Below are 57000 nucleotides of genomic sequence, written 5' to 3'. Positions count from 1 at the left end.
ATTCAGTGAAGAGGTCCGGCGGACCCGGTTCAGCGCAGGGCGGGCTCGTCGAGTGTCAAGGTGCCCGCGTCGGCGTCGAGTTCGGCGGTCACACCGAAGGGCATGGTCAACGCGCCCTCGCAGTGCCCGAATCCGAACTCCTCGACGACGGGCACGCCGAGTCCCCCGAGCCGGTCCACCAGGACGGCGCGCACTTCCTCGTAGGGACCGCACTTCGCCCACGACCCGAGCACGATCCCGGTGACGCCGTCGAGCCATCCACTGCGCAGCAGCTGGGTCAGCATCCGGTCGATGCGGTACGGCCGTTCGCCGACGTCCTCGATCAGCAGCAGCCCACCACGGGCACCCTCGTGGGCGTGCGGCGTCCCGAGGTCGGAGGTGAGCATGCTCAGACATCCGCCCAGCGTGACGCCCCGGGCCCGCCCCGGAACCAGAGCGGTGCCGGCGGAGACGAGGGTGCGCACCCGCTCCGGAGCGAACAGGGTGGCTTTGAGGTGTTCCTGCGCCCGGGCGTGCTTGATGAAGTCGACCCCGGCGGCCGCCGGTCCGTGCAGGGTGACCAGGCCCAGCCGGTTGGCGAACGCCTGGTGCAGCACCGTGATGTCGCTGAAGCCCACGAACACCTTGGGTCCGGCGGCCCGCATCGCCTCCCAGTCGAGCAGGTCGACCATCCGCTGAGCCCCGTACCCGCCCCGCGCGCACAGCACCGCGTCCACCGACGGGTCGCACCAGGCGGCCTGCAGATCGGCGGCCCGGTCGGCGTCCGTGCCCGCCAGGTAGTCGAACCCGCCGTGCCGGTCCAGCACATGGGGTGCCACCACCGGGTCGAGGTCCCAGCCCCGCAGCAGGTCGAGCCCGGCCTGCACCCGCTCCTCCGGCACCGGACCGCTGGGCGCGACGACGGCCACGCGGGCGCCGGGGGCGAGCCGGGACGGACGCAGGAGTTCTCTCACTTGGTCAGCTCCAACGTAGGGACACCGCGCGGATTCAGCCCGAAGACCTGGGCGTAGAGGGAGAGTTCGGACTCCAGGACACGGATCATGGTCTCCGCCCGCCGGAACCCGTGCCCCTCCCCCTCGAAGGTGAGGTACGCATGCGACACCCGTCTGCCCTCCATCCGCGCCAGGAACCGTTCGCACTGGGCGGGCGGGCAGATCACGTCGTCCAGGCCCTGCAGCAGCAGGAACGGCGCGGTGATGCGGTCGGCGTGCTCGGCGGGCGAGCGCTCGGCATACCGGCCGGGCACCTCGGCGAGCGGCCCGACCAGGGTTTCCAGGTACTGCGACTCGAAGTCGTGGGTCTCCCCCGCGCCCCAGCCGGCCAGGTCGAGGACGGGGTAGAGGATCGTGCCGCAGGCGTAGACGTCGGTGGCCGCCAGGGAGGCGGCCGTGGTCCAGCCGCCCGCGCTGCCGCCGCGGATCGCGAGCCGCTCACGGTCGGCGGTCCCCTCGTCGGCGAGGGCGAGCGCGACGGCCGCGCAGTCCTCGACGTCGACCACACCCCACTGCTCACGCAGCCGGTTGCGGTACTCGCGCCCGTGCCCGGTCGAGCCCCCGTAGTTGACCTCGGCGACGCCGATGCCCCGGGAGGTGAAGTAGGCGATCTCCAGGTCGAGCACGAGGGGCGCCCGGCTGGTGGGGCCGCCGTGCACCCAGACGACGTACGGCGGCAGCTCGTCGCCGGGCGAGACGCAGCCCGGGTGGTGCGGCGGGTAGATGTGCGCGTGGATGTCGCGTCCGGCGGGCCCGGTGAAGGTGCGGATCTGCGGTTCGGGGTAGTACGCGGGGTCGACCGCGTCCTGGTGCTCGGCACCGATCACGCGGGCCCGGCCGGCCCGGGTGTCGAGCTCCACCACCTCGTAGGCGCTGCGCGGGCTGGCTCCGACGGTGACGACCCGCTCGCCGTGCACCGCGAGCGTGGACGCGAACTCGGTCCAGGGGCCGGCCGCGTCGACGACCTCGCCGGTCTCCGGGTCGAGGATGCCGAGCGCGGTGGCGCCGCGGCCGTGCACGACGGCGATCAGTCCGCTGTCCAGCGGGGCGAACCAGCGCTGCCCCAGCTTCCACAGCGGCCCGCCGAACTCCTCCTCGCGCGGGCACAGCGCCACGCCGTCGCGGTAGAGGTTCCACCAGCCGGTGCGGTCGCTCGCGTAGAGCAGCGAGCCGTCGGGGGCCCAGTCCGCCTGGGCGATCGACTCCTCCGGACCACCGGCGAGCGTGCGTGTCTGCCCCAGGGTGCCGTCCTCGGCGACCCCGGCCAGGACCAGTTCGGTGCCGTCCCACGGCATCCGCGGATGGTCCCAGGCCAGCCAGACCGCGCTGCGCCCGTCGGGCGAGACACGCGGACCGGTGACGAAGCGGTGCCGGTCGTCGCTGAGTTCGCGTACGGCATCCCGGTCCTGGGCCGCCGAGCCGTCCAGCGGCACCGCGGCCAGGACGCGGCGCACATCGGTGGGTCCGTCGCCGGTGAACTCCTCCAGCACGCACCACACTTCGCCGCGCTCGACCTGCAACTGCGGCTCCACCCAGCGCAGTCCGCCGCCCACGGGCGACACGGGTGTGAGGGGCCGCGGCTCGCCTCCCGGTTCGTACCGGTACAGCCGCTGGTCGGCGAAGTTCACGAACACCACGAGCGGCCGTCCGGCCACGACCGTACCGGCCCAGGGCTGTCCGCCGTACTCGATGACACGGCTGCGGACGTTCCACGGTGCGGGCAGCAGCGACTCCTCCCGGCCGTCGGCACGGCGCCGCACCAGGGTGCGGCGGCCGCCCTCGGCGGGCCGTGGCTCGGTCCACCACGCCTCTTCGCCCACGAAGCCCACGTACTCGGGTCGCCCGTCGTGCGCGGCGGCGAGCGCCGCGTCGATGGGCGAGGGCCAGGAACCGTACGGCAGTCTCTGCACGTTCTCCCCCAACTCGCCTAGGCCGTCCGCAGGAAGCGGTCGAGGACGCGGACACCGAAGTGCAGCGCCTCGACCGGGACCCGCTCGTCGACCCCGTGGAACATGGCCTGGTAGTCGTATCCCTCCGGCAGCCTCAGCGGCGTGAAGCCGTACCCGGTGATGCCGAGCTGCGAGAACTGCTTGGCGTCCGTGCCGCCCGTCATGCAGTACGGCACCACATGCCCCTCGGGTGCGAACTCCTCGACGGCGGCACGCATCTTCGCGTACGTCGGCGAGTCCAGCGGCGCCTGGAGAGCCACCGAACGGTGGTGGAACTCCCAGTCCACGTCGGGCCCGGTGAGCTGGTCAAGGGTCGTGCGGAACTCGTCCTCCCCGCCGTACAGATACCGCCCGTCGACATACGCGACCGCTTCCCCGGGAATCACGTTGAGCTTGTAACCGGCTTCCAGCATGGTCGGGTTGGCGCTGCCCCGGACGGTCGACTCGACGAGCGACGCGGCCGGGCCCAGCTTGCCGAGCAGCCCGTCGATGTCGTCCAGGTCGACGTCGAGGCCGTAGAGCGCAGCCAGTTCGGCCAGAGCGGCCCGTACGGTCGGAGTCGGCCGCAGCGGCCACTCGTGCTCGCCGATGCGGGTGATCGCGGCGGCGAGACGCGTGACCGCGTTCTCCCTGTTCACCTTGGAGCCGTGCCCGGCGCGTCCGCGCGCGGTGAGCTTCAGCCAGGCCGTGCCGCGCTCACCGGCCGCGATCGGATAGATCTGCCGTCCGCTGCCGTCGTGGAAGGTGAAGGCCCCCGACTCGCTGACGCCCTCGGTGCACCCCTCGAACAGCTCGGGGTGCTGATCGGCGAGGAACCCGGAACCGTCCTGCGCGCTGTCCTCCTCGTCGGCGGTGAACGCGATGACGATGTCGCGCCGGGGCCGCACGCCCTGCCGCGCCCAGCTCCGCAGCACGGCCAGGATCATGGCGTCCATGTTCTTCATGTCGACGGCGCCGCGCCCCCACACCACCCCGTCGCGGATCTCCCCGGAGAAGGGGTGCACGCTCCAGTCGTCGGCCCGGGCGGGTACGACGTCCAGATGACCGTGGAGGAGCAGCGCGTCGGCGGCCTGGTCGGTGCCCTCGATGCGCGCGACGACATTGGTGCGTCCCTTGGTGCGCTCCAGCATCGTGGGTTCGAGTCCGGCCCCGGCCAGCTGCTCGGCCGCGTACTCGGCGGCGGGCCGCTCCTGGCAGTCGCCGCCGCCTCGGTTGGTGGTGTCGATACGGATGAGGTCGGAGGTGAACCGGACGACCTCGTCCAGAGCCTGCTGGTCAGCCATACTGCTCCTCCACGGCGGCCGAGACGATCGTGGTGACCGCCTTGAAGGTACGGATTGCCTCGTACATCGTCTCGCTGGTGTACGCCACCTTCCGCTCCCCGATGCGGCCGACGCCCGGCACGACGGTGGCGGCCATCGCGAGATGCTCCGCGTCGAATTCGAGCGCGACGGTGAACGGCCCTGCCTGGACGGGCTGGTGACGGACCGCCAACTGAGCCGCCTCCTTGGCGGCGGCCCGGATGTCGGACGCCGTCCTGGCCGGCGTACGGCACACGGCCGCGTACCGCGACACATGGTCCTTGACGGCGACCTTCAGCGCCTCGGGCGCGTATCCGAGGGCGTCCTCGCAGGCCACGTCGTCGCCGGTGACGAGGACGACGGGTACCCCGTACTCGGCGACGACATGCGCGTTGAGCAGACCCTCACTGGCGCGTACGTCGTTCAGCCACACCCCGGTGATGGAGTTGGCGAGGTAGGTGTGGGCGAGGACGCCCTCCATCCCGGCCCCGGCGTGATAGCCGACGAAGGCGATGCCGTCCACGTCCCCGTGCTGGACGCCCTCGACCATGGAGAGGGACTTGTGCCGCCCGGTGAGCATCTCCGCCCGCTCGTCGAGCTGCTCGAGGAGGAGGTTGCGCATGGTCCAGTGGGCCTCGTTGACGAGGACCTCGTCCGCCCCGCCGTCGAAGAACCCCAGCACGGCGGCATTGACGTCCGAGGTGAACATCGAGCGGCACCGCTCCCACTGCGGTGTGCCCGGCAGCACATCGGCCGGCCAGGTCACCCCCGTGGCACCCTCCATGTCGGCGCTGATCAGGATCTTCATGATGCGCCACGTTACGCGCCGCGGGGGAAACCGGCCAGGAAGCAGGGGTCAGAGGGTCCGGCGGAACAGGTCCAGCAGCGCCGCCCAGTGCCGCTCCGTGGCCTCCGCGCTGTACATCGCCGTGTCGGCCTGCGTGAAACCATGACGTGCCCCGCTGTACACCTCGCCGCGATGACGGACCTCCGCCTCGGTGAGCGCCTTGTCCAGGCGGTGGATCTGTTCGGCGGGGTTGGTGGCGTCCTGGTCGGCGTGGCCGAAGTAGAGCTCGGCGGTGATGCGGCCGGCGAACAGATGGGGGCTGTCCGGGGCATCGGTGGCGAGGTGCGCGCCGTGGAAGCCGGCCGCGGCGGCGACCCGGTCGGGGTAGGTGCCGGCGGTGCGCAGGCCCAGGCCCGCGCCCATGCAGTAGCCGGTGATGCCGACGGGGCCGGCGGTGGTGAGAGGCGACGCTGCCAGCCAGTCCAGGTGGACGGCGGCGTCCCGCATGGCCCCCTCCCAGGTGAGGGTCCGTGCGGCAGGGCCCAGCGCCTGGATGATCTCCGGGCGATCGGCCGGGTCGATGAACTCGGGCAGTTCGACCACGGGTGCGCGGCCGGACCGGTAGAAGACGTTGGGGACCAGGACCGTGTAACCGGCCGCGGCGAGGCGGTCGGCCATCGACCTGAGGTGCGGGCGCAGCCCGAAGGCGTCCATGTAGAACAGAACGGCGGGGTGCGGGGCGTTGTCGTCGGGGTGCGCGAGGTAGGCGTCGGCGGTTCCGTCGGGGGTCGGGATGTCGACGGAGATTCCCTGTACGGCAGTCATGGGAGGCGGTCTCTCAGTTCTCGCGGCTGGCGGCGTCGCTGACGAGTGGGGGTTCCCTGACCCCCCCACCACCGCCCGCGTCACATGGTGCGCCCCGCCACCAGCCACTTGGACGGCAGCACGATCCGCTCGCCGTCGGGGCCGAACTCCGTGGTGGTCAGCGGGAGTTCGCCGCTCGCCAGGACGGTGAGGCCGGCCGTGCGCAGATACTCCGGCACGGCGTCGTCGGCGACTTCACCGGGGGCGATGCCGTGCTGGAAGATCGGTGCCAGCTTGGCGGGTGGTCCGGTGGGGCTCTGCGCCAGGCCCAGCAGGACGGGCTTGGCGGCCTCGGAGAGTTCGACGAGGAAGACCCGGCCGCGCTCGCCGACGAGCGCGGCGATCCCGTCCACCATGGGCTGCCGGTCGTCGGGTGCGGCCTGGTGCAGAACACCGCGCATATAGACGTTGGCGTCGCCGATCTCGGCGTGCAGCGTCTCCGTCTCGCTCTTCTCGACGGCGTCCAGCACACGGTACGTCGCCTGTCCGGAGGGGTCGGCGTGCCGGGCGTGGTCGAGGGCGGCGGCGGACAGATCCGCGCCGACCACCCGCCTGAAGCGCTCGGCGAGGAAGCGGGTCTGGGTGCCGTTGCCACAGCCGAGGTCCACCATCGCCAGCCCGGGGTCGGCGAGGTACGGTTCGAACAGGCCCAGGTGTATGCCGACGGTCAGGGCCGGATCCGCGTCCCAGAACACGGTCCCCTGTTCCTCCGGGGCTGCACGCCAGAAGCCCTCCCAGGCCTCCCGGTACCGACTCGTCACGCTCATGACCGACTCCCCAGGGTGCGACGTACTGGCCCGCTCAACTGACGGGCCAGTACGGTCTATCGCGCCCCGGTCACGGCTACAAGCGCACGGCGCATTCCTTCACTCCGCATTCGAGCGGCGTACGCCCCCGGGCGCCCCTCGCACCCCTGATGTGCAGTCAGCACGCGCCCCTGGTGCGGTCAGCGCCGGGGCAGGGTCAGTTCGAACCAGACGGTCTTGCCCGCCTTCGTACGGCTGGTGCCCCACTCGCGGGCGAGGGCGCTGACCACGCGCAGTCCGCGTCCGAACTCCTCCTCCGGGCCGGCGCTGCGCAGGGTCGGCAGGTCGTGGTCGTCGTCGTCCACTTCGCACAGCAGGGTGTCGCCGCGGACGAGCCGCAGTTCGACGGGGCGGCTGTGGGAGTGCCGTACGGCGTTGGTGACGAGTTCGCTGACCAACAGCTCCGCGTTGGGGGCGAGTTGGGCGAGCCCCCAGTCGTGGAGCTGTTCGCGGACGACGGTACGCGCCCGTCCGACCTCGATCGGGTCGAGGGCGAGCCGCCACTCGGCGACATCGTCCGGCTCGATGCCGTTGAGGCGGGCCATCAGGAGGGCCACGTCGTCCTTGCGGCCGCCGCGCGTGTTGAGAGCACGGATGATGGAGTCGCAGGCGTCGTCCATGGAGGCGGCGGGGTGGGCGGCGGACTCGCTGAGGGTCGCGAGGCCCACGCCGATGTCCTCACCGCGCACCTCGACCAGTCCGTCGGTGCACATCACGATGCGGTCGCCGGGCTCCACGCGCACGCGTACCGCTTCGAAGGGCACTCCGCCGACGCCGATGGGCGCACCGGTCGGAAGGTCGAGCAACTCGCTGCGGCCGTCCTCCGCACGGACCAGCACGGGCGGGATATGGCCCGCGTTGGCGATGTGCAGTTCGCTCGCGATCGGGTCGTAGACGGCGTACAGACAGGTCGCGAGGTAGGTGTCGCCGAGACGCTGGGCGAGGTCGTCGAGGTTGCGCAGAAGCTGGGCGGGCGGCAGGTCGAGGGCCGCCATGGTCTGCACGGCCGTACGCAACTGGCCCATCATGGCGGCCGAGTTGAGGCCGTGGCCCATGACGTCCCCGACGACCAGCGCGGTGCGGGCGCCGGGCAGCTTCACGGAGTCGAACCAGTCGCCGCCGACCCGGCCGAGGAGCGTGCCCGGCAGATAGCGGGTGGCGATGTCGCAGCCCGCCATGCGCGGCGGGATGTGCGGCAGCATGCTGTCCTGGAGGGTCTCGGCGACACTCTCCTGGTACGTGTACATGCGCGCGTTGTCGAGCACGAGGCCCGCGCGGGCGGCGAGTTCGGCGCCGGTGACCCGGTCCATGTCGTTGAACTCGACGCGCTCGGGGTGGCGCAGCAGGATCATGAAGCCGAGCACCACGTTGCGTGCCTTCAGGGGCACGATCAGCATGGAGCGGTTGGTGATCAGCGGCCGGATGTCCCGCTTCTCGAACTGCGAGGCGATGGCGTGGCCCATCTCCTCGCTGATGCGCGGCACCAGGACGGGTTCACCGCTGGTCATGCACTGGAAGAACGGCGTGTGCGCCGGGAAGGGCATGGCCTCGCCGACCGGTACGACGTCGTCCCAGCGGCCGGGTTCGTCGGTGTGCTCGAGGGCGACGCGGTGCCACATGGTGGTCGTGTCCGGCACACCGTCCGGGAACCCCTCTCCGGCGACGACCTGTTCGCGCAGATAGGTCCCGGCGACGTCCGTGAAGCGCGGCACGACGGCCTTGCTGACCTCGATGATGGTCGTGGCCAGGTCGAGCGAGGTGCCGATCTTCCCACTGACCTCGTTGAGGAACTCCAGGCGTTCGCGTACGGCGGCGTACTCGAGATCCTCGGCGTCGTCGGTGAGTTCCTGCGGTACCGGCAGGCCCTCGGCCGCCGCCCGCGCGGCCCGCTCGCGGCGGGCCTTGCGCTCGACCCGGCGCGGGACGCCCCAGTCGGGGGTGACGGGCACCCGGTCGTTCTGGCTGAACTCCAGGACAGGATAGCCCAGTTCGAGGACCTGCGCGACGATGCGGGCGCTTTCGTCGACGCTCATGCTGGGCAGGATCTCGGGCAGCCGACGGGCCAGGTCCTCGGCACCGGGGAAGTCCGTGTGCAGCGCGAAGCCGGGAGCGATCCGCTCGAACGCCAGGTCCCCTTCGCCGCCGTCAGGTTCGTCCTGGCGCAGTCCCGCGGTGTCGGCGGCGAGCACGAGCAGCCGCTCGTGCCCCGGGCCCACCAGGGGGTACGCCCACCAGAGCACGTCCACGCGCGCGTCGGCGCCGTCAGATTCAGGGACGGTGAGGCGGGCGCGGCCGGCGGCCGGGTAGGAGAGCCTGCCGTCGAGGGACGTCTCGAGGTCGGGGCCGAGTCCGTCGTACGCGCCGTACGCCCCGTACGGGGTGAGGTCCTCGTCCTCGGGCAGTGCGCCGGAGACGGGCAGCAGGTCGACCGCCGAGCGCCCTATCGCGTCGTCCTTGGGGACTCCGAAGAGCCGGCCCGCGCCCCTGCTCCAGTGCGAGACGAGGCCGTCGCGGTCCACCACGACCACGGCCAGCGGGATGCGGCCGGCCGCGGCGGACTCCGTCGCCGCGCCGTCCCCGGCTTCGCGGCTGGGAGGCGCGTCCCTCTCGGTGCCACGGTCGGTGCCATTGTCCATGGCCCAGGCCCTCTCTCCCCACGGCTCCGCAAGATCTGTGCCGGCTACTCCACCGTAAGCCTCCGGCCGGTGGTGATGTGCGGCAATGCGGGAATTGATGCAACGGAGCGGGCCACACGCGCGGGGGCGCGCGCCGGAGCGTTATGACACCGCGTCAGTCCTCGTGCCCCAGTTGCAGGTCCCGCTCGGTCCGTCCGCCTCCCGCGACCCGGAGCACGGTGGCGACCGGCGGGTAACCGGCCGCGATGACGGTGTACTCGCCGGAGGACAGGTCGACGAACCGGAACGTTCCGTCGAGGCCGGTGGTCAGGGTGTCCACCACGTTGCCCGCCGCGTCGAGCAGCGTCACGCGCGCGTCGTCGACGGGCCGTCCGCCGCTGGTGCGCACGGTGCCGCGGAGCACGGCTCCGCCGGCGAGTTCGACGTCCTGGCGGGTCTCCCGGGCGGCCTGGACGGTGACGGGAAGCGCGGCCGGGCGGAACCCGGGCGCGCTCGCGGCGAGGGTGTACTCGCCCGCGACAAGCTCGGTGATGACGTAGCCGCCCTCCCGTCCGCTGCGGGTGGTGGCGACGACCTCGCCGCGCACGTCGGTGAGCGTGACGGTGGCGTCGCGCACGGGGGTGCCGTCGGCGGTGAGCACGCCACCGGCGAGGCGTCCGGCGCCGCCGAGGACGACGTCCAGTTCGACGGGGCGCTCGCCGACGGTGACGGAGACGGCCTGCGGCTGGTGGCCGCCGGCGGCGGCGATGAGGACGTACGACCCCGCGCCGGTCGTGGACAGCGCGTACCGCCCGTCCTCGCCGCTGGCGCCCCGTCCGATCTGCTGTCCGGTGGCGTCGATGAGCGTGAGCGCGGCGCGGGGGACGACGGTCCCGTCGGGGTGCTGCACCGTGCCGCAGACGGGGACTCCGGCGGCGTACGCCGATCGGGCGTGCGGGATCGCGGCGGTCGCGGGCTCGGTTTCGGCGGCGTTGTGGGACACCAGGGGTTTCTCCTTGAGGAAGAACGCGATGAGCAGGCCGAGGGCGAGCACCGGCACCAGGTAGAGGAAGATCCGGGGCATGGCGTCGGCGTACGCCCGGATGTAGTCGTCGCGCAGCGGCGCGGGCAGGGCGTGGACGAGCTGCGGGGTGATGGACTGCGGGTCGGGAAGCCGTGCGCCCGCGCGTGTGGGCAGCCGTTTTTCGAGGGCGTCGGTGAGCCGGCCGGCGAAGAGGGTGCCGAAGACCGCGGCGCCGACGCTGCCGCCGATCTGCCGGAAGTAGTTGTTGGCGCTGGTGGCGGTGCCGAGGTCGGCGGGGCGCACGGAGTTCTGCACCGCGAGGATCAGGACCGGCATCACCATGCCGATGCCGGCGCCGAGCACGGCCATCCAGAGGCTGTAGTGCGGTCGGGGCGTGTCGACCTGGAGCCGGGAGAGCAGCCACATGCCGACGACGGAGACGGCGCTGCCGAGGACGGGGTAGATCTTGTAGCGCCCGGTGTGGCTGATGAGCTGCCCGGAGACGATCGAGGCGCCGACGATGCCGCCCATCATGGGCAGCATCAGCAGGCCGGACTCGGTGGCGGAGGCCCCGTCGACCATCTGCAGAAAGGTCGGCAGATAGCTGGCGGCGCCGAACAGCGCGACGCCGGTCACCAGGCCCACCAGTCCGGTGACGTTGAAGACGGAGTCCCTGAACAGTCGCAGCGGGATGAGGGGTTCGACGGCGAAGTGCTCGACGACGAGGAAGAGGACGGTGGCGGCCGCCGCTCCCGCGCCGAGACCGAGGATCGTCCGCGAGTCCCAGGCGTACTCGGTGCCGCCCCAACTGGTCAGCAGCACGAGGCAGGTGGAGGCGGCGGCCAGCAGCAGCGCGCCCAGCACGTCGAGCCGCGCCCTGGCCTGCGGCTTGGGGAGCTTCAGTACGACGGTGACGACGGCGAGGGTGACCAGGCCGAACGGGACGTTGAAGTAGAAGCACCAGCGCCACGAGAGACGGTCGGTGAAATACCCGCCCAGCAGGGGACCGGCCACGGAGGCCAGGCCGAAGGCGGCGCCGATCAGGCCCATGAAGCGGCCGCGGCGGCGGGCCGGCACGATGTCCGCGATGATCGCCTGCACACCGATCATGAGCCCGCCCGCGCCGACCCCCTGGACCGCGCGGAAGGCGATCAGCTGGTCCATGCTCTGTGCCCGGCCCGCGAGCGCGGCGCCGATCACGAAGACGACGATGGCGAACTGGAAGACGCCCTTGCGGCCGAGCAGGTCGCCGAGCTTGCCGTAGATCGGGAGGCCCACGGTGGCCGTCAGCAGGTAGGCGGTGATCGCCCAGGACATCCGGTCCAGGCCGTGCAGCTCACCGACGATCTTCGGGAGCGCGGTGGCGACGATCATCTGCTCCAGGGCGGCGAGCAGCAGCGCCAGCATCAGCCCGAGGAAGACCAGCCGCACCCGGCGCGGGCCCAGCTCGGCCGGTCCGGCCGGTCCCGCGGGTGCGGCGGGGGCCTGCGGGGGCGCCAGGGCGGGTTCGCCCCGCAGTTCGTCCTGCGCCGTCGTCCCGCTCACGTACCGCTCCCCTCGCCGCGCTGCCACACAATTCCGCTCAAGGCGGCAACTACGGGCAGGCGCGACGAGTTACGGCGGACCGGCGGGGCGCAAGGAGATCCACTCGATCCGGTGAGGGGCGTCAACGGCCCCCGAGCGGTAGGGACTTACTTCTCGACCTCGGTGGCCAGCTTGGCGAGGACGGCGTCGTAGATCCGGCCGAGGCCCTTGGGCGCGAAGGTCTTCTCGAAGAAGCCGCCGATGCCGCCGGCGCCGTTCCAGACGGTGGTCACGACGACGCGGGACCTGCCCTCACCCGCCGGGGTGACCCGCCAGGTGGTGACCATGGAGGAGTTGCGGTCCTTCTCGACGAGCTCGCCGTCGGTGGGCTCGCTGACCTCCAGGAGGCAGTCGCGCACCCGCTTGCTGGTGGCCTGGAGCTTCCAGTGGACGAGGGTGCCCTCGCCGTCGCCGCCCTCGCGCACCTCGTACTCGCTGAAGTGCTCGGGCAGCAGCTTCGCGCGCGTGCCGCTGTAGTCGGCGAGGGCGTCGAACACCTTCTCCGCGTCTGCCGCGACGACCCGCTCGGTAGTGGCCTCGACCTGCGCCATCGGTTTCCTCCAGGGCTTGCTTCTCTCGGGGTGGGGGCAAGCCAACCACTCCCGCCCACGGCCGCCCAAATCGGGGTGCCCGGGGACACCCCCGGGGCTCGCGGGGCGATCGGAAACAGGCCTTGCACGGGAAATCGAACACGTGTTTCACTCGGGGCAGCGCTACCGAGGAGGCGTCATGCGGTGGGAGAACCTCACAGTGGAGTCCGGCGGGCACAGCCGGGCGGCGGACGCCGCGCTGTTCGGCGCGGACGCGGTCGTGAGCAGGACCTTCGACACGCCCGAGTTCCGTGGAATCACCTTCCACGAGGTACGGGCCCGCTCGATCATCAACCGGGTGCCGGGCGTCTCGCGCATGCCCTTCGAGTGGACGGTCAATCCGTACCGCGGGTGCTCGCACGCGTGCGTGTACTGCTTCGCCCGCAAGACGCACACCTATCTGGACCTCGACTCGGGGCTCGACTTCGACTCGCAGATCGTGGTCAAGGTGAACGCCCCGGAGCTGCTGCGCCGCCAGCTCGGCTCGCGCCGCTGGCAGGGCGAGCACATCGCGATGGGCACGAACGTCGACTGCTACCAGCGCGCCGAGGGCCGCTACCGCCTGATGCCGGGCATCCTGTCCGCCCTGCGCGACCACGCGAACCCCTTCTCGATCCTGACGAAGGGCACGCTGATCCTGCGCGACCTGGATCTGCTGGTGCAGTCGGCCCAGGTGACGGATGTCGGCATCTCGGTGTCGGTCGGCTTCACCGACCCCGAGCTGTGGCGCACGGTGGAGCCGGGCACGCCCGCCCCGGAGCGCCGCCTGGACGTGGTCCGCACACTCGCCGAGCACGGCATCGGGTGCGGTGTGCTGATGGCTCCGGTGATCCCGTTCCTGAGCGATGGGCCCGCCCAACTGCGCGCCACCGTGCGGGCGATCGCGGCCTCCGGGGCCACCTCCGTCACCCCGCTGGTGCTGCATCTGCGCCCCGGCGCCCGCGAGTGGTTCATGGCCTGGCTGGGCCAACACCACCCGTACCTGGTACGCCGATACGAGCGCCTGTACGCGGACGGCGCCTACGCCCCGAAGTGGTACCAGCGCCGGATCACCCGTCAGGTCCACGAGCTGGCCCAGGAGTACGGGATCGGCCCCACGCGCGCGGGGATGCCACGGCGGATCCGGCCGCCCGAGGCACCCGAGCCGACGGTGTCCGAACCGACCCAACTCACGCTCATTTGAGAGCATACGAGCGCATCCCTCGACCCAATTGGGTCAAGTCTTGCCAGAACGAGTTCCTCCGAGGCGGCTTTCCGGGACGATGCGGCGAGGACCGTGAGACTCGCGGTCCGAAACCCTCCGTCCTGGGAGGACTTCATGAGAAAACGCGCAGCGGTGCTGTGCGGTGCCGCCGCCGTCGTGGCCGGGAGCTTCACGGCTCCGCCCGCCGGCGCGAGCACCTCGCAGTCCCCGCAACCGGCTCCCGCCGCCGAACTCACCTGGAAGAACTGCGCCACCTCGAACTATCCGACGCTGCAGTGCGCGTCGCTCGACGTGCCGCTCGACCACCGGAACCCGCACGGGAAGCAGATCACGCTCGCGCTCTCGCGCGTGAAGCACACCGCGCAGAAGAGCCAGGGCCCGCTGCTGGTCAATCCCGGCGGCCCGGGCGGCAGCGGCCTCTCGCTCGCCGGATTCGTCGCGAACTCCCTGCCCAAGGCGGTCGCGGCCCAGTACGACGTCATCGGCTTCGACCCGCGCGGGGTCGGCAAGAGCAAGCCCGCCCTCGACTGCGAGCCGGGCCACTTCAACCCGGTGCGCCCGGACAGCGTGCCGAGCGCACCGGCCCTGGAGAAGACCAACCTCGACCGCGCCAGGTCCTTCGCCGCCGCCTGCGGAACGAAGTACGCGAGCCTGCTCCCGTACATCAACACCATCCAGGCCGTGCAGGACATGGACTCGATCCGCGCGGCCCTGGGCGCCCGGCAGACCAGCTACTTCGGCTACTCGTACGGCACCTACCTGGGCGCCGTCTACGCCAAGCTCTTCCCGCAGCGCGTCAAGCACCTGGTCCTGGACTCGATCGTCGATCCGACCGGCGTCTGGTACGACGACAACCTCACGCAGGACTACGCCTTCGACGCCCGCCACAAGGCCCTGATGGCCTGGATCGCCAAGTACGACTCGACGTACAAGCTCGGCACCGACCCGGCGAAGGTCGAGGCCAAGTGGTACGCGATGCGCAAGGCGGTCGCCAAGAAGCCGGCCGGCGGCAAGGTGGGGGCCTCCGAGCTGGAGGACACGTACATCCCCGGCGGCTACTACAACGGCTACTGGCCGTATCTGGCCGAGGCGTTCGCGGCGTACGTGAACGACAAGAACTCCGACCCGCTGGTCGAGGCGTACCAGAACTTCGGCGCCGTCGACGCGTCCGGGGACAACGGCTACAGCATCTACGCCTCGGTGCAGTGCCGTGACGCCTCCTGGCCGCGCGACTGGAACCAGTGGCGCAAGGACAACTGGGCGGTGTACGAGAAGGCGCCGTTCATGACCTGGAACAACGCCTGGTACAACGCGCCGTGCGCGTTCTGGCCGACGGACTCGCTGAAGCCGGTGCGCGTCGCCAACGACAAGCTGCCGCCGGTGCTGCTCTTCCAGGCGACCAACGACGCGGCCACCCCGTACGAGGGCGGCGCGACGGTCCACCGTCTGCTGGCCGGCTCCAGTTTCGTGGTCGAGCAGGGCGGCGGCAACCACGGCATCACGCTGAGCGGGAACGCCTGCCTGGACAAGTACCTCGCTGCGTATCTGTCCGACGGCACGGTGCCGCGCAGCGGCGGCCCGATCGACGCGGTGTGCCAGAAGACACCCGACCCGAAGCCGCTCAGCGCCAAGGCGGCGATGAGCACCAAGGCGGCGCAGTCGTCCGACAGCGGCGCCACGCTGCACGGGCTGATCGGCTTCCGAGGCTGAGCACGAGCCGAAGGTGAGGTCCCGTCGGGGGCGTTGTCAGACCCATGGTCCACGATGGACGCATGAGTGAGTTGACCAGGATCGCCGCCCCCGACGGGGTCTTTCCCGCCGCGCAGTACAGCCATGTCGTCATGGGCACGGGTCGTTTCGTCGCGATCGCCGGGCAGCTCGCGCTGGACGAGGACGGCAGGCTCGTCGGCGAGGGCGATCCCGGGGCCCTGCCCGCGATCCGCACGGCCCGCGCCGCCCACATACCCGACGACCGCCTCCCCGCCGCCTCCGCGGTACAGGTCGCCTCCCTGGTCCGACCCGAGTTCCTGATGGAGATCGAGGCCTTCGCGGTGGTGGGCGGGTGAGCGCGCTCCTGGTCCGGGAGATGACGCTTGCGGACTGCGAGCGCGTGGCCGAGATCCGCGTCGGCGGCTGGCAGACGGCCTACCGGGGCATCATCCCGCAGTCCTACCTCGACACGATGAGCGTGCCGGAGGACGCCGAGCGCCGCCGCACCCATTTCCTGGAGCGCAGCGCCGAGGTGGTGAACCTGGTCGCCGAGCGGGACGGGGAGATCGTCGGCTGGGTCTGCCACGGCCCGTACCGGGCCGGTGAAGTGCGCACCCCGGAGCTCGAGTTGTACGCGCTGTACGTGGCCCCCGAGTCGTACGGCGTGGGCGTCGGGCGGGCTCTGATCGAGGAGTCGGTACGGCGGTGCACGGCCGCCGGGCAGGCGCGTATGTACCTGTGGGTACTCAAGGAGAACGCGCGCGCCCGCCGCTTCTACGAGCGGTCGGGCTTCCGTCCGGACGGCACCGAGGAGCCCTTCGAGGTGGACGGAGTCCAGGTACCCGAGGTCCGGTACGTCAGAGAGCTCACCGGCTGACGCGGCCTCACCTCTGTCTCGGGATCCGTGCCAGCGCCCGCACCGCCGCCTCCGCCAGGGCCGGGTGTGCCAGTGCCTCGTTGAGTACGGGTCTGGCGCGGGCGTCCTCCAGGGCGCCGAGGCCCTCCACACAGGCGAGCGCCACCCGGCGGTACGGGTCGTGCGGGCGGAGCCTGCGCTGCAGGGTGGTGATCAGCGCGGGCACGGACTCGGGGGCGCGCAGCTGGGCAAGGAGCCGGACCGGGTGGAGGGCGTAGGCGACGCGGAGTTCGTTGGTGGCGAGGGCGGCCGCCGCGCGGGCCGTGCGCGGATCGTCGAGACGGGCGAGGGCGTGGGCGGCGGAGGCGCAGCGCTGCGGATCACGGTGGTTGAGAAACAGGACGAGGGACTCGAAGGCACGCCGGTCACCCGCGAGCCCGAGCCGGAACGCGGCCAGCTCCCTGGCCCACAGCGGCTGCCCGGGCTCGGTGAGCACCCGCGCCAGCTCGTCCGGGTCCTCGGTGGCCACGAGACGGTCGTACTCGGCGGTCGCCCCCGACTCCGCCCGTAAACGCTCCGTGAGTGATCGCAACTCTTCGTCCATGACACCGAAGATTAGAGGGGCCGCCGATCTCTGGGGACGTACATCACAAACACGGGGACTAGCGCGCTCGTTACCCGCCGGTTAAGCTCAGACGAGCGAGTTACCCACTCGCATCCCTTGCGGCGGCCTGGTGACGCAGCTGCCGTGAGAGCAAGTCGGTTCGGTACTTCAGGTACCGCAGTACGACCCGGCCACGGGACAGGGCCGGTCGAATCACCCACCGTTCGCTCCCGGCGTGTGCACGCCCACGGCGACGGCAGGCACCGGGCGTGTGCGCTTGCAGCCCGGAAACACCCGCATTCCTTCACGCACCCGGTGCGCCAGGCCGGCTTCGGCCGGCCTTCCCTCGGCGCACCCGGGCGCTCTCCCAGTCGTCACCCTCATGCCTGGAGTCCCGCGATGGCCACTCCCCTGTCCCACACCCCTTCCGCTTCGCTCACGACCATTGCCGTCGTCGGCCTCGGCACCATGGGCACCGGTATCACCGAGGTCCTCGCCAAGGCCGGCCGCGAGGTCGTCGGCATCGACATCAGCGAGGCCGCGGCCGCCAAGGCCGTCGCCGCTCTGGAGGCGGCCACCGCCCGCGCCGTGGAGAAGGGCCGGCTCACCGAGCAGGAGCGCGCGGACGTCCTCGCCCGCGTGAGCATCTCCACCGACCTGCAGGCCGCGGCCGACGCCGACCTCGTCATCGAGGTGGCTCCGGAGTCGTACGAGATCAAGCACCAGATCTTCCGCGAGCTCGACGGCATCGTGCGTCCGGAGACGATCCTGGCGACCGGCACCAACGCCCTGTCCGTGACCCGTCTGGCGGCCGACTCGGCCCGCCCGGAGCGGGTGCTGGGCCTGCACTTCTTCAACCCGGCGCCGGCGATGAAGCTCGTCGAGGTCGTCTCCTCGGTCCTCACCGCGCCGACCGCCGTCACCGCGGTGACCAACCTCGCCCTCGACCTCGGCAAGGAGCCCGTCGCGGTCGGCGACCGGCCCGGCTTCGTCGCCGACGGCCTGCTGTTCGGCTACCTCAACCAGGCCGCCGCGATGTACGAGGCGAAGTACGCCTCCCGCGAGGACATCGACGCGGCGATGCGGCTCGGCTGCGGTCTGCCGATGGGCCCCCTCGCGCTGCTCGACCTGATCGGCGTCGACACCGCGCGCACGGTCCTGGAGGCCATGTACGCCGAGTCCCACGACCGGCTGCACGCCCCCGCCCCGATCCTCAAGCAGCTCAGCGAGGCGGGTCTGACCGGCCGCAAGTCCGGCCGCGGCTTCTACACCTACGAGGCTCCCGGCAGCGCCACGGTCGTGCGGGACGCGCTGACGCCGCTGGAGGGCGCGGCCCTCACCCCGGGCCGCGAGGTCCGCTCGGTCGGCGTCGCGGGCTCCGGCACCATGGCCTCCGGTATCGCCGAGGTCTTCGCCAAGGCCGGCTACGAGGTCGTCCTCGCCGCCCGCAGCGAGGAGAAGGCGCAGGCCGCCAAGGCCCGCATCGGCAAGTCGCTCTCACGCTCGGTCGACAAGGGCCGGATGACCGCGGAGGCGGCCGCACAGACCCTGGACCGGATCACCGCGGCGGGCTCCTACGAGTCCTTCGCCGACGTCGACCTGGCCGTCGAGGCCGTCGCCGAGGACCTGGAGATCAAGCAGCAGCTGTTCCAGGCGCTGGACAAGGTCTGCAAGCCGGGCGCGGTCCTGGCCACCACGACCTCCTCGCTGCCCGTGGTCGCCTGCGCCCGCGCCACCTCGCGCCCGCAGGACGTGATCGGCATGCACTTCTTCAACCCCGCGCCGGCGATGAAGCTGGTCGAGGTCGTCCGGACGGTGCTGACGGCCGAGGACGTCCACGCAACGGTCCGCGAGGTGTGTGGACGGATCAAGAAGCACGCGGTCGACTGTGGCGACCGTGCAGGCTTCATCGTGAACGCCCTGCTTTTCCCGTACCTCAACAACGCGATCAAGATGGTGCAGGAACACTATGCATCCCTTGACGACATCGACGCGGCGATGAAGCTGGGCGGCGGCTACCCGATGGGCCCCTTCGAACTCCTCGACGTCGTCGGGCTCGACGTCTCCCTGGCGATCGAGAAGGTCCTGCACCGCGAGTTCCGCGACCCGGGCCTGGCCCCCGCGCCGCTCCTGGAGCACCTGGTGGCCGCGGGCTGCCTCGGCCGCAAGACGGGCCGTGGCTTCCGCGAATATGCCCGCCGCTGACGGCGCCGGCGACTGGTTCAGAGGCGAGACGGACTGGGGCGGACTGCTCGGCCCCGCCGGAGGACCCCCGCCCGCAGCGGGCGGGGTCACCCCCGTACATGCGCAACAAGCTGCGCACATGCAGTACGTTCGGGTCATGTCCCAGCCCGCCAAGTCCTCACGTACACCAGCTACGCCCGACGCGCCGGAAAGTGCCGCAGGCAGTCGCGCGGCCGCCCAGCGGCTCAAGATGCGCCGCGAACTGGCGGCCGCGGCGATGGAGCTGTTCGCGACCAAGGGGTACGAGGCGACCACCGTCGACGAGATCGCGGCCGCGGCCGGGGTCGCGCGCCGCACCTTCTTCCGCCACTTCCGCTCCAAGGAAGAGGCGATCTTCCCCGACCACGACGACACGTTGATCCGTGCGGAGGCCGTGCTCAACGCGGCTCCCGCGCACGAGCACCCGCTCGACACGGTGTGCCGCGGCATCAAGGAAGTCATGCGGATGTACGCGGCGCGGCCGGAGATCTCGGTCGCCCGCTACAAGCTCACCCGCGAGGTGCCCACCCTGCGCGAGGCGGAGATCGCGTCGGTCGCGCGCTACGAACGCCTCTTCACCCGTTATCTCCTCGGCCACTTCGACGAGCACGCGCACGACGACGACGCCAATGACGACCCGCTGCTCGCGGAGGTCGCCGCGTCCGCCGTGGTCACCGCCCACAACCACGTCCTCAGACGCTGGCTGCGGGCCGGCGGGCAGGGCGACGTGGAGGCGCAGCTCGACCATGCCTTCGCGATCGTGCGCAAGACGTTCGGGACGGGCATCGGGGCCGGGCGCAGCACGCCGGCGAACAAGCCGCCGGCTCCCGCGGCCGTCTCCACCCAGGGCGAGGTCCTGGTCACCGTCGCCCGCACCGACGCCCCGCTGGACGAGGTCATGCGGACCATCGAGCAGGCGCTCAAGGAACGCTGAGACCTCTCACCCCTTTGTGATGACGGCCACCCTCCGGGGTGGCCGTTTTGGCATGTCAGGGACCCTTTTCCAACAGCTTTCAGCGCCCGTTCGATCGATCATCGCTCATTTGTTACGTAAAGATTTCACCTGAGGGCAATCTCTGGCACTCAGTGCCTTGCAAGGTGACACGCGGTGTCATACGTTGAAGGAGTCCGGGCGGCCGGCGTGCAGAGACCTAGCGCACGTCGGCTGTCCCCTCAAGCCTATGGCTTGCGCGCCCGGACGCCTGCGTCACAGGCAACCTCCCGCGCCACAAAGCGCTGCCGAACAGCACCACCGCCGAACCGACGGCCCTTCTCGAAAAACCCTCAGCAGCACCGACGTAACCCTCAGCGTCCCTCCCTCAGGACGCGTATCGCCGGAGGCAACACCGTGACCACCAAGGACATCCTGGACGCGATCCAGTCGCCGGACTCGACGCCGGCCGACTTCGCCGCCCTGCCGCTCCCCGAGTCGTACCGCGCGATCACCGTGCACAAGGACGAGACGGAGATGTTCGCGGGCCTGGAGACCCGCGACAAGGACCCGCGCAAGTCGATCCACCTGGACGAGGTTCCGCTGCCGGAGCTCGGCCCGGGCGAGGCACTGGTGGCCGTCATGGCCTCCTCGGTCAACTACAACTCCGTGTGGACCTCGATCTTCGAGCCCCTGTCGACCTTCGGGTTCCTGGAGCGCTACGGCAGGCTGTCGGAGCTGACCAAGCGCCACGACCTGCCGTACCACATCATCGGCTCCGACCTCGCGGGCGTCGTCCTGCGCACCGGCCCGGGCGTCAACGCCTGGAAGCCCGGTGACGAGGTCGTCGCGCACTGTCTGTCCGTCGAACTCGAGTCGTCGGACGGCCACAACGACACGATGCTCGACCCCGAGCAGCGCATCTGGGGCTTCGAGACGAACTTCGGCGGCCTCGCCGAGATCGCGCTCGTCAAGTCGAACCAGCTGATGCCCAAGCCGGACCACCTCAGCTGGGAGGAGGCCGCCGCCCCGGGCCTGGTCAACTCGACCGCCTACCGCCAGCTGGTCTCCCGCAACGGCGCCGGCATGAAGCAGGGCGACAACGTCCTGATCTGGGGCGCGAGCGGCGGCCTCGGCTCGTACGCCACCCAGTTCGCCCTCGCGGGCGGCGCCAACCCGATCTGTGTCGTGAGCAGCCCGCAGAAGGCGGAGATCTGCCGCTCGATGGGCGCCGAGGCGATCATCGACCGCAACGCCGAGGGCTACAAGTTCTGGAAGGACGAGAACACCCAGGACCCGAAGGAGTGGAAGCGCTTCGGCAAGCGCATCCGCGAACTGACCGGCGGCGAGGACATCGACATCGTCTTCGAGCACCCCGGCCGCGAGACCTTCGGCGCCTCCGTGTTCGTCACCCGCAAGGGCGGCACCATCACCACCTGCGCCTCGACCTCGGGCTACATGCACGAGTACGACAACCGCTACCTGTGGATGTCCCTGAAGCGGATCATCGGCTCGCACTTCGCCAACTACCGCGAGGCCTGGGAGGCCAACCGGCTCATCGCGAAGGGCAAGATCCACCCGACGCTGTCGAAGACCTACTCCCTGGAGGAGACCGGGCAGGCCGCGTACGACGTGCACCGCAACCTCCACCAGGGCAAGGTCGGCGTGCTGTGCCTCGCCCCCGAGGAGGGCCTCGGCGTGCGCGACGAGGAGATGCGCGCCAAGCACATCGACGCCATCAACCGCTTCCGCAACATCTGAGACACCCGGGGTCATAGATGACTGAGCGTCAGCCCGCCGAAGGCGTGCGGGAGAAGGACCGGCCGTGGCTCATGCGCACGTACGCCGGTCACTCCACGGCCGAGGCGTCCAACGAGCTGTACCGGCGCAACCTCGCCAAGGGTCAGACGGGCCTGTCGGTCGCGTTCGACCTGCCCACGCAGACCGGCTACGACTCCGACCACATCCTCGCCCGCGGCGAGGTCGGCCGGGTCGGTGTGCCGGTCGCGCACCTCGGTGACATGCGCCGGCTGTTCCAGGACATCCCCCTGGAGCAGATGAACACCTCGATGACGATCAACGCCACCGCCATGTGGCTGCTGGCGCTCTACCAGGTCGTCGCGGAGGAGCAGGGTGCGGACATCACCAAGCTCCAGGGCACGACCCAGAACGACATCGTCAAGGAGTACCTGTCCCGCGGCACGCACGTCTTCCCGCCGGGGCCGAGCCTCCGTCTGACGACGGACATGATCGCGTACACGGTCTCCCACATGCCGAAGTGGAACCCGATCAACATCTGCAGCTACCACCTGCAGGAGGCGGGCGCCACACCGGTCCAGGAGATCGCGTACGCGATGTCCACGGCGATCGCGGTCCTGGACGCCGTCCGGGACTCCGGTCAGGTGCCGCAGGAGCGCATGGGCGACGTCGTCGGCCGCATCTCCTTCTTCGTGAACGCGGGCGTCCGGTTCATCGAGGAGATGTGCAAGATGCGCGCCTTCGGGCGGATCTGGGACAAGATCACGCTCGAGCGCTACGGGATCCAGAACCCCAAGCACCGTCGCTTCCGCTACGGCGTCCAGGTCAACTCGCTGGGTCTGACCGAGGCGCAGCCGGAGAACAACGTCCAGCGGATCGTGCTGGAGATGCTGGCGGTGACCCTCTCCAAGGACGCACGCGCGCGTGCCGTGCAGCTGCCGGCCTGGAACGAGGCCCTGGGCCTGCCCCGCCCCTGGGACCAGCAGTGGTCGCTGCGCATCCAGCAGGTGCTTGCGCACGAGAGCGACCTGCTGGAGTACGAGGACATCTTCGAGGGCTCGCACGTCATCGAGGCCAAGGTCGCGGGGCTCGTCGAGGAGTCCCTCGCCGAGATCGAGCGGATCCAGGAGATGGGCGGCGCGATGGCCGCCGTCGAGTCCGGCTACCTCAAGTCGCAGCTCGTCTCCTCGCACGCCGAGCGCCGCGCCCGTATTGAGTCCGGTCAAGAGAAGATCGTGGGCGTCAACATCTTCGAGACGACCGAGCCCAATCCACTCACCGCCGACCTCGACACAGCCATCCAGACGGTTGATCCGGCTGTCGAGGCCCGGGTCATCGCCTCGCTGCAGCACTGGCGCGACACCCGCTACCAGCCGCCCTTCAACCACCCGCGCCCCTGCAAGGCGCTGGAGAAGCTGAAGGAGGCCGCCAAGGGCACGGACAACCTCATGGAGGCCACCCTGGAGTGCGCCCGCGCGGGCGTCACCACCGGTGAGTGGGCCGGGGCCCTGCGCGAGGTGTTCGGCGAGTTCCGCGCACCGACGGGCGTGTCGTCCGCGCCGGTCGCGGTCACCGCCGCGGAGGGCTCGGCCATGAGTGAGGTGCGTCGCAGGGTGGACGCCACCGCCCGCGACCTCGGCGTCGGCAAGCTGCGCTTCCTGGTCGGCAAGCCCGGCCTGGACGGACACTCCAACGGCGCCGAGCAGATCGCCGTGCGGGCCCGTGACGCCGGCTTCGAGGTGGTCTACCAGGGCATCCGGCTCACCCCCGAGCAGATCGTGGACGCGGCCCTCGCCGAGGACGTGCACGCGGTCGGGCTGTCCATCCTCTCCGGTTCGCACGCCCAGCTGGTCCCGGACGTGCTGGAACGGCTCCGTGTGGCCGGTGCCACAGATATACCGGTGATCGCCGGTGGCATCATCCCCAATGGCGACGCCGAACAGCTGCGGGCCGCCGGAGTGGCCGCGGTCTTCACCCCGAAGGACTTCGACATCACCGGGATCATCGGCCGCATCGTCGACGAGATCCGGACAGCGAACAAGCTCGACCCCCTGGAGGTCCCCGCATGACCACGCCCGTCAACCGTCTGCGTCCGCGACGCTCCTGCCTCGCGGTCCCCGGGAGCAACCCCCGCTTCCTGGAGAAGGCGCAGGGCCTCCCCGCCGACCAGGTCTTCCTCGACCTCGAGGACGCGTGCGCGCCGCTCGCCAAGCCCGAGGCGCGGCACACCATCGTCAAGTTCCTCAACGAGGGCGACTGGACCGGCAAGACGAGGGTCGTGCGCGTCAACGACTGGACGACCGAGTGGACGTACCGCGACGTCGTCACGGTCGTCGAGGGGGCCGGCCAGAACCTCGACTGCATCATGCTGCCGAAGGTGCAGACGGCCCAGCAGATCGTCGCTCTCGATCTGCTGCTGACGCAGATCGAGAAGACCATGGGCTTCGAGGTCGGCAAGATCGGCATCGAGGCGCAGATCGAGAACGCCCAGGGCCTCAACAACGTCAACGAGATCGCGACGGCGTCCCAGCGCGTCGAGACGATCATCTTCGGCCCGGCCGACTTCATGGCGTCGATCAACATGAAGTCGCTGGTCGTGGGCGAGCAGCCGCCCGGCTACCCGGCGGACGCCTACCACTACATCCTGATGAAGATCCTGATGGCCGCCCGTGCCAACAACCTCCAGGCGATCGACGGCCCCTACCTTCAGATCCGCAACATCGACGGCTACCGCGAGGTCGCCCAGCGCGCCGCCGCGCTCGGCTTCGACGGCAAGTGGGTGCTGCACCCGGGCCAGGTCGAGGCGTCCAACGAGATCTTCTCGCCGTCCCAGGAGGACTACGACCACGCCGAGCTGATCCTGGACGCGTACGACTACTACACGTCCGAGGCGGGCGGCAAGAAGGGCTCCGCGATGCTCGGCGACGAGATGATCGACGAGGCCAGCCGCAAGATGGCCCTGGTCATCTCCGGCAAGGGCCGTGCCGCCGGCATGCAGCGCACGTCCAAGTTCGAGATCCCGGAGGCCTGAGCGCGATGCAGTTCGGACGCACCTACGAGGAGTTCGAGGTCGGGGCGACGTACAAGCACTGGCCGGGCAAGACGGTCACCGAGTACGACGACCACCTCTTCTGTCTCCTCACCATGAACCACCACCCGCTCCACATGGACACCAACTATGCGGAGAAGACGACGGACTTCGGCAAGAACGTCGTCGTCGGGAACTACATCTACTCCCTCCTGCTCGGCATGTCCGTCCCGGACATCTCCGGCAAGGCGATCGCCAACCTGGAGATCGAGTCGCTCAAGCACGTGGCGCCGACCTTCCACGGCGACACGATCTACGGCGAGACGACCGTGCTCGACAAGTGGCCGTCGAAGTCGAAGAACGACCGCGGCATCGTCTACGTCGAGACCAAGGGCTACAAGCAGGACGGCACGCTGGTCTGCGTGTTCCGCCGCAAGGTGATGGTGCCGACCGAGACGTACATCAAGGAGCGCGGCGGCGAGCAGCCAGGCCGTCCGGAACTGAAGCAGCAGGAGAAGTAGCCATGGCGCGCCTCGCCCAGACCGCCGGTCTGACCGACATCCAGCAGGAGATCCTCTCCACCGTCCGCGACTTCGTGGACAAGGAGATCATCCCGGTCGCCACCGAGCTGGAGCACCGCGACGAGTACCCGCAGCAGATCGTCGACGGCCTCAAGGAACTCGGCCTGTTCGGCCTGATGATCCCCGAGGAGTACGGGGGCCTGGGCGAGTCGCTCCTCACCTACGCCCTGTGCGTCGAGGAGATCGCCCGCGGCTGGATGTCGGTGTCCGGCATCATCAACACCCACTTCATCGTGGCGTACATGCTCAAGCAGCACGGCACGCAGGAGCAGAAGGACCACTTCCTGCCCCGCATGGCGGCCGGCGACATCCGCGGTGCCTTCTCGATGTCGGAGCCGGGCCTCGGCTCGGACGTGTCCGCCATCACCTCCAAGGCGGTCAAGGACGGCGACGAGTACGTCCTCAACGGCCAGAAGATGTGGCTGACCAACGGCGGAACGTCAAGTCTGGTCGCCGTACTGGTCCGAAGTGATGAAGGACACCCCGAGGGCACCGCGCCCCACAAGTCGATGACGACCTTCCTGGTCGAGAAGGAGCCCGGCTTCGGAGAGGTCCGCCCCGGCCTCACCATCCCCGGGAAGATCGACAAGATGGGCTACAAGGGCGTCGACACCACCGAGCTGATCATGGATGGCCTGCGGATTCCGGCCAACCGTGTGCTCGGCGGCGAGACCGGCCGGGGTTTTTACCAAATGATGGACGGCGTGGAGGTCGGCCGGGTGAACGTGGCGGCGCGTGGCTGCGGCGTCGCTCAGCGTGCCTTCGAGCTCGGCGTCCAGTACGCCCAGCAGCGTCACACTTTCGGCAAACCGATCGCCCAGCACCAGGCCATCCAGTTCAAGCTGGCCGAGATGGCTACCAAGGTCGAGGCCGCGCATGCCATGATGGTCAACGCGGCACGCAAAAAGGACTCCGGGGAGCGAAACGACCTTGAGGCTGGGATGGCGAAGTACCTCGCCTCCGAGTACTGCAAGGAGGTCGCCGAGGACGCCTTCCGGATCCACGGCGGCTACGGCTTCTCCAAGGAGTACGAGATCGAGCGCCTCTACCGTGAGGCCCCGATGTTGCTGATCGGTGAAGGTACAGCCGAGATCCAAAAAATGATCATCGGTCGCAGGCTGCTCGAAGAGTATCGGTTCCAGGGTTAGATGTCCGGATACGGGGTGTTTTCTTGGAGAAGAAGATCACACCCCGTCAGCACTCTTCAGCCGCCGACTCGGCTTCCTGGCTTGCCCAGTTGCGGCCCGCGACCGGTACCATCCCGGGAAAGCCGCCGTCCCCCGTTACTGCGCGGCATCATCCGCTACGAAGGTCATCCATGCCCCACAGCCAAACCTCTGCACCACGCGACAGCCGGGCCGGCGTACGCCTCGCGCGCGGAGCATCGCCGTGGCTTCTGCCGACCGTCGCCACCGCAGCCCTCAGCCTGGCCCGTGCGCGCCGCTCCGGCGTCGCCAAGGCCGTGGCCGTGCCCGCCACCGCTCTCGCGGCGGGCATGCTGTGGTTCTTCCGCGACCCCGAGCGCGAGATCGCCCCGGGCCGGGTCATCTCGCCCGCCGACGGTGTGGTGCAGAGCATCATGCCGTGGAAGGACGGCCGCACCCGCGTCGCGATCTTCATGAGCCCGCTCAACGTCCACGTCAACCGCGCGCCGCTCTCCGGCACGGTGACGTCGGTCGAGCACATCCCCGGCGGGTTCGTTCCGGCGTTCAACAAGGAGAGCGAGAACAACGAGCGCGTAGTCTGGCACTTCGACACCGAACTCGGCGACATCGAGATGATCCAGATCGCCGGCGCGGTGGCCCGCCGCATCGTGCCGTACATCCCGCAGGGGACCAAGGTCGAGCAGGGTGACCGCATCGGTCTGATCCGCTTCGGCTCGCGTGTCGACATCTACCTGCCCGAGGGCGTGGACGTCGCGGTCGAGGTCGGCCAGAAGACCGTGGCTGGGGTGACTCGCATTGACCGTGATTGATCCTGATACCCAGGCGGGCTGGGTGCCCGAGGCCGACGAGGTGGACGAAGAGGAGGAGATGCCCCTCTCTCTCCGCCTCTCAATAGCGGACACCCTCACCCTCGGCAACGCCACGTGCGGCTTCATGGCGGTGTACTTCACGACCACCGGCATCTTGATCCCGCACCTCACCGGCGACCAGGAGACCGGCATGGCCCGCCACAGCGCCGCCACGGCGGTCATCCTGATGCTGTGCGCGGCGGTCTTCGACCTGTTCGACGGCCTGGTCGCGCGCAAGCTGCGCTCCTCCCCCATGGGCGCGGAGCTGGACAACCTCTCGGACCTGATCAGCTTCGGTCTGGCGCCGGCGTACTTCGTCCTCGTCTACGGCATGGTCGCGGACGACGCGCATCAGCGGGTGGCCGCGGTCGGGGCAATCGTGGTGCTCCTGGCCGTGGTGCTGCGCCTGGCGAGATTCTCGTGCGTGACCGTCCCGAACGGCATGTTCCAGGGCATGCCCTCGCCGTTCGGCGCGCTGACCGTGGTCTCGATCGTCCTGCTGGAGCTGCCCTTCGTGGCGACCCTCCTGGCGATCCTGGGCACGGCCTGGCTGATGGTGAGCCGGGTCGAGTACCCGAAGCCGCGGGGCCGTCTCGCGGTGGCGATGCTGTCCTGGATCGTCGTCTCCATGGGCCTGCTGGCGGCCTGGGCGTTCGACGCCCCGAGCGGCCAGCTGCTCCTCCAGACGGGGTGCGCGCTCCAGCTGGTCACCGGTGCGGTGATTCCCCTGTTCGCCACGGCTCGACGGGTGAACAACTTCCGTGACAACCGGCGTGAGGCGCGGGCGGCGCAGTTGCCGTAGCGGCGCTTGTACGACGGCGAAGGGCCCCGAACCCAATGGGTTCGGGGCCCTTCCTGTGCGGCGCCGTCCGGGGGCTGCCGCCCCCGGGCCCCCGCTTTCGGCCTGAACGGCCTCGTCCTCAAACGCCTGACGGGCTGAAAAGATCAAACCCCGGCCGGCGAAAAATCAGTCCCTCCCGCCACAATCCAGCCCCTCCGGCATTTGAGGAGCGGGGGTCCCGGGGGGCCGGCCCCCCGGTACGGGACGGGTAGGGGCGGCGGGGGCGAAAAAAGCCTGGTCTCAGGTCAGGAAGTCCCGCGCGATCTGCTCCGCCACCCGTTCCAGGATCGGCCCCGCGTCCGCGATGCACTTCGCCACGTCGGGTTCTACGGACGTGAGCGGGTACGCGCGGCGGATCCCCGCCCGGCCCAGTGCCTCAGGCTGCAGCGCGAGACGCCCGCACACCGCGACGACCTCCTTGTCCGCGGCGCGCGCGGCGGCGGCGACCCCCGCCGGCGCCTTGCCGTGCAGGGTCTGCTCGTCCAGGGAGCCCTCGCCGGTGATCACCAGGTCCGCCCACTCCAGCGCCGGCGCAAAACCGAGCACGTCCAGCATCACCTCGATGCCGGGGCGGAAACCGGCGCCGAGGAGCAGGGCGCCGTAGCCGATGCCGCCCGCCGCGCCCGCACCCGGGGACGCGGCGAATTCCGCCGCCTTCGCGCCGACCGCTTCCTCCAGCACCTTCGCGTAGTGCGCCAGGGCCGTGTCCAGTGCCTCCACGTCGTCCGGAGAAGCGCCCTTCTGCGGGCCGTAGACGGCCGGTGCGCCCTTCGGGCCGGTCAGCGGGTTGTCGACGTCGCTCGCCAGGACCACGTCGACGGCGGCGAGGCGCGGGTCGAGGCCGGACAGATCGGCGGAGGCCAGCTCGCTCAGCCCGCCGCCACCCGGGGGAACCGGCTCACCGTCCGCGTCCAGGAACCGTGCCCCCAGCGCGGACAGCATCCCGGCGCCGCCGTCGGTGGTCGCGCTGCCGCCGACGCCGAAGACGATCGTGCGCGCGCCCGCGTCCAGCGCGGCCCGCAGCAGCTCGCCGGAGCCGTACGTCGAGGCCGTGAGCGGTGCGAAGACGCCCGCCGGCAGTCGCTGCAGCCCGCTCGCCTCGGCCATCTCCACGACCGCCGTGCCCGCGCGCAGCGCGAAGGCCGCCGTCACCTCGTCGCCCAGCGGCCCCGCGACGCGCACCTCGCGCCGCTCGAAACCGGCCGCGACCGCCGCGTCCACGGTCCCGTCGCCGCCGTCGGCCACGGGCAGCGACTCCACCTGGAGCTCCGGTACGACCCGGCGCAGCCCGGCCGTCACCCGCTCGGCGACCTGCACGGCCGTCAGCGACCCCTTGAACTTGTCCGCGGCGATGAGCACACGCTGTGTCACCTGTTTCCCCTTGCTCTCCGGGCCTCGCGCATGTCAAGGCCAGTCGCGCCGCTGCGACCTTAACCGGGGGAGACCCCCGCCGTCATTCCGTGACCGGAGCCTGGGACGCCGGTGAGGGCCTGCTGGGGGCCCGCTGTGCGTCCCCTGTCGAACGCCGCGCAGCCCGCGCCCAAATTGGGTAGACCTTCTGCTATGACCCCTGTGGGCACTGAGCCCGAGCTCGCGGACCGCATCCTCGGGGGCTGGCTGGGCCGGATCTCGGGCAACATGCTCGGCAAGCCGGTCGAGCAGGGCGACCTGTGGACGCGGGACCGGATCGACCGCTATCTGCGGCAGGCCGCCGCCCTGCCCCTCACCGACTATCTTCCCGAGCCCGCCGACGAGAGCGACGGCTTCGAGCTGCGCCCCGAGTGGCGCCAGTGCGTGCGCGGCCGTATCCACGGCAGCTGCCGCGACGACGACGTCGACTACGCGATCCTCGGCCTGGACCTCCTGGAGACGCACGGCTTCGACTTCAGCACCGAACAGGTGGGCGAGCTGTGGCTGCTGCGGCTGCCGTATCTGCAGACCTTCACGGCGGAGCGGGCCACGTACCGGAACCTGGCCAACGGGCTGAAGCCGCCGCTGACGGCCACGTACGACAACCCGTACCAGGAGTGGATCGGCGCCCTGATCCGCGCCGACATCTACGGCTGGACCTGCCCGGGGGTGCCGCGCCGCGCCGCCTCCCTGGCCCGCCGGGACGCGGTGCTGTCGCACACCGGCAACGGCGTGTACGGCGCGATGTGGGCGGCGGCGCTGATCGCGGCGGCCTTCACCGCGCCCACCGTGCGGCACGCGGTCGACCAGGCACTGGCCGTCATCCCGGCGAGCAGTCGGCTCGCCCGTACCGTGCGGCGGGTCGTCTCCCTCCACGACACCCGGATGACCTGGGAGGACACGCTCACGACGGTCGCCGAGGAAACCGCCGGGCTCGGCTGGATCCACACCATCCCGAACGCCGCGGTACTCACCGCGGGCCTTTTGTACGGCGACGGCGACTTCACCCGCACCATCACACTCACCGTCCGCGGCGGCCTGGACACCGACTCCAACGGGGCGACGGCCGGCTCGGTGGCGGGCGTACTGACCGGGGCGGACGCCATTCCGGGGCAGTGGAAGGAGCCGCTGGAGGACACGGTGCGCAGCGCGGTGTTCGGCTTCGACGGGGTGCGGATCAGCGAGCTGGCACAGCGGACGGTGCAGCTGGCGGAGGCGGACCTCCAGCGGGATACGCCCTGACCGGGGAGGTTCGCCGCTGACTAGCCGACGGACACGGGTGTCTCCGTGAACGCCGCGGCCGTCACCCCCATCGCCCGCAGCAGCAGGCGGTCGCGCAGTCCGTCCGGCAGGAACCGCAGCAGGGCGAGGGTCCGGCCGTCGCGGCCGGTGGTGTAGAGGGTGGCGGGGCGGCGCGCTGTCAGGGCGCGTACGACGGCGTTCACCGCCGGATCGACCGGGCCGAGGGTCTGGCGGGCGGCCGTGGCGCGTACGGCGTCCAGGGCTCGGGCGTAATGGCGGTGCGTCTGGGGGCTGCCCGCCCACCCCAGCTCCGCGCTCGCCTTGTCGGCGGTCGCGAAGATCGCGGTGTTCATGGCGCCGGGTTCGACGAGGGAGACCTTGACGCCCTGGTGGTGCAGTTCCGCGCGCAGGGACTGGGTGAGCGCCGACAGGCCCGCCTTGGACGCGGCGATCGGGCCGAAGAAGGGCGGCGGGACGCGGGCGGAGACGGCCCCGATGTTCACGATCCGCCCGCCGGACCTCCGCAGGGCGGGCAGGAAGGCGCGGATCACGGCGGCCTGCCCGATCACGTTGATCTCGAACTGGCGCCGCCAGACCTCGGCCGGCGTCAGCTCCACCGGGCCCTGCCCCATGATGGCGGCACTGTTCACCAGCCCGTCGAGGCGTGGCCCGAGCGCTTCGGCGGCGGCCAGGACGGACTCCTCGTCGGTGAGGTCCAGCCGGACGGGTGTGAAACCGGCGTCCCGCAGCGGTTCGGCGTCCGCGGGCCCGCGGTGGGCGGCGTACACGATCCAGCCGTCGGTGTGCAGCCTGCGGGCCACGGCGGAGCCGACGCCTCCGGTGGCGCCGGTGACGAGGACGGTGCGGGGAGGGGTCCGGGTGAGCTCAGCCACAAGGGCCGCCTTTCACAAGGGAGTTCGTGACGCGGGAATGCGCCGTCCCTCCCACTCTCCGTCGGACCGCCGGACGGTTGAAGAGTGCAGAATTAACTGGTGGCAGCGACACCAGGACCGGCAGCGCGGGATCACGGCCGACCGGCGGGGCAGGATCACGCACGCAAGGCACTCGGCGCCTTCCTGCGCTCCCGCCGCGAGCGCGCCGACCCCACGGAGACCGGACTGCCGCCGGGTGGCCGACGCCGTACGCCGGGCCTGCGCCGCGAGGAGGTCTCGCTGCTGTCCGGTGTGAGCCTGACCTGGTACACATGGCTCGAGCAGGGCCGGGACATCAATGTCTCGCCGCAGATCCTGCTGGCCCTCTCCCGTGCGCTGCAGCTGGACGAGGTGGAACGCGCCCACCTGTTCAGGCTGTCGGGCCTGCCCGTCCCGGAGCCGGCCGGGCGTTCCCGGCACGTCCCTGACGCGGTGCGCACGTTCCTGGACACCCTGATGCCCAACCCGGCGTTCGTGATCGACCGCTGTTTCGACGTCCTGGCCTGGAACCGGGCGCAGGAGCAGATCCTGGGCGGCGCCCTGCTCGAGCGTGCGCCGGGCGAGCTGAACAGCGTCTGGATGCTGTTCCGTGAACCCCTGCTACGGACCCTGATGCCCGAGTGGGAGGCCGAGGCGCGCTGGCTGACCGGGCTGCTGCGCCAGCAGGCGGCGTACGAGCTGGACAACCCCCGTTTCACGGAACTGATCGACGGGCTCCTCGCCACCAGCCCGGAGTTCGCCGCGCTGTGGCCGGAGCACGACGTGGTCGAGTTCCGCTCCTCCGTCCGCCGCTACCGTCACCCGGACGTCGGCGACTTCGAGGTGTCGTATGTGCGCATGGCGCCGGCGGAAGCCCCCTGGCTGAGCCTGATCTGTCACTTCCCCGAGCTGGGCAGCGAGGACGAGAGGAGGCTGCGCCGGCTGGTTACCCTTCCTGGATGACCTCCACGCCAGACTTCGCCACGTACCTCGCCGGCCTGCCCCGGATTCTCGCCGGGGCCGCCGCCCTCTTCCGCGATTCCGAGGGGCGGGTGCTGCTCGTCGAGCCCAACTACCGTGAGGGCTGGGCCCTGCCGGGCGGCACGATCGAGTCCGACGACGGCGAGACCCCGCGCCAGGGTGCGCGGCGCGAGACGCTCGAGGAGATCGGGCTCGACCGCGAACTGGGCCGGCTGCTCGCGGTCGACTGGGTGTACAAGCCGAGCTGGCCGCCGCTGGTGGCCTATCTGTACGACGGCGGTGTCCTCGACGAGGCCGACCTCAAGGCGATCCGCCTGCAGGAGGAGGAACTGCTGTCCTGGCGCCTCGTCCCGCGCGAGGAACTCGACGACTATCTGCTGGGCACGCTCGGCCACCGCGTCCGGGTCGCCCTGGACGTCCTGGCGGAGGGCTCGGGCACGGCCGAGCTGGAGAACGGGCAGCGGGTGGCGTGACCGGGCGTCGGCTCACCCCTCGGGATCGCGGGGCTTGACGTCCACCTCGCGCAGCCCCTCGTCCCGCGCGGCGACCCGGGCCTCGGTCCGGTGGCCTCGCTCGATGTAGTCGCGGACGACGAGCTCGACGGCGTCCTGCGGGCTGCCGACGCCCGCGAGGACCATGACTTCCACGACGAGTTCGGCGTCGAGCGTGACGGTGACCTTGGCCATGGCGGGAACCTAGCACCGGGGAGCGCGCACGAATATCCGTTCGCCGCACCCGGTCACCCGTCCTACCCTCGGTGCCATGAGCAAGCCCCTTGTCGCCATCCTCAGTGGTGCCGGTATCTCGACGGACTCCGGGATCCCCGACTACCGCGGCCCCAACGGTCTGTGGCGGAAGGATCCCGGGGCCGAGAAGCTCGTCACGTACGAGTACTACATGGGCGATCCGGAGATCCGGCGGCGGTCCTGGCAGATGCGGCGCAAGAACCGCACGCTGATGGCCGAGCCCAACGCCGCGCACCGGGCGGTGGCGAGGCTGGAGCGGTCCGGGGTGCCCGTGCGGGTGATCACGCAGAACGTCGACGGGTTGCATCAGCTCGCCGGCATGCCCGCCCGCAAGGTGCTCGAACTGCACGGCTCCGCGCGGAGTTTCGTGTGCACCGGGTGTCATGCGCGCGGGCCGATGGAGGACGCTCTCGCCCGGGTCGAGGCGGGGGAGGACGACCCGGCGTGCCGGGAGTGCGGGGGCATTCTCAAGTCGGCGACCGTGATGTTCGGCGAACGGCTCGACCCGGTGGTCCTCGGTGAGGCTCTCGCCATCACCAAGGCCTGTTCCGTGTTCATCGCCGTCGGCACCAGCCTGCAGGTGCAGCCCGCGGCCGGGCTCGCCGGCGTCGCCGCCGACCACGGCGCCCGGCTCGTCATCGTCAACGCCGAGGCGACGCCGTACGACGACCGGGCCGACGAGGTGATCCACGAACCCATCGGCACCGCACTGCCCGAACTCCTTGACCGGCTGAACGCGGAGAGCCGCAGCTAGGGCCCGAAGACGTCAGCTCGTGGCCGGGACGATGGTGCCGAAGGAGGCTGCGGCGATCTTCTGGATGCAGCGCATCTCGGTGCCGTCGAGGTTGTCGGGGTCGAGGGAGTAGACGATCTTGCGGGAGAGGTCGCTGGTGGCGAAGACGCCGCTGGTGTAGCCGGGGCGGGAGCCGGTCTTGCCCCAGACCACGACGCCGTTGGAGGCCGTGACCCGCATCAGGCCCATCGTCATGCAGGCCCGGCCGGCGTCCGTCTGCGTGCGGCACTGGCTGCTGTGGTGGCTCGGGACATCGGGAACGGCGAAGAGCTCTGCCTGCTGGGCCGGCGGAAGGAGTCGGCCGCGGAACAGCTGGGTGATGAAGCGGTCGAGGTCGGCGGGGGTGGAGATCATGCCGCCCTCGGCCCAGGGCCAGGGGCTCTGCTCGGTGACGTCGACCGGGTGCCTGGTGCCGTCCGCGGACTTGACCATCAGATAGCCGTGCGCGTGCGGGCCGGGCAGGGTCGGGTCGTCCGCGTCGGGGAGGTAGGTGTCGTGCAGGCCGAGGGGACGGGTGATCCGGGCCCGCACCTCGTGGGCGAAGGTGTGCCCGGTGATCTTCTCGATCAGCACGCCGGCGACGTAGTAGTTCATGCCGTTGTACTGCTGCGCGGTGCCCGGCGCGAACTGCATCGGCTGGCCGGCCATCAGGTCGATCACCTGCTGCGGGGTGAAGCTCTTGAGACGGTTGGCGGCGAACCATTCGGGGCTGCCGTCACCGAAGTCCGGGCTGTCGGACGCGCGCGGCAGTCCGCTGGTGTGGTTGAGCAGCTGCCCCACCGTGACCGGCGGCAGCTCGGCGGGCAGAACGCCCGGCAGATAGTGCTGCACGGGTGTGTCCAGGTCGATGCGGTGCTCGGCGGCGAGTTGGAGCACGACGGTCGCGGTGAAGACCTTGGAGATGCTGCCGATCCGGATGTGGCCATTGCGCGGGACGCCCCGGCCGGTCTCCAGGTTGCCCACGCCCGAGGTGCCCGACCAGTGGCCGGCGCTGCCGGTGATCCGCAGCAGCGCGCCGGTGACGTCCGCGCTGGGCAGGTCGCCGATGGCCGCTCTGAGCTCGACCGGGTCGAGCGCGGGCAGCGGCGTGCCGGTCGTTTCGGCCGCGGGCGCCGTGGCCGGTGTCGCGGCGGAGACGGGGGCGGCCACGCTCACGGCCAGGGCGGCCAGCACGGCGCCGGCGGCTGCCACGGTGGACCAACGGGTGCGACGCACGGAGCGGTTCACGGCAGGACTCTCCCAAGGGTGACGGTCGGACCGGCGAACGCCCGGCCCGACCACGAGTCTCATGCGCCCCGGCCGCCCCGTTCATCAGGAGCGTCCCCGAGCAACCCCCCAGCGCACCCTGACATCTGATTCGGGGTCGGAGTCATACCTGCTCGGGGTGACCGAGCTGGAACAGGGCGGTTCCGCACTCGAAGTCGAGCAGTCGTCGCTTCCGGTCCAGGCCGCCGCCGTAGCCCGTCAGGCTGCCGTTGGCACCGACGACCCGATGGCAGGGGACGATGATGCCGATCGGGTTCTTGCCGTTGGCGAGGCCGACGGCGCGGGAGGCGGACGGGTTGCCGAGGGCCGCGGCCAGTTCGCCGTAGGAGCGGGTCTCGCCGTACGGGATCTCGCGGAGCCGGTCCCACACCGTGCGCTGGAACGGGGTCCCGTTCAGGTGGAGTTCGAGCGTGAACTCCTTCAAGTCGCCTGAGAAGTAGGCCTCCAGTTGTTCCTCTGCCTCGGCGAAGAGGGTCTCGTCCCGTGCGCCGAAGGACTCCTCCGGTGGGCGGTGGCGCTGCTCGGTCATGTAGAGGCCGCACAGGACACCGTCGTCGGCGACGAGGGTGAGGGGGCCGTACGGGCTGTCGATCACGGTGTGGTGCTTCACGGGGCTCATCGCGAACGTCCTTACACGGGCAGGAAGTTGATCGGGTGGCTGTCGGTCGCCCACAGATACTGGACCGCGTACGCCCGCCAGGGGCGCCAGGCCGCGGCCCGGGCGGTGAGCGCCGACGGGGTGGACGGGAGGCCCAGTTCCTGTGCGGCGCGGCGGATGCCGAGGTCGGTGGGGAGGAAGGCGTCGGGGTCGCCGAGGGCGCGCATGGCGATGACGTCGACGGTCCAGGGGCCGAAACCGGGGAGGGCGAGGAGCTGGGCGCGGGTTTCGGGCCAGTCGCTCTCCGGGCCCAAGTGGACCGTTCCGTCGGCGAGTTGTCGTACCAGAGTGGTGAAGGTGGTGCGGCGGGTGCGGGGCATGGCCAGGGACTCGGGGTCGAGGGCGGCGAGTGCCTCGGGAGTGGGGAAGAGATGGGTGAGACCGCCCGCGGGGTCGTCGATCGGGTCGCCGTGTGCCGTGACCAGGCGGGAGGCGTGGGTGCGGGCGGCGGCCGTGGAGACCTGCTGGCCGAGTACGGCGCGCACGGCGAACTCCGCCTCGTCGACCGTGCGCGGGACGCGCCGGCCGGGGGCCTTGTCCACCAGCGGCGCGAGGAGGGGGTCCGTGCGGAGCTGGTCGTCGATCGCGACCGGGTCGGCGTCCAGGTCCAGCATGCGGCGGCAGCGGCTGATGGCGACGGGCAGATCGCGCAGGTCGCTGAGGGTGAGGCGGCAGGCGATGTGGTCGGGTTCGGGGGCCAGGGTCGCGATGCCGTGGCCGTACGGGAGGCGGAGGGTGCGGCGGTAGGCGCCGTCCCGCCACTCCTCCACGCCGGGTACGGCGGTCGCCGCGAGGTGGCCGAAGAGGTTGTCGGGGTTGAGGGGGGCGCGGAACGGCAGGCGGAGGGTGAGGGCGCCGGGGGCCGCGGGGGCGTTCTTCTTCGGCAGCCTGGCCCGCAGTTCGCTCGGAGCCAGGGCGAACACCTCGCGCACGGTGTCGTTGAAGGTGCGGATCGAGGAGAAGCCGGCGGCGAAGGCGATCTCCGCCATGGGGAGCGTGGTCGTCTCGATCAACAGGAGGGCCGTCTGGGCGCGTTGGGCGCGGGCCAGGGCCAGGGGTCCTGCGCCGAGTTCGGCGAGCAGTTGGCGTTCGATCTGGCGGGTGCTGTAGCCGAGGCGGGCGGCGAGGCCGGGGACGCCGTCGCGGTCCACGACGCCGTCGGCGATCAGGCGCATGGCGCGGGCCACGAGGTCGGCGCGCTGGTTCCACTCCGGGGAGCCCGGGCTGGTGTCGGGGCGGCAGCGCTTGCAGGCCCGGAATCCGGCCTGCTGGCAGGCGGCCGCGCTCGGGTAGAAGGTCATGTTCTCGGGCTTGGGCGGTACGACCGGGCAGCTGGGCCGGCAGTAGATGCGGGTGGTCAGGACCGCCGTGAAGAACCATCCGTCGAAGCGGGCGTCCTTGGACTGGACGGCGCGTACGCAGCGCTCTCGGTCGGTGTGCATCCCGTTCTGCATGCGTCCAGCATCGGCGATGGGCGGGGCCCAGGCTGGCGAGAATCCGACATCAAGGTTGTGTGGGCTGGAGCGGTCCGGATCACCCTCTCCTCGTGTGTGTACCTGATGGGTACGCTGCCCTGCATGGACCGTGGACGGCAGCGACCGATGTGGCCGCTGTACGGGGCGGGGTTCACCACCGCGTTCGGGGCGCACGGAATCGCCGCGAACCTCGGGGGCGCCGGGAAGGGCGCGGTCACCTCGCTGCTCGTGCTGGGCGGGCTGCTTGCGCTCTACGACGGTGCGGAGGTCGTGCTGAAGCCGGTGTTCGGCACGGTGGCCGACCGGGTGGGGGCGCGGCCCGTGCTGCTCGGCGGGCTGGTCGCGTTCGCCGCCGCGTCCGCGGTGTACGTGCTCGCGGACAGCCCGGGGTGGCTGTGGGCCGCGCGGCTCGGGCAGGGGGCGGCGGCGTCCGCGTTCTCTCCGGCCGCGTCCGCGCTGGTGGCCCGGCTCAATCCGGCGGCCAAGCACGGGCGGGTCTTCGGGAGTTACGGCTTCTACAAGTCCGTCGGCTACACGCTGGGGCCGCTGCTCGGCGGGCTGCTGGTGTGGGCGGGCGGACTGCGGCTGCTGTTCGCCGTACTGGCGGTGCTCGGTGCCGCCGTCGCGGTGTGGGCGCTGGTCGCCGTACCCGTCGTGGCGCCGCTCCCCCGCGCCCGGCAGACCCTGCTGGATCTGGCGCGACGGCTGACGGACCCGGCGTTTCTCGTGCCGACGTCCGCGCTCGCCGGGGCCACGGCGGCGCTTTCGGCCGGGGTGGGCTTTCTGCCGGTGTCCGGTGCGATGGCGGGGCTCGGGACGGTGGCGACGGGCGCCGCGGTGTCGGTGCTGGCGGGGTGCGCGGCGGTCGTACAACCGCGTGCCGGGCGGGCCTTGGACGCGGGACGGCTCAGCGCGGGCACCGGGCTCACCGCCGGGCTGCTGCTCGCGGCGGCCGGCCTGGCCTGCGCGATGCTCCCCGGCCTGACCGGCGTCCTGCTCGCCGCCGCCCTCATCGGCACCGGCACCGGCCTGATCACCCCGCTGGGCTTCGCGACCCTGGCCTCGACGACCCCGCAGGAACGGCTCGGGCAGACGATGGGCGCGGCGGAACTCGGCCGCGAACTGGGCGATGCGGGCGGTCCGTTGCTGGTGGCGGGGGTGGCGGCCGCAGCGACCCTGACGTATGGGTTCGGGGCGTTGGCGGTGGTGTCCGGTTGCCTGGCGCTGGGAGTGGCGGCGGGAGTGCGGAGGTCGACGGCCGGGGTGCGCTGAGGCGGGAGCGCGGCGGCCCGGACAACGGGACTCGCACACGCAGCCCTGACCGGGCGAGCGCCACCGCGCCGTCGGCAGGCACCTGCCTCTTTCGCGGAAGCGCAGACCCCAGTCGCCTACTGCAAGCTCCCGCCCCCGTCCAGGCCAGGCGAGCAGCGCCGCCTCCCTCTCCTGGTGCTCCCCGTACCACTGCGGCTGCGGCAGCCGCCTCACGCACCGCTCTCGCCGAGGAGTGCGCGCAGCGCGGCCTCCTCCGCCGGGCTCAGGCCCGTGACGAACTGCTGGAGGGCCGCTATCGGGTCGGGGCCGCGGTCCAGGGCCTGGTGCATGGCCTCGGCGGTCATCTGTGCCGCGTTCTTCGCCGGGCGGTAGGCACCGCGCCGGCCGTCGGCGTCCCGCAGGACGAGGCTCTTGTCGTGCAGTCGCCGCAGGATCGTGTGCACGGTGTTGTAGGCGAGGTCGCCGCCCAGATCGGTCTGGATCTCGGCCGGTGTGAGGGCCCGGTCCGTCGCCCACAGGGTGGCGAGGACCTCACTCTCCAGCTCACCGGGGCTGCGTCGCTCGCCCCTGCCGCGAGGAGTCGTGCCTGCCATGGCCACCACCTTACGGTGCGTAGGGTCCAGCGGTCACCAAGTCGTACCCGCCCCTTACCCGGCTCCGACCCCGCCCTGACCTACAACCTGTAGGGTAAGGTCGACCCTACAACTTGTAGGGCCGGATGGGTGAACGATGACGAGGACCCCCGACACCGCTCCGACCCGCGCCACCCGGCAAGGGCCGCCCGCGACCGCCCGGCGACCGTGGCGCTCCGCGGGCGAGTGGTGGCTCGTGGCGGTCGCAGGCGCTTTCACACTGCTCCAACTCGCCCTGGTGCGGCCCGGATTGGGCCTGGGCTGGGACGAGACGGTGTACGTCAGCCAGGTGAGCACGCACGCCCCGGCGGCCTTCTTCAGCGCACCGCGCGCCCGTGGCATCACCCTGCTGGTGGCTCCCGTGGCCTCCTGGTCGTCGTCCACCGCGCTGCTGCGGGTGTATCTGGCGGTCCTGTCCGGCCTCGGCCTGTACTGGGCGCTGCGGGCCTGGCGGGGCCTGTTCCCGGTACGGGTCGTCGCGGCCGGCGGCGCCTTGTTCGCGTCGCTGTGGATCACCCTCTTCTACGGCCCGCAGGCCATGCCCAACTACTGGGTGGCCGTGGGCGCGTCGGCCACCGTGGCCTTCTTCCTGCACGCCCGGTCCGACCGCACCCGGCGCGGCGCCCTGTGGGGCGTGTCCGCGGGCACGGCACTGATGGCGTGGATGCGGCCCACGGACGCGGTCTGGGTCACGTTCCCGCTGCTCGCGCTCGCGCTCCTCGCCCGCCCCGGACGCCATCTGCGGCTGCTCCTGGCCCTGGTCACGAGCCTTGCGGCAGGGGCCACCGAGTGGATCGTCGAGGCGTACGTCGACTACGGCGGCGTCGGCGCCCGGCTGACCGCCGCCTCCGGCATCCAGGGCGGTCTGGGCCTGCACAACGCCGTCGTCGACCAGCTGCGCAGCCTCGGCGGACGGGCCCTGTGCCGCCCGTGCACGGGGGCGATCGCGAGCCCGCCGGTGATCGCCTGGTGGTTCGTCCTCCCGCTGCTCGCCGCCGTCGCGCTGGTGATCGCGGTACGGGCTCGCCGGGCGGCCGCCACGCTGCTGCCGCTGGCCTGTGCGGTGACGGCGGCCGTGCCGTACCTCTTCCTGATCGGCTATGCCGCCCCCCGTTTCCTGCTGCCCGCGTACGCCCTGCTCGCGATCCCGGTCGCCGACGCCCTGGCCCGCCTTGTCACCGCGCCGAGCGGGCGCCGGCGGACGTTGGCGGTGACGCTCGTGGCCGTGGGGCTCGCGGGCCATCTGGCCGTCCAGTTCGCCGTGTTGGAGCGCGCCGTGTCCCGAACCACCGCCGACCACCGGGTCTGGAGCCGCACGGCCGCAGACCTGCGCCGTCTCGGCGTGCACCCACCGTGCCTGGTCACCGGGGGCGATTCCGTACCGGTCGCCTTCGCCGCGGGCTGCGCCTCCGCCCACACCGGTGGCCACGACGCCAACACCACCGACGCGGAACTCGCCCGAAAGGCCCGCCGGATGCCGGTCGTCCTCCTTACGACACATCTCATCGACCCGCCGTCCTACGCCCGCTCTTGGCAGCCGCATCGCTTGACGGGCGGCTACGCGTACCTCGCTCCGGGTGCCGTTCAGCGAGCAGAAGGGCACCACTCTTGAGTGCCCAGGTCACCCACTCCACGGCTGACGGCAGACCAGGCCTCGGCGAAGCGCCCCACAGGGGCGCGGGGCTGTGTCAATCTGCGGCTCCGCCGCGGGGCGCGACCAGCCACAACGGCGCGGCAGACGAAAGACACCCCCTCGCGGCCGTGGCCGCACTGGTCCTCACCGCCGCCGCCATCGGCCTCGCCGCCCTGCACTGGCCCGTCCTCGCCTCAGGCATCGACCGCCTCACCGCCGCCGACCCCGGCTGGCTACTGCTGGCAGCTCTGCTCACCCTGCTGACCTGGGCATGCGCGGCACTCGCACAACAGGGCGCCGTACGCGAGGCACTACCCACCGGTCGGCTGCTGACGGTGCAGTTCGCGGCCTCCGCGGCCAACCACCTGCTGCCCGCGGGGCTCGGCGCGGGAGCGGTCAATCTGCGGTTCCTGATGCGCTGCGGACTGGCACCCGGCCGGGCGGCCACGGCCCTGGCGGTGAAGTCCACCGCGGGAGCCGTCGTACGGATCGCCCTGATGGCACTGCTCGCCCTCGCCTGCCCCGGCGTGCTGCGGCTGCCGTCGGTGGACGGACCGAAGCTGCTGGTCGGCGTACTGGCGGCAGCGACGGCCGCACCCGTGGCCGTCCTGCTCGTGCGGCGGACGCGGCTGCGGCGGGCGCTGGCCTGCGCGGCGGCCGACGTACGCGCCGTGCACGAGAACCCTCGTCGCGCGGCGGCCCTGTGGGGCGGCTCGCTGGCCTTCGCGTCCCTGCACACGGCAGTGGTGATCGCCGTCGTCCACGCCCTGGACGTACCGCTGCCCGCAGGGCGCATCGCGCTTGCCTATCTCGCCGCCAGCAGCGCCGCCGTCCTGCTGCCGACCCCGGGCGGACTCGGCTCCCTGGACGCCGCGCTCGCCTGGGCCCTGACCACGGCGGGCGCCCCGGGCTCGGCGAGTGTGTCGGCCGTGCTCGGCTACCGGTTGCTGACCGTCTGGCTGCCGCTGGTGCCGGGGCTGCTGGTACTGGCCGGACTGGTCCGTTCGAGAGCCCTGTGAGGGCACCGCAGTCAAGTCACCGCGTATTTGGGGAGCATGGTCCTCCGTCGGTGGTCGTGCGTCGACGGTTGTGGCGGGCAGTGGGTGGGGGGGCACCTACGACGGGGGTGGTTCGGGCGCGTCCGGAGGTGGGTGCGGGCCCGGAGCGTCCTCGGGCGGAGGCGAGTGGGCGGTGTCCGCAGGCGAGAGCGGGCCGGACGGGGGCAAGCCACGAGCGTCCGCAGGCAGACGCGGGCCGGAAGCCTTCGGGGGCGGGGATGCGGCGAGCGCGTCCGGTGCCGTATCCGTACCGGGTGCCCCCGGCCCACCGTGACCCATCGGCTCCGCGGGCAGCCACCGGGCCCAGCCCCACCACCACAGGCTCAGCCAGGCGGCCGCGAGCAGCCAGCCGCCGAGGACGTCACTCGCCCAGTGCACCCCGAGATACACGCGGGTCAGGCCGACGGCCACCGCCCAGCACACCGCGAGCGTGCAGGTCGTGTGCGCGAGGTCCACGCGGGCGCGACGAGTCATCGCCCAGCACAGCAGGCCGGCGGCGAGGGCCGAGGTGGTGGCGTGCCCGGAGGGGAACGCGAAGCCGGAGGCATGCGTCGCCCAGTCGGCGGGGGCCGGGCGGGCCCGCGCGAACAGTTCCATCAGTCCGGTGCGGACCAGTTCCCCGGCGACCAGGACGATCAGGAGGACGACGGCGTTCCGGAGCCGCTCCCGCGTGGTGCGCCCCGCGATGAACCCTGCGACCACGACGAGCGCGTACGGCCAGGGCCCCGTCCCCGTCGCGGTGATCCCCCGGGCGAGCGCCACCGCCTCCGGGGGCCGGTGCGCGAGCCCCCACGCGTGGGCCGACGGGTCCGCCGGCAGGGGGGCGCCGTGGCGCAGTCCCACCGCGGTCGCAAGCCCGGCGAACAGCAGGACGCAGACGACGGCGAGCAGCACAGGCGCTCGTCCGGCCGAGCCCCCGCCTGGCCCTCCTCCGGCCCGGTTCACACCTGGCTCTCGACCGATGCGGTTCACGCCTGGCCCTCGCCCGCGGCACCCTCACCACATCCGGCACCCCCACCAGGTCCGACCGCACCCCCACCCCGCTCGTCCCGCTCCCCCTCGTGCCCGGTCATGAAGCCGTCACCAGCGGCCTGAGTCGAGTGCCGGCCGCACGGCCGACGAGGGGGGCGGCGCGGTCCGTCAGGAGCATGAGGGGCCAGGCGAGAGCCGCGCCGAAGGCCAGGCCCACGGCCACGTCGTGCGGATAGTGCACTCCTGTCCAGACCCGGGAGACCGCCATCAGGATCGCGGCCAGGGCCGCGATCCGGCCGAGGCGCTGGTGCGTGAGCCACAGCGCCACCGCGGCGGCCCCGGCGATCACCGCGTGGTTGCTGGGGAACGACCAGTCACCCGCGGCCGGGCATGCCTCGACCGTCACGGTGTGCAGCGTCCGGCAGGGTCTGCGCTCGGCGACGCCCGACTTGACCAGGACATCGACCACGTAACAGACCACCACGACCACGGGTGCCGCCAGCGCCCGGACCATCCGTACCTCCCCCGCGCTGCGCGCCCGCCACCACGCGGCGAGCATCAGCACACCGAACAGCGCGAGGCCGTAGTCGGACCAGACGGAGATCACGGTGTTGACGGCGTGCGGGGTGTGGCGGGCCAGACCGGTGATCCAGATGTACGCGCCGCCGTCCACCGAAGCGCCGCCGAAGGCGAGGCCGGTCACGAGGAGGCTCCCTCGGAGGCGCGGCGGGCCCGCGCGCGCCGGGCCTCGAGGGCGATCGGGGTCAGGGAGAGGACGACCACGAGCGCGACCAGCGGCAACAGGTAGCGGTCGACGTTCGGTACCGAGGAACCCAGGGCGTAGCCGCCCAGCACCAGTCCGATCGTCCAGACGAGGCCGCCGATCACCTGCCACAGGGTGAAGACGCGCACCGGCACGTCGAGCGCCCCGGCCAGCGGGTTCAGCACGGTGCGCACGACCGGCACGAAGCGGGCCAGGACCACCGCCTTCGCATGCCCGTAGCGAGCGAGCAGCTCCTCGGCCCGCGCCGCGCCCTCGTGCAGCTTCCTCGCACGGCTGCGGGCCAGCAGCGCGCGGCCGCCCCGGCGTCCGAGCCAGTACCCCGTCTGGGCACCGAGGAGTGCGCCGCCCACGGCGGCGGCCAGCACCTGCGGAAGCGACAGGTGCACGGATCCGTGGACGCCGGGGACGCACAGCAGCCCGGCCGTGAACAGCAGCGAGTCGCCGGGCAGGAAGAAACCGACCAGCAGGCCGGTCTCGGCGAACATGACGACCGCGATGCCGAGCGCGCCGAAGGCGGACAGCAGGGATCCGGCATCCAGGACGTTCACCGCTTGGGCGACGGCGAACTGGGCAGCTGCCACGGAGGCGACCCCTCTCATACTGGGAACGGAGCGGGCACGGACCCGCACCTAGCGACTACAGTCATGTAGACCGTCTACTGAACTGTAGACGAATCAGAGCCGAGGAGTGTTCCCATGCCCGAGGGGCAGATTGACGAGCCGGTCGACGGCCCGGTCGACGGGCGCACGGACCGACGGCCGGCCGGCGAGCTCGAGGCGAGCGTGCTGGCCGCACTGTGGGCCGCCGACGCGCCGCTCACGCCCGCCGCCGTCCAGCTGGAGCTCGGCGGCGGTCTCGCCCGCACCACGGTGACCACGATCCTCACCCGCCTGCACGCCAAGGGCGCGGTCACCCGCGCACGCTCAGGCCGCGGCTACGCGTACGCCCCCGCCCAGGACTCCCCCGGCCTCACGGCCCGCCGTATGCACGCCGAACTCGACAAGGACGAGGACCGCGGCACCGTCCTCGCCCGCTTCGTCTCCGACCTGAGCCCCGAGGACGAGCGGTTGCTGCGCACACTCCTGGAGGGTGGCCCGCAAGGTGGTGAGGACAGCGCGTGAACAGCGCCTTACGGATCTTGTTGTCGGCTGCGGCGCGTAGGCTGGTCGACCACCGTCCGGCGGCCCCTGGAGGAATCCCGTGATCTACGCCGTGTGGCTTCCGCTGCTCATGCCGTTCCTCGCCGTGCCCGTGGCCCGGCGTGGCGCCGAGCAGCTGCGGCCCCGGACGGCCGCCTGGGCGCTGACGGCTCTCGCGCTGGTCCTCGCCCTCTCCAGTACGGCGGCACTGGGCATGCTCGCCCTGGCCGGCGCCCTGCACCTCTCTCTCGTCGCCGAGGCGGCGCATCTCTCCCCGCATCTGCTGGGCGACGGCTCGCCCGCCACCCTCCCGGCCGCGGTCCTGTCCGCCCTCGCGCTGACCGGTCTCGGCGTCCTGGTCCTCGACCGGGCCCGCCGCCACCTGCGGGAACTGCGCGCCGCACACCGGCAGTTCCGCAGCGGGGCGAGTGCCGGCGATCTCTGTGTACGGCACGACGACCGGCCCGAGGCCTACGCCCTGCCCGGGCGGCCCGGCCGCATCGTGGTGACGACGGGAATGCTGCGCGCCCTCAGCGCCGGCGAACGCGAGGTGCTGTTCGCCCACGAGCGCGCCCACCTCACCGGGCGCCACCATGTCTTCCTCGCGACCGCCGAGTTCGCCGTGGCGCTGCACCCGGCCCTGCGCGGTCTGCGCGCTCCGCTCTCGTACGCCCTGGAGCGCTGGGCCGACGAGTCCGCGGCGCAGGCGACGGGCGACCGCGCGCTCACCGCCCGAGCCGTCGGCCGTGCCGCCCTCGCGGCCCGTGCGGCGGGCTCCTCCGCGCGCCCGCGCCTGTCACTGACGGCCACGGCGGGCCCGGTCCCCCGCCGTGTCACCGCCCTCCTGAGCACCCCCGCACCCGCCGCCCGACTGCTCCCCCGCTCCCTGGCGTGTCTGCTCCTGGCCTGCGTGGCCGTATCGGCGACGGCGGTACTGGACGCGGCCACCGATCTGCACGCGGGCATCGAGGTCGCCCAGGGCGAACAGGGACCGCAGGGACACGCGGCCCTCGGCGACGGCGACTGATCCCGCGGGCCCGGCAGCCTCGTGGCGCCAGTGGTCACGCAGACCGGCGGGCCGCCTCTTCGACGAAGCCGGTCACGAGGTCGACGTAATCGTCCGGGTGCGTGGCATGAGGGATGTGTCCCGCACCTTCGAAGGTGTGCGTCCGCGCCTGCGGCAGGGCTGCGGACAGCCGGCCGACGATCGTGGCGAACCACGGCGGGCTCTGTGTGCCCTTCGACAGCAGGGCGGGTCCGGTGTAGCCGGCGAGGCGGTCGAGGTCGAGGCGAGCCCAGTCCGGGTCGGACTGCTCGTCGGCGAAGGTGGGGGCATTGCGCAGGAACGTCTCGCGGACCGCGTCCGGCAACTGGTCCCACACGCCGGGGCCCAGGGCGACCTCCTCCACGAACGCGTGCGCTCCCGCCAGGGTGTCGCCCGCGCGCAGGTGGGCGAGCACGGATTCGATCTTCTTCGCGGTGTCCGCCATCAGCGGTTGCAGCTCGGGAACGTCGGCCACGATGGCCAGGAGCGGGGGCTCGTGGGCGATGAGGCCCCGGAAGAGTTCGGGACGTCTGGCGGCCAGGCCGAGCGCCGTCGAGCCTCCGAAGGAATTGCCCGCAACGTAGGCCGGCGCGTACCCCAGTGTCTCCATCAGTGCCGCAAGGTCGTCCTCGTCCTCGGTGCGGGTGCCCTGCCCCGGCGGGCGTTCGCTGCGGCTGTGCCCGCGGCGGTCGTAGACGAGGACCCGGAATCGCTCCGCGAGGGCGTCGAGGACCGGGGCCCAGTTGTGGTGGTCGCCCCATGATCCGTGCACCAGGACCAGGGGATCGCCGTTCCCCGCCGTCTCGTAGAAGAGCTCCACGCCGTTCACTGCGACCCGTGCCATAGCCAGCCGGTCCTCTCGTCGCCAGGCGAAGACTGCCGCCACTACCCCATGCTCCTCCCCCTCGGCGACGATTTCCCGGCGATCACCCCAACCCGGTCTCCCCCTTTTCCGTGACATGCCCCCGACAAATCTGGCACGCTACAGCGGTCGCACCACCGATACACGCAGCCCACTGCCGCCCCCAGGCGCACCCCAGCCGACCGGGCGGCACCGAGCAGGCCGGAATCCCGGCCGCCGCAAAGGAGTTTCGCGTGAGAAAGACCCCCCACAGATCCATCGCCATGCGCGCACTGGCAGTCGCCGCGCTGGCCGCCGTCTCCCTTCCCGCCGCCCCCGCGGCAGCCGCCCCCTCGGCAGCGGCCGCATGCACCCCGGCCCAGGTGGTCGCCAACGGCGGCTTCGAGAGCGGCACTTCGCCGTGGACCCAGTCCTCGACGAGCGTCATCACCAGCCGTTCCGGCCAGACCGCACACGGCGGCACGAGCTACGCATGGCTGGACGGAACGGGCGGCACCCACACCGACACCCTCTCCCAGAGCGTCACGATCCCGTCCGGGTGCAGCACCGCCACCCTCTCCTTCTGGCTCCACATCGACACCACCGAGACGACCTCGTCCATCGCGTACGACAAGCTGACGGCGAAGATCGGCAGCACGACCCTGGCGACGTACTCGAACCTCGACAAGAACACCGGGTACGTGAAGAAGACGCTCGACGTGTCGGCGTTCGCGGGGCAGACCGTGAGCCTCGCCTTCACCGGCGCCGAGGACTCCAGCCTGCAGACCAGTTTCGTCCTCGACGACATCGCCCTCGACACGTCCGGGGGCAGTACGCCGCCGGCGGACTCCACGCGCACGCCCGCCACGCCCTCGTACACGGTCAGTCTCAGCAGCAACACCAGCGGCACGGTGTGGACCGGTCACGAGAGCGCGACCTTCACCAACGCCTCCTCGACCGCGCTGAGCGAGGTGTACCTGAGGCTGTGGGACAACTACCACGGCACCTGCGACGCCATGCCGATCACGGTCACCAACGTCACCGGCGGCACGGCGGGTTCCCTGTCCGTCGCCTGCACCGCCCTGCAGATCACCCTGCCGACGCCGCTGGCGCAGGGGCAGTCCGCCACGATCGGCTTCGACCTGGGCATCACCGTGCCGAGCGGCGCGGACCGGTTCGGCCACGACGGCGCCTTCAACAACATCGGCAACGCGCTGCCCGTCCTCGCCGTGAAGGACGGCGCGGGCTGGCACCTGGACCCGTACACGAACAACGGCGAGTCCTTCTACTCGCTTGCCGCCGACTTCAAGGTGACCCTCGACCACCCGAGCACCCTGCTGGTCCCGGCCACCGGCACCTCGACCGACACCCCGGGCTCCAGCGGCCGTACCGTCACCACCGCGACGGCCTCCAAGGTGCGTGACTTCGCCTGGGCGGCCGGGCCGTTCAGCAAGATCTCCGGCACCTCGGCGGCCGGGACCGCGATCAACATCTACTCCGTCTCGGGCATCAGCTCCTCCGACGCCCAGTCGATGCTCTCCACCGCCAAGTCCGCCGTGGACGCCCATGCGGCGCGCTTCGGGGCGTACCCCTACGGCGAGCTGGACGCGGTCATCGACAACAACTACTGGTTCGGCGGCATGGAGTACCCCGGATTCGTCCTCGATCTCGTCAGCACCACCGCGCTCACCCATGAGATCGGCCACCAGTGGTGGTACGGCATCGTCGGCGACGACGAGTACAACAGCCCGTGGCTGGACGAGGCGTTCACCGACTACGCCACCGACCTGGCCCTCGGCAAGTCCGGCAGCAACTGCTGGAACAGCGTCTCCTGGGCCTCGTCCGCGGAGAAGATCACCAACTCCATGGCCTACTGGGACGCCCACTCCTCCCGCTACTCCACCGTCGTCTACGGCTACGGCAAGTGCGCCCTGCACGACCTGCGGCGGCTGATCGGCGACACGGCGATGACCAAGCTGCTCAAGGACTACGCCACTTCGCACTGGTACGGCGTCTCGACCACGGCCGAGTTCAAGGCGGCCGCGCAGGCCGCCACGACCACCGACCTGACCTCCTTCTGGAGCACGCACCGGATCGACGGCTGAACATCGGGCCGCCGGCTGACGGCCCGGCGGGCCTGCGTGGCGAACGCCACGTGGGCCCGTCGGCCGTTTCGCCCGCGCGCTCCGCCTTCGATGCCGGTCGGCCCGTCGTCCTCAGCCGGCCTGCCGGGCGAACACCTCGTAAGCCCGGTCGTCGAAGAGGACGAACCGCACCTCATCGACGTCCGTCGATGCGTCCCGCACCGTCTGGACCGCGATCCGAGCGGCATCCTCCATCGGCCACCGGTACACGCCGGTGGAGATCGCCGGGAACGCGACCGTACGGGCGCCCAGCTCGTCCGCCACGCGCAGCGACTCCCGGTAGCAGGAGGCGAGCAGCGGGGAGCGGTCCTCGGTGGACGACCAGACCGGGCCGACCGTGTGGATCACCCAGCGTGCGTCGAGGTCACCGGCGGTGGTGGCGACCGCCCGGCCGGTGGGCAGGCCCTTGCCGTAGCGGGAGGCGCGGAGTTTGCGGCACTCCTCGAGGATCGCGGGGCCGCCACGGCGGTGGATGGCGCCGTCGACGCCTCCGCCGCCGAGCAGGGAGGAGTTCGCGGCGTTGACGATCGCGTCGGCGCTTTCGCGGGTGATGTCGCCCTTGGTGAGGGTGATGGTCGGCGTCATGTCTGTCTCAGCCTCCTCCAGACGGCCTTCGCGGCGTTGTGCCCGGACATGCCGTGCACCCCTGGGCCCGGTGGGGTGGCCGAGGAGCAGATGAAGACGGCCGGGTGGGGGGTGCTGTACGGGAACAGGGAGAGTTTGGGGCGCAGCAGGAGCTGGAGTCCGGAGACTGCGCCGGAGGCGATGTCGCCGCCGATGTAGTTGGCGTTGCGGGCGGCGAGTTCGGGCGGCCCTGCGGTGGCGCGGGCGAGGACGCGGTCGCGGAACCCGGGCGCGAAGCGCTCCAGTTGGCGCTCCATGGCCTCCGTGAGGTCGCCGGTCCAGCCACTGGGGACGTGACCGTAGGCCCAGAAGACCTGCTTGCCGTCGGGGGCGCGGGTGGGGTCGACGACGCTGGGCTGGACCGTGATCATGAAGGGTTTGTCGGGGGCGCGGCCCTCCCGGGAGGCCGCGGTCAGGGCGGCGCCGATCTCCGCGCTGTCCGCGCCGATCTGCACGGTGCCGGCGGCGCGGGCCTCCTCGGCGGTCCACGGCACCGGGCCGTCCAGCGCGTAGTCCACCTTGAAGACTCCGGGGCCGTACTTGTAGCCCTCGTAGTAGCGGCCGAAGCCCGCGATGCGGGCCAGGGCGGTGGGTGAGGTGTCGAAGACGTAGGCGCGGGCGGGCGGCAGGTCGTCGAGGCGCTTGACCTCGTAGTCCGTGTGGACCAGACCGCCCAGGTCCTTGAGGTACGCGGTGAGCGCGTCGGAGATGGACTGGGAGCCGCCGCGGGCCACGGGCCAGCCGCGGGCGTGTGCGGCGAGGGCGAAGACCAGGCCGATGGCGCCGGTGGCGAAGCCGTTCAGCGGAGCCATGACGTGTGCGACGAGGCCGGCGAACAGGGTCTTCGCCCGTTCGTCCTGGAAGCGGCGGGTCAGCCAGGTCGACGGGGGCAGGCCGACCAGGCCGAAGCGGGCGAGGGTCACCGGGTCGCGCGGGAGCGCGGTGAGCGGCAGGGACATGAAGTCGCGGGCCAGGGTGTCCCACTTGGGGAGGAAGGGCGCGATCAGCCTGCGGTAGGCGCCCGCGTCCCGTGGGCCGAAGGACGCGGCCGTCTCGGCGACCGAGCGGGACAGGACGGCGGCGGTGCCGTCGGTGAAGGGGTGCGCCATGGGGAGCTCGGCGTGCAGCCACTCGAGGCCGTACCGCTCCAGGGGCAGGGCGCGGAACGCCGGGGAGTTGATCGCGAGGGGGTGGGCCGCGGAGCACGGGTCGTGCCGGAAGCCGGGCAGGGTGAGCTCTTCGGTGCGGGCTCCTCCGCCGACGGTGTCGCGGGCCTCGAAAACCGCCACGGAGAAGCCGCGGCGGGCCAGTTCCACGGCGGCCGTCAGTCCGTTCGGCCCCGCACCCACCACGACAGCATCGAGCATCGACGGCACCCCTTCGTCAGCCGACGGCCAGTGAGGATCAGGATAAGCCGGGGGCCTGACAGCGCTGGGGGCAGGGAATGAGGACCGCCCCTGGGAGGTCAGGCCGACCCTTGTCGCAGAAGCGCCGCCACCCTGTCTGCCGTCGCGGCGTCACGGGCCGTCGTGAAGGGGAGGGCGTTGCCACCGGTTATGCGGAACGGTTCTCCTGTGAGCGTCTGGTGGGCGCCGCCCGCCTCCTCGACCAGCAGGATGCCCGCCGCGTGGTCCCACGCCGCCTCCCAGGAGAAGGCGACGGCGTCCAACTGGCCGCGGGCTATGGCGAGATACTCCAGGCCCGCCGAGCCGCAGGAGCGGAACTCGATGCCGTCGGTCCGCAGGCCGAGCAGGGCGCGCTTCTGCTCGTCGGTCGTGTAGTCCGGGTGGGAGGTGGCCACTTGGAGGTCGCGGCCGGGAACGGGCGAGCCCGCGGACAGCCGCTCGCCGTCGAGGAAGGCGCCCTGGCCCCTTATGGCCGTGGCCAGTTGGTCGCGCGCGGGTGCGTACGTCCAGGAGGCGAGCAGGACTCCGCGGTGCGCGAGGGCGACCAGCGTGCAGAATCCGGCTTCGCCGCGCACGAACTGCCGTGTCCCGTCGACCGGGTCGACGATCCAGACCGGGGCGTCGCCCTGTATCGCCTCGTACGTCACCGGGTCGGCGTGCACCGCCTCCTCGCCGACCACGACCGAACCGGGCAGGAGCGCGCCGAGGGTGTCCGTGAGGTACTGCTCGGCGAAGCGGTCGGCGTCGGTCACCAGGTCGTGCGGTCCGGACTTCTGGTCGACCTCGTGGGCGGCGAGCCGGCGGAAGCGGGGCATGATCTCGGCCGCGGCGGCCTTGCGGACCGCCTCCTCCACGTCGGCCGAGTGGCGGGCGAGAAACTCGTCGATGGTTTCCTTGTCTTCGATCATGACTCCATGAGAGCACGCGCCACTGACAATCCCCACCGTGCCGGTGGACCTCCGGTGGAATCGGCGTGAACTCGGCGTGCCCGCTCAGCGGGCCCGGTGTACGCGATCAGCGGCCCGGTGTACGTGATCAGCGACCGACCGCATACCCCTGCATGCCCCGCGGGTTCGCGGCCGCCGACAGGATGCCGGTCTCCGGGTCCCGGGCGACCGCGCACAGCCGGCCCTCCGACCAGGGGTCACCGACGGTGACGTCGTGTCCGTGCCGCCGCAGCTCCTCGACGACGCCGGGGTCCGTGCGGGACTCGACCGTGACGCTTCCCGGGCGCATTCCGCGCGGGTAGAAGGACCCCGGGAAGCCGTCGTTGTGCCAGTTCGGGGCGTCGATCGCGCCTTGCAGGTCGAAGCCCCCACGGACCTGCCCGCGCAGGGCGACGGCCAGGAAGAAGTGCAGCTGCCACTGGTCCTGCTGATCGCCGCCGGGCGTGCCGAACGCAATGACCGGGACGCCGTCCCGCAGGGCGATCGACGGCGTGAGGGTGGTGCGGGGGCGGCGGCCGGGCGTCAGCGAGTTCGGCAGGCCCTCCTCCAGCCAGGTCATCTGCAGCCGGGTGCCGAGCGGGAAGCCCAGCTCGGGCACGACGGGGTTGGACTGCAGCCAGCCACCGCTGGGCGTGGCCGCGACCATGTTGCCCCAGCGGTCGACGACGTCGAGGTGGCAGGTGTCGCCACGGGTGGCGCCGTCGGCGCGCACCTCGGGTTCGGCGGCACGCGCGCGTGGCTCACCCGGCACCGGGGACGTGGTCGGCTTGGCGACGGTCGGCTCACCGGCGCCCATCGGGTCGAGCCCGGGGTCGCCGGTGACGACCACGCGCGCGTGCCCGCTCAGCCGCGGGCTCCGCCCGCCGGGGCTGCCGGGACGCAGCTCGTACGAGGCCTTGAAGCCGACGAGAGCGCGGCGGGCCGCGTTGTAGTCCGCCGACAGCAGCTCGTCGAGCGGGACCTCGGCGGCGTCCCCGTACCAGGCCTCCCGGTCGGCCATGGCCAGTTTGCAGCCCTCGATCAGCAGGTGGACGTAGTCGGCGGACCCGTACTCGGGCAGCTCGGGCGGGAGCAGGGCGAGCTGCTGGAGGAAGGCGGGGCCCTGGCTCCACGGGCCGGCCTTGCACAGGGTCCAGCCCTTCCAGTCGTACGTCGCCGGGGCCTCGTAGGTCGCGGACCAGCCGGCCAGATCGGCGGCCGTGAGGGTGCCGGTGTGGCGTTCGCCGCTGGTGTCCATGGTGGGCCGCTGCGCCTGCCGTATCAGGGCCTCGGCGATGAACCCCGACCGCCAGACCTCCCTCGCCGCCTCGATCTGCGCGACCCTGTCCCCCGCACCGGCGACCTCGGCGAGCAGTCGCTTCCAGGTGGCGCCGAGGGCGGGGTTGCGCAGCAGCTCACCGGGGCGTGGGGCCTTCCCGCCGGGCAGGTAGACCTCCGCCGAGGAGATCCACTCCGTCTCGAACAGCTGCCGTACCGACTCGACGGTCGCGCCGACGTTCTCCACAGGCGCGTGCCCGTGCTCGGCGTACCCGATGGCGTACTCGAGGACGTCGGCGAGGGGCTTGGTGCCGTGGTCGCGCAGGAGCAGCATCCAGGCGTCGAACGCGCCGGGCACGGCGGCGGCGAGCGGTCCGGTGCCGGGGACGAGCTCAAGCCCGAGCCCCCGGTAGTGCGCGACCGTCGCTCCGGCGGGTGCGACGCCCTGGCCGCACAGCACCCGCACCTCGCCGCCCGCGGGGGCGAGCAGGATCGGCACCTCGCCGGCCGGCCCGTTGAGGTGCGGCTCGACGACGTGCAGCACGAACGCCCCGGCCACGGCAGCGTCGTACGCGTTGCCGCCGGCCTCCAGGACGGCCATCGCCGACTGCGAGGCCAGCCAGTGGGTGGAGGACACCATCCCGAAGGTGCCCTGGAGGGTGGGGCGAGTGGTGAAACGCATGTCTGACCTCGATGGTTGCGGGCATGGGCCAGGCTCATCCAACCCCAGACGAAACCCGGGGAGAAAGAGCACGTCAGGCGCACCGCACAGCCCCGGCGCCCGAAGCCCGGGCTGATCACCGCCGGACCGGTTCCGGTTGCCGACCTCCACACCGCAGGTTGCAATGAGGCTGCGGCCCGACGGCCGCAGCCGGCGGCGCAGGTGGTGTCCCGCCCCCGCTCGGCCCCGCTCGAGCCGGGGAGGCAGTCATGACGTTCCATGAGCCCGTCCCCCGCCCCGCGGGTCACACCCGATGGGGGCGGCTCGGCCTGGTGATGGTGCCGACTCTGGTGGTGTCCGCGCTGCTCCTGGTGGGGATCGGCAGCGGAATACTCCCCGTCTCGCTCGCGGTCACGGCACAGTCGATGGCGATCTCCGGACAGAACCTCGAGATCACCGCCGACCGGCTGGACGGCACCGGGTTCACCCAGTACGTCGCGACCGACCGGTCGAAGTCCCGGACGTATCCGGAGGCCATCGCCGGGATCGACTCGGCCGACCTGTACAACCTGTGCCAGTCGATGGTCGTCAAGCTCCCCGTCGTCGGCGAGACCACGCTGCGGATCGGCGCCGGCGGTGGCGGCAAGCCCGCGCACGCGGACCATCTCGTCGTCCACACCGACGACCTCGGCGGCGACGCGGTGTTCCACAACATCGTCATCGGCCAGGACGCCTCGACCTTCGAGAACGGTTCTGATGCCCTGACGGGACTCTTCGGGCAGTCGGCCGACACCGTCCGCATCGAGCACCTCCGGCAGTCGACCCGGGAGGTGAAGGCGGCGACCTTCCGCCTCACGGGCCTGCACCTCAGCGTGAAGGCCGGAGCCAAGCCCTGCTAGTCCTCGCAGGAATCCGCTGAACGTCCCTCCCCCCTTTCCTGACCCACGTGGGTGAATGCGTCCGTCCATTGGGGTCCCGCCGCTGTGTCCCTCAGTCACCCGCGGGTCCCACAGGAGTTGGCGATGCGTACCGCCCGAGACTCGGGAATTTGGGGCTTCTCGGCCCGCTGATGGGCCGGCCCGGATTGTCTGACGGGGAGAGGGATGACGAGCAACGTCGACAGTGCCACCCAGACCACTGTGAGCACACGTCTCACGGGCCACACCCGATGGAGGCGCCTGGCCGTGGCCATGGTGCCCACCTTGCTGGCGTCCGCAGGGCTGTGCACGGCGATGGCGCGTGGCGCCCTGGCCGCGTCCTTCGGAGTCTCACCCAACTCGTTCACGGTTTCCGGCGAGAGCTTCCAGATCTCGGCCAGCACGCTCGACGGGCGGGGGTTCGTTCAGTTCGGTGTGCTGGACCGCGGCGCTCATGCCTCGTACCCCGAGGCTCTTTCCGGCATCCGGTCCGCGGACCTGTACGACCTGTGCCAGTCCGTCGTCCAGGACGTGCCCCTGCTCGGGCCGGTCACCCTGCGGCTGACCTCGGGCAGCGGCGGGAGTCCCGCGCACGCGGACCGGCTCGTGGCCGACAGCCACGACCTGAAGGGCGACGCGCTCTTCCACAACATCAACATCGGTCAGGACGCGGCCACCGTGCAGGGTGTGCCGGGCGTGCACGGCGAGCCCGGTGGCTTCGGCGAGCAGGCCGACACCGTACGCATCGACAATCTGCGGCAGCAGACGCGTTCGGTGAGTGCGGCGACGTTCCGGCTGCCGGGACTCCACCTCAGCGTGCAGGTCGGCTCGAACCCGTGTTTCGACGCCGCCGCGGATCAGGGGGACGACGACTCCTCCGGTGCGGGTCACGGAGGTCACGACTCTTCTGGTGCCGGTCACGGAGGTCACCACTCCTCCGATGGGGATCACCAAGGTCACCACTGGTCCGATGAGGATCACGAAGGTCACCACTGGTCCGATGAGGATCAGGGACACCACCACACTCCGGAGGATCGCAGTGAGTAGTGCGTGGCTGCGCCTCGGAGGCAGGAGGAAGGGAGAGGACGACGGGGAGCGGCGCGGATGGTGGAACGCCTTCCGTGACTGGCGGCGCAGTCGCCCGTTCTGGGCCGGGGTGTGGACGCTGCTGGCGGGGGTCGAGATCCTCTCCATCCCGTTCGCGCCGTTGCCGGTCATGATGCATGAGGGCGTCGCCGGTGTGGCGGGGTCGCTCATGGGGATCTTCCTGGTTGTCCTCGCCCTCAGCCTGTGGCTGTCGCCCGGGCACCGGGTGTTCGCGGGCATCGCGACGCTGGTCCTCGCGGTCGCCTCGCTCGTGCTCTCCAATTTCGGCGGCTTCCTGATCGGTTTTCTGCTCGGTATCACCGGCGGTGCGATGGCGGTGAGCTGGGTGCCGTACGCGAGGCCTCCGGTCCGGCCGCCGATCTGGCCGGACTGGCGTCGTGGGAACGGCTCGGGCGGCTCCGGAGAACCGGGCAGCCCGGAGGGGCCGGACGGCCCCGACGGCCCTGGTGATTCGGGCGGTTCCGGTGGGGCCGGAGGCTCCGGTGGCTCCGGTGAACCGGACGGCTGGGGAGGCGGCGGAGGCCATGCAGTCGGCGGCGGACCAGCCGGCGGCACCCCGCGCCCGAACGGTCTGACCTGGCGCACCAGCCGTATGCGGGCGCTCGGTGTGCTGCCGATCGGGGCTCTGCTGACCGGCGGGCTGCAACCGGCCCCGGCGCACCTCCCTCGAGTAGTGCCGAACCGCGTCGATCCGCCCAGCGTGCTCGGGAGCACCACCGCCGGTACCGCTCCCCCGCACCTGACCGTCTGCTCCCTGCTCGGCGGACTGCTGGCCGGGGCGGCACCTCCCGCGCGCGGCACCGGAGGCCGCATCCCG

At 71.5% G+C, this 57000-nt stretch carries 51 protein-coding genes (1 of these 51 only partly in view); 26 read left to right on the top strand and 25 right to left on the bottom strand.

Annotated features, from left to right (window positions below; translation table 11 throughout):
• Positions 1-29 precede the first annotated feature (29 nt).
• From ABT254_RS33500 to ABT254_RS33460, 9 genes are all read right to left on the bottom strand, one after another.
• Complete coding sequence (locus ABT254_RS33500) at positions 30-953, bottom strand: S66 peptidase family protein (protein ID WP_351478497.1); 924 nt, start codon at positions 951-953, stop codon at positions 30-32.
• A complete protein-coding gene (locus ABT254_RS33495; protein ID WP_351478495.1) occupies positions 950-2902 on the bottom strand; it encodes a prolyl oligopeptidase family serine peptidase in 1953 nt (650 codons plus the stop codon). The genes ABT254_RS33500 and ABT254_RS33495 overlap by 4 nt, the downstream gene beginning before the upstream one ends.
• A 17-nt stretch (positions 2903-2919) precedes the next feature.
• The gene (locus ABT254_RS33490; protein ID WP_351478493.1) at positions 2920-4224 is read right to left on the bottom strand and encodes a M20/M25/M40 family metallo-hydrolase; all 1305 of its coding nucleotides are present in this window, start codon (positions 4222-4224) and stop codon (positions 2920-2922) included.
• The gene (locus ABT254_RS33485) at positions 4217-5050 is read right to left on the bottom strand and encodes a M55 family metallopeptidase (RefSeq protein WP_351478491.1); all 834 of its coding nucleotides are present in this window, start codon (positions 5048-5050) and stop codon (positions 4217-4219) included. The genes ABT254_RS33490 and ABT254_RS33485 overlap by 8 nt, the downstream gene beginning before the upstream one ends.
• Before the next feature lie 48 nt (positions 5051-5098).
• Positions 5099-5854, bottom strand: a complete 756-nt coding sequence (locus ABT254_RS33480) for a dienelactone hydrolase family protein (protein ID WP_351478488.1) — start codon at positions 5852-5854, stop codon at positions 5099-5101.
• An 80-nt stretch (positions 5855-5934) separates the two neighbouring features.
• A complete protein-coding gene (locus tag ABT254_RS33475) occupies positions 5935-6660 on the bottom strand; it encodes a class I SAM-dependent methyltransferase (RefSeq protein WP_351478484.1) in 726 nt (241 codons plus the stop codon).
• Between the two features lie 179 nt (positions 6661-6839).
• The gene (locus tag ABT254_RS33470) at positions 6840-9335 is read right to left on the bottom strand and encodes a SpoIIE family protein phosphatase (protein WP_351478481.1); all 2496 of its coding nucleotides are present in this window, start codon (positions 9333-9335) and stop codon (positions 6840-6842) included.
• Between the two features lie 154 nt (positions 9336-9489).
• Complete coding sequence (locus ABT254_RS33465) at positions 9490-11883, bottom strand: MFS transporter (protein ID WP_502972086.1); 2394 nt, start codon at positions 11881-11883, stop codon at positions 9490-9492.
• Between the two features lie 146 nt (positions 11884-12029).
• The gene (locus tag ABT254_RS33460; protein ID WP_351478479.1) at positions 12030-12473 is read right to left on the bottom strand and encodes an SRPBCC family protein; all 444 of its coding nucleotides are present in this window, start codon (positions 12471-12473) and stop codon (positions 12030-12032) included.
• 178 nt (positions 12474-12651) lie between these two features.
• On the opposite strand from ABT254_RS33460, the gene ABT254_RS33455 reads away from it, so the two are divergent.
• The 4 genes from ABT254_RS33455 to ABT254_RS33440 all read left to right on the top strand — a co-directional run bounded on the left by ABT254_RS33455 (position 12652) and on the right by ABT254_RS33440 (position 16303).
• Entirely contained in the window at positions 12652-13695 is a 1044-nt protein-coding gene (locus tag ABT254_RS33455) for an Rv2578c family radical SAM protein (protein WP_351478476.1), read from the top strand.
• A 135-nt stretch (positions 13696-13830) separates the two neighbouring features.
• Positions 13831-15426 carry an alpha/beta hydrolase gene (locus ABT254_RS33450; protein ID WP_351478473.1) on the top strand — a complete coding sequence of 532 codons (1596 nt, stop codon included), beginning with the start codon at positions 13831-13833 and terminating at the stop codon, positions 15424-15426.
• A 62-nt stretch (positions 15427-15488) separates the two neighbouring features.
• A complete protein-coding gene (locus ABT254_RS33445) occupies positions 15489-15782 on the top strand; it encodes a RidA family protein (protein WP_351478470.1) in 294 nt (97 codons plus the stop codon).
• Positions 15779-16303, top strand: coding sequence for a GNAT family N-acetyltransferase (locus ABT254_RS33440; RefSeq protein WP_351478468.1), 525 nt, complete (start codon positions 15779-15781; stop codon positions 16301-16303). The genes ABT254_RS33445 and ABT254_RS33440 overlap by 4 nt, the downstream gene beginning before the upstream one ends.
• A 7-nt stretch (positions 16304-16310) precedes the next feature.
• Here the strand turns inward: ABT254_RS33440 and ABT254_RS33435 are convergent, their stop codons facing one another.
• Positions 16311-16886: an adenylosuccinate lyase gene (locus ABT254_RS33435; protein WP_351478465.1), complete on the bottom strand. Its 576-nt coding sequence runs from the start codon at positions 16884-16886 to the stop codon at positions 16311-16313.
• A gap of 399 nt (positions 16887-17285) precedes the next feature.
• Here ABT254_RS33435 and ABT254_RS33430 point away from each other — a divergent pair, with 399 nt between their 5' ends.
• From ABT254_RS33430 to pssA, 9 genes are all read left to right on the top strand, one after another.
• Positions 17286-19091 carry a 3-hydroxyacyl-CoA dehydrogenase family protein gene (locus ABT254_RS33430; RefSeq protein ID WP_351478462.1) on the top strand — a complete coding sequence of 602 codons (1806 nt, stop codon included), beginning with the start codon at positions 17286-17288 and terminating at the stop codon, positions 19089-19091.
• 136 nt (positions 19092-19227) lie between these two features.
• On the top strand, positions 19228-20043 hold the full coding sequence (locus ABT254_RS33425) for a TetR family transcriptional regulator (protein ID WP_351478459.1): 816 nt from the start codon (positions 19228-19230) through the stop codon (positions 20041-20043).
• Positions 20044-20457: 414 nt separating this feature from the next.
• Positions 20458-21801, top strand: a complete 1344-nt coding sequence (gene ccrA, locus ABT254_RS33420; RefSeq protein ID WP_351478456.1) for a crotonyl-CoA carboxylase/reductase — start codon at positions 20458-20460, stop codon at positions 21799-21801.
• 17 nt (positions 21802-21818) lie between these two features.
• Positions 21819-23867 (top strand): ethylmalonyl-CoA mutase, encoded by a 2049-nt coding sequence (locus ABT254_RS33415; RefSeq protein WP_351478453.1) that lies wholly within the window; start codon positions 21819-21821, stop codon positions 23865-23867.
• Positions 23864-24829, top strand: a complete 966-nt coding sequence (locus ABT254_RS33410) for an HpcH/HpaI aldolase/citrate lyase family protein (protein WP_115910143.1) — start codon at positions 23864-23866, stop codon at positions 24827-24829. The genes ABT254_RS33415 and ABT254_RS33410 overlap by 4 nt, the downstream gene beginning before the upstream one ends.
• A gap of 5 nt (positions 24830-24834) precedes the next feature.
• The gene (locus ABT254_RS33405) at positions 24835-25347 is read left to right on the top strand and encodes a MaoC family dehydratase (RefSeq protein WP_019757884.1); all 513 of its coding nucleotides are present in this window, start codon (positions 24835-24837) and stop codon (positions 25345-25347) included.
• Positions 25348-25349: 2 nt separating this feature from the next.
• Positions 25350-26555: an acyl-CoA dehydrogenase family protein gene (locus ABT254_RS33400; protein WP_351478451.1), complete on the top strand. Its 1206-nt coding sequence runs from the start codon at positions 25350-25352 to the stop codon at positions 26553-26555.
• A 170-nt stretch (positions 26556-26725) separates the two neighbouring features.
• Complete coding sequence (locus tag ABT254_RS33395; RefSeq protein WP_099932426.1) at positions 26726-27382, top strand: phosphatidylserine decarboxylase; 657 nt, start codon at positions 26726-26728, stop codon at positions 27380-27382.
• A 22-nt stretch (positions 27383-27404) separates the two neighbouring features.
• Positions 27405-28223 (top strand): CDP-diacylglycerol--serine O-phosphatidyltransferase, encoded by an 819-nt coding sequence (gene pssA, locus ABT254_RS33390; protein WP_030936949.1) that lies wholly within the window; start codon positions 27405-27407, stop codon positions 28221-28223.
• Between the two features lie 279 nt (positions 28224-28502).
• Here the strand turns inward: pssA and ABT254_RS33385 are convergent, their stop codons facing one another.
• On the bottom strand, positions 28503-29621 hold the full coding sequence (locus ABT254_RS33385; RefSeq protein ID WP_351478703.1) for a glycerate kinase: 1119 nt from the start codon (positions 29619-29621) through the stop codon (positions 28503-28505).
• 204 nt (positions 29622-29825) lie between these two features.
• Here ABT254_RS33385 and ABT254_RS33380 point away from each other — a divergent pair, with 204 nt between their 5' ends.
• Positions 29826-30914 carry an ADP-ribosylglycohydrolase family protein gene (locus ABT254_RS33380; protein WP_351478448.1) on the top strand — a complete coding sequence of 363 codons (1089 nt, stop codon included), beginning with the start codon at positions 29826-29828 and terminating at the stop codon, positions 30912-30914.
• Positions 30915-30934: 20 nt separating this feature from the next.
• Here the strand turns inward: ABT254_RS33380 and ABT254_RS33375 are convergent, their stop codons facing one another.
• Positions 30935-31807 (bottom strand): SDR family NAD(P)-dependent oxidoreductase, encoded by an 873-nt coding sequence (locus tag ABT254_RS33375; RefSeq protein WP_351478445.1) that lies wholly within the window; start codon positions 31805-31807, stop codon positions 30935-30937.
• A gap of 99 nt (positions 31808-31906) precedes the next feature.
• On the opposite strand from ABT254_RS33375, the gene ABT254_RS33370 reads away from it, so the two are divergent.
• Both ABT254_RS33370 and ABT254_RS33365 read left to right on the top strand, forming a co-directional pair.
• A complete protein-coding gene (locus ABT254_RS33370; RefSeq protein ID WP_351478442.1) occupies positions 31907-32788 on the top strand; it encodes a helix-turn-helix transcriptional regulator in 882 nt (293 codons plus the stop codon).
• Positions 32785-33279, top strand: coding sequence for an NUDIX domain-containing protein (locus ABT254_RS33365; RefSeq protein WP_351478439.1), 495 nt, complete (start codon positions 32785-32787; stop codon positions 33277-33279). Before ABT254_RS33370 ends, ABT254_RS33365 begins: the two co-directional genes overlap by 4 nt.
• Before the next feature lie 12 nt (positions 33280-33291).
• Here ABT254_RS33365 and ABT254_RS33360 read toward each other — a convergent pair whose 3' ends face one another.
• Entirely contained in the window at positions 33292-33492 is a 201-nt protein-coding gene (locus tag ABT254_RS33360) for a type II toxin-antitoxin system VapB family antitoxin (RefSeq protein ID WP_351478437.1), read from the bottom strand.
• A gap of 76 nt (positions 33493-33568) precedes the next feature.
• On the opposite strand from ABT254_RS33360, the gene ABT254_RS33355 reads away from it, so the two are divergent.
• A complete protein-coding gene (locus ABT254_RS33355; RefSeq protein WP_351478434.1) occupies positions 33569-34306 on the top strand; it encodes an SIR2 family NAD-dependent protein deacylase in 738 nt (245 codons plus the stop codon).
• Between the two features lie 12 nt (positions 34307-34318).
• Here ABT254_RS33355 and ABT254_RS33350 read toward each other — a convergent pair whose 3' ends face one another.
• The 3 genes from ABT254_RS33350 to ABT254_RS33340 all read right to left on the bottom strand — a co-directional run bounded on the left by ABT254_RS33350 (position 34319) and on the right by ABT254_RS33340 (position 37723).
• Positions 34319-35572 carry a serine hydrolase domain-containing protein gene (locus ABT254_RS33350; RefSeq protein ID WP_351478431.1) on the bottom strand — a complete coding sequence of 418 codons (1254 nt, stop codon included), beginning with the start codon at positions 35570-35572 and terminating at the stop codon, positions 34319-34321.
• Between the two features lie 142 nt (positions 35573-35714).
• A complete protein-coding gene (locus ABT254_RS33345) occupies positions 35715-36221 on the bottom strand; it encodes a methylated-DNA--[protein]-cysteine S-methyltransferase (protein WP_351478700.1) in 507 nt (168 codons plus the stop codon).
• 20 nt (positions 36222-36241) lie between these two features.
• The gene (locus tag ABT254_RS33340; RefSeq protein ID WP_351478428.1) at positions 36242-37723 is read right to left on the bottom strand and encodes an AlkA N-terminal domain-containing protein; all 1482 of its coding nucleotides are present in this window, start codon (positions 37721-37723) and stop codon (positions 36242-36244) included.
• Between the two features lie 147 nt (positions 37724-37870).
• Between ABT254_RS33340 and ABT254_RS33335 the strand changes: the two genes are divergently transcribed.
• The gene (locus ABT254_RS33335) at positions 37871-39016 is read left to right on the top strand and encodes an MFS transporter (RefSeq protein WP_351478697.1); all 1146 of its coding nucleotides are present in this window, start codon (positions 37871-37873) and stop codon (positions 39014-39016) included.
• 209 nt (positions 39017-39225) lie between these two features.
• Here the strand turns inward: ABT254_RS33335 and ABT254_RS33330 are convergent, their stop codons facing one another.
• A complete protein-coding gene (locus tag ABT254_RS33330) occupies positions 39226-39609 on the bottom strand; it encodes a BlaI/MecI/CopY family transcriptional regulator (protein WP_351478424.1) in 384 nt (127 codons plus the stop codon).
• A 136-nt stretch (positions 39610-39745) separates the two neighbouring features.
• Between ABT254_RS33330 and ABT254_RS33325 the strand changes: the two genes are divergently transcribed.
• Positions 39746-41260 carry a hypothetical protein gene (locus ABT254_RS33325; RefSeq protein ID WP_351478421.1) on the top strand — a complete coding sequence of 505 codons (1515 nt, stop codon included), beginning with the start codon at positions 39746-39748 and terminating at the stop codon, positions 41258-41260.
• Between the two features lie 149 nt (positions 41261-41409).
• Positions 41410-42300 (top strand): lysylphosphatidylglycerol synthase domain-containing protein, encoded by an 891-nt coding sequence (locus ABT254_RS33320; RefSeq protein ID WP_351478418.1) that lies wholly within the window; start codon positions 41410-41412, stop codon positions 42298-42300.
• 96 nt (positions 42301-42396) lie between these two features.
• Here the strand turns inward: ABT254_RS33320 and ABT254_RS33315 are convergent, their stop codons facing one another.
• From ABT254_RS33315 to ABT254_RS33305, 3 genes are all read right to left on the bottom strand, one after another.
• A complete protein-coding gene (locus tag ABT254_RS33315; protein WP_351478416.1) occupies positions 42397-43233 on the bottom strand; it encodes a phosphatase PAP2 family protein in 837 nt (278 codons plus the stop codon).
• Positions 43234-43408: 175 nt separating this feature from the next.
• Positions 43409-44014: a phosphatase PAP2 family protein gene (locus tag ABT254_RS33310; RefSeq protein ID WP_351478413.1), complete on the bottom strand. Its 606-nt coding sequence runs from the start codon at positions 44012-44014 to the stop codon at positions 43409-43411.
• Positions 44011-44676, bottom strand: coding sequence for a DedA family protein (locus tag ABT254_RS33305; protein ID WP_351478410.1), 666 nt, complete (start codon positions 44674-44676; stop codon positions 44011-44013). The genes ABT254_RS33310 and ABT254_RS33305 overlap by 4 nt, the downstream gene beginning before the upstream one ends.
• Positions 44677-44790: 114 nt before the next feature.
• On the opposite strand from ABT254_RS33305, the gene ABT254_RS33300 reads away from it, so the two are divergent.
• Together ABT254_RS33300 and ABT254_RS33295 are read left to right on the top strand one after the other, a co-directional pair.
• Complete coding sequence (locus tag ABT254_RS33300; RefSeq protein ID WP_351478407.1) at positions 44791-45216, top strand: BlaI/MecI/CopY family transcriptional regulator; 426 nt, start codon at positions 44791-44793, stop codon at positions 45214-45216.
• A 79-nt stretch (positions 45217-45295) separates the two neighbouring features.
• Entirely contained in the window at positions 45296-46261 is a 966-nt protein-coding gene (locus tag ABT254_RS33295; RefSeq protein WP_351478404.1) for a M56 family metallopeptidase, read from the top strand.
• Between the two features lie 34 nt (positions 46262-46295).
• Here ABT254_RS33295 and ABT254_RS33290 read toward each other — a convergent pair whose 3' ends face one another.
• On the bottom strand, positions 46296-47123 hold the full coding sequence (locus tag ABT254_RS33290) for an alpha/beta fold hydrolase (protein WP_351478401.1): 828 nt from the start codon (positions 47121-47123) through the stop codon (positions 46296-46298).
• A gap of 251 nt (positions 47124-47374) precedes the next feature.
• Between ABT254_RS33290 and ABT254_RS33285 the strand changes: the two genes are divergently transcribed.
• Positions 47375-49225: a M1 family metallopeptidase gene (locus ABT254_RS33285; RefSeq protein ID WP_351478397.1), complete on the top strand. Its 1851-nt coding sequence runs from the start codon at positions 47375-47377 to the stop codon at positions 49223-49225.
• 111 nt (positions 49226-49336) lie between these two features.
• Here ABT254_RS33285 and ABT254_RS33280 read toward each other — a convergent pair whose 3' ends face one another.
• From ABT254_RS33280 to ABT254_RS33265, 4 genes are all read right to left on the bottom strand, one after another.
• Positions 49337-49849, bottom strand: coding sequence for an O-acetyl-ADP-ribose deacetylase (locus ABT254_RS33280; RefSeq protein WP_351478394.1), 513 nt, complete (start codon positions 49847-49849; stop codon positions 49337-49339).
• Complete coding sequence (locus ABT254_RS33275) at positions 49846-51255, bottom strand: phytoene desaturase family protein (RefSeq protein ID WP_351478392.1); 1410 nt, start codon at positions 51253-51255, stop codon at positions 49846-49848. The genes ABT254_RS33280 and ABT254_RS33275 overlap by 4 nt, the downstream gene beginning before the upstream one ends.
• Before the next feature lie 98 nt (positions 51256-51353).
• The gene (locus ABT254_RS33270) at positions 51354-52202 is read right to left on the bottom strand and encodes an inositol monophosphatase family protein (RefSeq protein WP_351478389.1); all 849 of its coding nucleotides are present in this window, start codon (positions 52200-52202) and stop codon (positions 51354-51356) included.
• A gap of 127 nt (positions 52203-52329) precedes the next feature.
• Positions 52330-54180, bottom strand: coding sequence for a gamma-glutamyltransferase family protein (locus ABT254_RS33265; RefSeq protein WP_351478386.1), 1851 nt, complete (start codon positions 54178-54180; stop codon positions 52330-52332).
• Between the two features lie 248 nt (positions 54181-54428).
• Between ABT254_RS33265 and ABT254_RS33260 the strand changes: the two genes are divergently transcribed.
• The 3 genes from ABT254_RS33260 to ABT254_RS33250 form a co-directional block, all read left to right on the top strand.
• The gene (locus ABT254_RS33260; RefSeq protein ID WP_351478383.1) at positions 54429-55058 is read left to right on the top strand and encodes a DUF6230 family protein; all 630 of its coding nucleotides are present in this window, start codon (positions 54429-54431) and stop codon (positions 55056-55058) included.
• 204 nt (positions 55059-55262) lie between these two features.
• Positions 55263-56123: a DUF6230 family protein gene (locus ABT254_RS33255; protein WP_351478380.1), complete on the top strand. Its 861-nt coding sequence runs from the start codon at positions 55263-55265 to the stop codon at positions 56121-56123.
• Positions 56116-57000, top strand: the start of a protein-coding gene (locus ABT254_RS33250) for a DUF6114 domain-containing protein (protein WP_351478377.1). 1113 nt of this gene lie beyond the right edge of the window; the window shows 885 of its 1998 coding nt (coding positions 1-885); its start codon is at positions 56116-56118; its stop codon lies off the right edge, out of view. The genes ABT254_RS33255 and ABT254_RS33250 overlap by 8 nt, the downstream gene beginning before the upstream one ends.

The organism is Streptomyces sp. NPDC001137, assembly GCF_040298885.1.
In the GTDB taxonomy this organism is placed as follows: Bacteria; Actinomycetota; Actinomycetes; order Streptomycetales; family Streptomycetaceae; genus Streptomyces.
The sequence above is the reverse complement of the archived record's forward strand: the minus strand, read 5'-3'. Positions and strand labels throughout refer to the sequence as shown.

Bases quoted from the DNA above. Each gene is read 5' to 3' on its own strand.
- ABT254_RS33460 (WP_351478479.1), bottom strand. From the start codon at position 12,473: ATGGCGCAGGTCGAGGCCACTACCGAGCGGGTCGTCGCGGCAGACGCG.
- ABT254_RS33360 (WP_351478437.1), bottom strand. From the start codon at position 33,492: ATGGCCAAGGTCACCGTCACGCTCGACGCCGAACTCGTCGTGGAAGTC.
- ABT254_RS33405 (WP_019757884.1), top strand. From the start codon at position 24,835: ATGCAGTTCGGACGCACCTACGAGGAGTTCGAGGTCGGGGCGACGTAC.
- ABT254_RS33335 (WP_351478697.1), top strand. From the start codon at position 37,871: ATGTGGCCGCTGTACGGGGCGGGGTTCACCACCGCGTTCGGGGCGCAC.
- ABT254_RS33275 (WP_351478392.1), bottom strand. From the start codon at position 51,255: ATGCTCGATGCTGTCGTGGTGGGTGCGGGGCCGAACGGACTGACGGCC.
- ABT254_RS33280 (WP_351478394.1), bottom strand. From the start codon at position 49,849: ATGACGCCGACCATCACCCTCACCAAGGGCGACATCACCCGCGAAAGC.
- ABT254_RS33255 (WP_351478380.1), top strand. From the start codon at position 55,263: ATGACGAGCAACGTCGACAGTGCCACCCAGACCACTGTGAGCACACGT.
- ABT254_RS33380 (WP_351478448.1), top strand. From the start codon at position 29,826: ATGACCCCTGTGGGCACTGAGCCCGAGCTCGCGGACCGCATCCTCGGG.
- ABT254_RS33455 (WP_351478476.1), top strand. From the start codon at position 12,652: ATGCGGTGGGAGAACCTCACAGTGGAGTCCGGCGGGCACAGCCGGGCG.
- ABT254_RS33400 (WP_351478451.1), top strand. From the start codon at position 25,350: ATGGCGCGCCTCGCCCAGACCGCCGGTCTGACCGACATCCAGCAGGAG.
- ABT254_RS33425 (WP_351478459.1), top strand. From the start codon at position 19,228: ATGTCCCAGCCCGCCAAGTCCTCACGTACACCAGCTACGCCCGACGCG.
- ABT254_RS33490 (WP_351478493.1), bottom strand. From the start codon at position 4,224: ATGGCTGACCAGCAGGCTCTGGACGAGGTCGTCCGGTTCACCTCCGAC.
- ABT254_RS33355 (WP_351478434.1), top strand. From the start codon at position 33,569: ATGAGCAAGCCCCTTGTCGCCATCCTCAGTGGTGCCGGTATCTCGACG.
- ABT254_RS33290 (WP_351478401.1), bottom strand. From the start codon at position 47,123: ATGGCACGGGTCGCAGTGAACGGCGTGGAGCTCTTCTACGAGACGGCG.
- ABT254_RS33475 (WP_351478484.1), bottom strand. From the start codon at position 6,660: ATGAGCGTGACGAGTCGGTACCGGGAGGCCTGGGAGGGCTTCTGGCGT.
- ABT254_RS33340 (WP_351478428.1), bottom strand. From the start codon at position 37,723: ATGCAGAACGGGATGCACACCGACCGAGAGCGCTGCGTACGCGCCGTC.
- ABT254_RS33485 (WP_351478491.1), bottom strand. From the start codon at position 5,050: ATGAAGATCCTGATCAGCGCCGACATGGAGGGTGCCACGGGGGTGACC.
- ABT254_RS33330 (WP_351478424.1), bottom strand. From the start codon at position 39,609: ATGGCAGGCACGACTCCTCGCGGCAGGGGCGAGCGACGCAGCCCCGGT.
- ABT254_RS33395 (WP_099932426.1), top strand. From the start codon at position 26,726: ATGCCCCACAGCCAAACCTCTGCACCACGCGACAGCCGGGCCGGCGTA.
- ABT254_RS33325 (WP_351478421.1), top strand. From the start codon at position 39,746: ATGACGAGGACCCCCGACACCGCTCCGACCCGCGCCACCCGGCAAGGG.
- ABT254_RS33300 (WP_351478407.1), top strand. From the start codon at position 44,791: ATGCCCGAGGGGCAGATTGACGAGCCGGTCGACGGCCCGGTCGACGGG.
- ABT254_RS33470 (WP_351478481.1), bottom strand. From the start codon at position 9,335: ATGGACAATGGCACCGACCGTGGCACCGAGAGGGACGCGCCTCCCAGC.
- ABT254_RS33260 (WP_351478383.1), top strand. From the start codon at position 54,429: ATGACGTTCCATGAGCCCGTCCCCCGCCCCGCGGGTCACACCCGATGG.
- ABT254_RS33445 (WP_351478470.1), top strand. From the start codon at position 15,489: ATGAGTGAGTTGACCAGGATCGCCGCCCCCGACGGGGTCTTTCCCGCC.
- ABT254_RS33410 (WP_115910143.1), top strand. From the start codon at position 23,864: ATGACCACGCCCGTCAACCGTCTGCGTCCGCGACGCTCCTGCCTCGCG.
- ABT254_RS33430 (WP_351478462.1), top strand. From the start codon at position 17,286: ATGGCCACTCCCCTGTCCCACACCCCTTCCGCTTCGCTCACGACCATT.
- ABT254_RS33365 (WP_351478439.1), top strand. From the start codon at position 32,785: ATGACCTCCACGCCAGACTTCGCCACGTACCTCGCCGGCCTGCCCCGG.
- ABT254_RS33415 (WP_351478453.1), top strand. From the start codon at position 21,819: ATGACTGAGCGTCAGCCCGCCGAAGGCGTGCGGGAGAAGGACCGGCCG.
- ABT254_RS33270 (WP_351478389.1), bottom strand. From the start codon at position 52,202: ATGATCGAAGACAAGGAAACCATCGACGAGTTTCTCGCCCGCCACTCG.
- ABT254_RS33265 (WP_351478386.1), bottom strand. From the start codon at position 54,180: ATGCGTTTCACCACTCGCCCCACCCTCCAGGGCACCTTCGGGATGGTG.
- ABT254_RS33450 (WP_351478473.1), top strand. From the start codon at position 13,831: ATGAGAAAACGCGCAGCGGTGCTGTGCGGTGCCGCCGCCGTCGTGGCC.
- ABT254_RS33480 (WP_351478488.1), bottom strand. From the start codon at position 5,854: ATGACTGCCGTACAGGGAATCTCCGTCGACATCCCGACCCCCGACGGA.
- ABT254_RS33435 (WP_351478465.1), bottom strand. From the start codon at position 16,886: ATGGACGAAGAGTTGCGATCACTCACGGAGCGTTTACGGGCGGAGTCG.